General features: G+C 71.4%; 49 protein-coding genes, 3 tRNA genes, 1 pseudogene and 1 riboswitch (1 of these 54 only partly in view). Of the genes and pseudogenes, 18 read left to right on the top strand and 35 right to left on the bottom strand.

The features are described 5' to 3' along the window. The 8 genes from ACFV2J_RS19425 to ACFV2J_RS19390 all read right to left on the bottom strand — a co-directional run. Window positions 1-776, bottom strand: partial view of a UDP-N-acetylmuramate dehydrogenase gene (locus tag ACFV2J_RS19425; RefSeq protein ID WP_385084068.1) — the 5' portion only. The gene continues 280 nt to the left of window position 1, outside the view; only the first 776 of its 1056 coding nucleotides appear in the window; the start codon lies at window positions 774-776; the stop codon falls past the left edge of the window. Window positions 777-972: 196 nt separating this feature from the next. Next, the gene (locus ACFV2J_RS19420) at window positions 973-2430 is read right to left on the bottom strand and encodes a DHA2 family efflux MFS transporter permease subunit (protein ID WP_385084148.1); all 1458 of its coding nucleotides are present in this window, start codon (window positions 2428-2430) and stop codon (window positions 973-975) included. Between the two features lie 97 nt (window positions 2431-2527). After that, complete coding sequence (locus ACFV2J_RS19415) at window positions 2528-3106, bottom strand: TetR/AcrR family transcriptional regulator (protein ID WP_385084146.1); 579 nt, start codon at window positions 3104-3106, stop codon at window positions 2528-2530. A 380-nt stretch (window positions 3107-3486) separates the two neighbouring features. Further along, window positions 3487-3915: a MaoC family dehydratase gene (locus ACFV2J_RS19410; RefSeq protein ID WP_385084144.1), complete on the bottom strand. Its 429-nt coding sequence runs from the start codon at window positions 3913-3915 to the stop codon at window positions 3487-3489. A gap of 2 nt (window positions 3916-3917) precedes the next feature. Next, window positions 3918-4364: a MaoC family dehydratase N-terminal domain-containing protein gene (locus tag ACFV2J_RS19405; RefSeq protein ID WP_385084142.1), complete on the bottom strand. Its 447-nt coding sequence runs from the start codon at window positions 4362-4364 to the stop codon at window positions 3918-3920. 205 nt (window positions 4365-4569) lie between these two features. Next, window positions 4570-4734: a 50S ribosomal protein L33 gene (gene rpmG, locus ACFV2J_RS19400; protein ID WP_004571794.1), complete on the bottom strand. Its 165-nt coding sequence runs from the start codon at window positions 4732-4734 to the stop codon at window positions 4570-4572. 96 nt (window positions 4735-4830) lie between these two features. After that, window positions 4831-4903: transfer RNA gene (locus tag ACFV2J_RS19395), tRNA-Met, on the bottom strand. 46 nt (window positions 4904-4949) lie between these two features. Continuing rightward, a tRNA-Thr gene (locus tag ACFV2J_RS19390) sits at window positions 4950-5022 on the bottom strand. Between the two features lie 384 nt (window positions 5023-5406). Here ACFV2J_RS19390 and ACFV2J_RS19385 point away from each other — a divergent pair. Further along, entirely contained in the window at window positions 5407-6660 is a 1254-nt protein-coding gene (locus ACFV2J_RS19385) for an amidohydrolase family protein (protein WP_385084140.1), read from the top strand. A gap of 301 nt (window positions 6661-6961) precedes the next feature. Further along, complete coding sequence (locus ACFV2J_RS19380) at window positions 6962-7657, top strand: NAD(P)H-binding protein (RefSeq protein ID WP_385084138.1); 696 nt, start codon at window positions 6962-6964, stop codon at window positions 7655-7657. 217 nt (window positions 7658-7874) lie between these two features. Here the strand turns inward: ACFV2J_RS19380 and ACFV2J_RS19375 are convergent, their stop codons facing one another. Both ACFV2J_RS19375 and ACFV2J_RS19370 read right to left on the bottom strand, forming a co-directional pair. After that, window positions 7875-8087 (bottom strand): hypothetical protein, encoded by a 213-nt coding sequence (locus ACFV2J_RS19375; protein ID WP_385084136.1) that lies wholly within the window; start codon window positions 8085-8087, stop codon window positions 7875-7877. A gap of 193 nt (window positions 8088-8280) precedes the next feature. Then, window positions 8281-8362 (bottom strand) — tRNA-Tyr (locus ACFV2J_RS19370). A 201-nt stretch (window positions 8363-8563) separates the two neighbouring features. Between ACFV2J_RS19370 and ACFV2J_RS19365 the strand changes: the two genes are divergently transcribed. Continuing rightward, window positions 8564-9052 (top strand): YajQ family cyclic di-GMP-binding protein, encoded by a 489-nt coding sequence (locus ACFV2J_RS19365; RefSeq protein WP_351626909.1) that lies wholly within the window; start codon window positions 8564-8566, stop codon window positions 9050-9052. Between the two features lie 109 nt (window positions 9053-9161). On the opposite strand, the gene ACFV2J_RS19360 is transcribed toward ACFV2J_RS19365, so the two are convergent. Beyond that, window positions 9162-9428 carry a GlsB/YeaQ/YmgE family stress response membrane protein gene (locus ACFV2J_RS19360; protein ID WP_385084134.1) on the bottom strand — a complete coding sequence of 89 codons (267 nt, stop codon included), beginning with the start codon at window positions 9426-9428 and terminating at the stop codon, window positions 9162-9164. 173 nt (window positions 9429-9601) lie between these two features. On the opposite strand from ACFV2J_RS19360, the gene ACFV2J_RS19355 reads away from it, so the two are divergent. After that, entirely contained in the window at window positions 9602-10846 is a 1245-nt protein-coding gene (locus ACFV2J_RS19355; protein ID WP_385084132.1) for an APC family permease, read from the top strand. Between the two features lie 171 nt (window positions 10847-11017). On the opposite strand, the gene ACFV2J_RS19350 is transcribed toward ACFV2J_RS19355, so the two are convergent. From ACFV2J_RS19350 to ACFV2J_RS19290, 13 genes are all read right to left on the bottom strand, one after another. Next, on the bottom strand, window positions 11018-11584 hold the full coding sequence (locus ACFV2J_RS19350) for an SMI1/KNR4 family protein (protein WP_385084130.1): 567 nt from the start codon (window positions 11582-11584) through the stop codon (window positions 11018-11020). 121 nt (window positions 11585-11705) lie between these two features. Then, window positions 11706-12098, bottom strand: a complete 393-nt coding sequence (locus tag ACFV2J_RS19345; RefSeq protein ID WP_385084128.1) for a YccF domain-containing protein — start codon at window positions 12096-12098, stop codon at window positions 11706-11708. After that, window positions 12095-12958 (bottom strand): zinc metalloprotease HtpX, encoded by an 864-nt coding sequence (gene htpX / locus ACFV2J_RS19340; protein WP_385084126.1) that lies wholly within the window; start codon window positions 12956-12958, stop codon window positions 12095-12097. The genes ACFV2J_RS19345 and htpX overlap by 4 nt, the downstream gene beginning before the upstream one ends. 237 nt (window positions 12959-13195) lie before the next feature. Continuing rightward, window positions 13196-14695 (bottom strand): NADH-quinone oxidoreductase subunit N, encoded by a 1500-nt coding sequence (locus ACFV2J_RS19335; protein WP_385084124.1) that lies wholly within the window; start codon window positions 14693-14695, stop codon window positions 13196-13198. Further along, window positions 14692-16269: an NADH-quinone oxidoreductase subunit M gene (locus ACFV2J_RS19330; RefSeq protein WP_385084122.1), complete on the bottom strand. Its 1578-nt coding sequence runs from the start codon at window positions 16267-16269 to the stop codon at window positions 14692-14694. The genes ACFV2J_RS19335 and ACFV2J_RS19330 overlap by 4 nt, the downstream gene beginning before the upstream one ends. 6 nt (window positions 16270-16275) lie before the next feature. Beyond that, window positions 16276-18267 (bottom strand): NADH-quinone oxidoreductase subunit L, encoded by a 1992-nt coding sequence (locus tag ACFV2J_RS19325; protein WP_385084120.1) that lies wholly within the window; start codon window positions 18265-18267, stop codon window positions 16276-16278. Next, window positions 18264-18704, bottom strand: coding sequence for an NADH-quinone oxidoreductase subunit NuoK (gene nuoK / locus ACFV2J_RS19320; RefSeq protein ID WP_385084118.1), 441 nt, complete (start codon window positions 18702-18704; stop codon window positions 18264-18266). Before nuoK ends, ACFV2J_RS19325 begins: the two co-directional genes overlap by 4 nt. Further along, window positions 18704-19312 carry an NADH-quinone oxidoreductase subunit J gene (locus ACFV2J_RS19315; protein WP_385084116.1) on the bottom strand — a complete coding sequence of 203 codons (609 nt, stop codon included), beginning with the start codon at window positions 19310-19312 and terminating at the stop codon, window positions 18704-18706. The genes nuoK and ACFV2J_RS19315 overlap by 1 nt, the downstream gene beginning before the upstream one ends. Beyond that, window positions 19309-19995 carry a NuoI/complex I 23 kDa subunit family protein gene (locus ACFV2J_RS19310; RefSeq protein WP_385084114.1) on the bottom strand — a complete coding sequence of 229 codons (687 nt, stop codon included), beginning with the start codon at window positions 19993-19995 and terminating at the stop codon, window positions 19309-19311. Before ACFV2J_RS19310 ends, ACFV2J_RS19315 begins: the two co-directional genes overlap by 4 nt. Before the next feature lie 2 nt (window positions 19996-19997). Further along, the gene (locus ACFV2J_RS19305) at window positions 19998-20966 is read right to left on the bottom strand and encodes an NADH-quinone oxidoreductase subunit H (protein ID WP_385084112.1); all 969 of its coding nucleotides are present in this window, start codon (window positions 20964-20966) and stop codon (window positions 19998-20000) included. After that, window positions 20963-22381 (bottom strand): NADH-quinone oxidoreductase subunit C, encoded by a 1419-nt coding sequence (locus ACFV2J_RS19300; RefSeq protein ID WP_385084110.1) that lies wholly within the window; start codon window positions 22379-22381, stop codon window positions 20963-20965. Before ACFV2J_RS19300 ends, ACFV2J_RS19305 begins: the two co-directional genes overlap by 4 nt. Then, entirely contained in the window at window positions 22378-23109 is a 732-nt protein-coding gene (locus ACFV2J_RS19295; RefSeq protein WP_385084108.1) for an NADH-quinone oxidoreductase subunit B, read from the bottom strand. The genes ACFV2J_RS19300 and ACFV2J_RS19295 overlap by 4 nt, the downstream gene beginning before the upstream one ends. Further along, on the bottom strand, window positions 23100-23525 hold the full coding sequence (locus ACFV2J_RS19290) for an NADH-quinone oxidoreductase subunit A (protein ID WP_359495967.1): 426 nt from the start codon (window positions 23523-23525) through the stop codon (window positions 23100-23102). The genes ACFV2J_RS19295 and ACFV2J_RS19290 overlap by 10 nt, the downstream gene beginning before the upstream one ends. Before the next feature lie 311 nt (window positions 23526-23836). On the opposite strand from ACFV2J_RS19290, the gene ACFV2J_RS19285 reads away from it, so the two are divergent. The 5 genes from ACFV2J_RS19285 to ACFV2J_RS19265 all read left to right on the top strand — a co-directional run bounded on the left by ACFV2J_RS19285 (window position 23837) and on the right by ACFV2J_RS19265 (window position 31481). Next, entirely contained in the window at window positions 23837-25102 is a 1266-nt protein-coding gene (locus ACFV2J_RS19285) for a sensor histidine kinase (RefSeq protein WP_385084106.1), read from the top strand. Between the two features lie 628 nt (window positions 25103-25730). Continuing rightward, window positions 25731-27086, top strand: coding sequence for a sensor histidine kinase (locus ACFV2J_RS19280; RefSeq protein WP_385439682.1), 1356 nt, complete (start codon window positions 25731-25733; stop codon window positions 27084-27086). A gap of 438 nt (window positions 27087-27524) precedes the next feature. Continuing rightward, on the top strand, window positions 27525-28184 hold the full coding sequence (locus ACFV2J_RS19275; RefSeq protein ID WP_385091873.1) for a LuxR C-terminal-related transcriptional regulator: 660 nt from the start codon (window positions 27525-27527) through the stop codon (window positions 28182-28184). A gap of 293 nt (window positions 28185-28477) precedes the next feature. After that, window positions 28478-30409 carry a 2-oxoacid:acceptor oxidoreductase subunit alpha gene (locus tag ACFV2J_RS19270; RefSeq protein ID WP_385091853.1) on the top strand — a complete coding sequence of 644 codons (1932 nt, stop codon included), beginning with the start codon at window positions 28478-28480 and terminating at the stop codon, window positions 30407-30409. Further along, the gene (locus ACFV2J_RS19265; RefSeq protein WP_385091856.1) at window positions 30402-31481 is read left to right on the top strand and encodes a 2-oxoacid:ferredoxin oxidoreductase subunit beta; all 1080 of its coding nucleotides are present in this window, start codon (window positions 30402-30404) and stop codon (window positions 31479-31481) included. The genes ACFV2J_RS19270 and ACFV2J_RS19265 overlap by 8 nt, the downstream gene beginning before the upstream one ends. 14 nt (window positions 31482-31495) lie before the next feature. On the opposite strand, the gene ACFV2J_RS19260 is transcribed toward ACFV2J_RS19265, so the two are convergent. Further along, window positions 31496-31927 (bottom strand): winged helix-turn-helix transcriptional regulator, encoded by a 432-nt coding sequence (locus ACFV2J_RS19260; protein WP_385439678.1) that lies wholly within the window; start codon window positions 31925-31927, stop codon window positions 31496-31498. Window positions 31928-32015: 88 nt separating this feature from the next. Here ACFV2J_RS19260 and ACFV2J_RS19255 point away from each other — a divergent pair, with 88 nt between their 5' ends. From ACFV2J_RS19255 to ACFV2J_RS19240, 4 genes are all read left to right on the top strand, one after another. Continuing rightward, on the top strand, window positions 32016-32870 hold the full coding sequence (locus tag ACFV2J_RS19255; RefSeq protein WP_385091861.1) for an SDR family oxidoreductase: 855 nt from the start codon (window positions 32016-32018) through the stop codon (window positions 32868-32870). 115 nt (window positions 32871-32985) lie between these two features. Then, window positions 32986-34074 (top strand): EamA family transporter RarD, encoded by a 1089-nt coding sequence (gene rarD, locus ACFV2J_RS19250; protein ID WP_385091864.1) that lies wholly within the window; start codon window positions 32986-32988, stop codon window positions 34072-34074. 202 nt (window positions 34075-34276) lie between these two features. Beyond that, on the top strand, window positions 34277-34738 hold the full coding sequence (locus ACFV2J_RS19245) for a VOC family protein (RefSeq protein WP_385091867.1): 462 nt from the start codon (window positions 34277-34279) through the stop codon (window positions 34736-34738). A gap of 124 nt (window positions 34739-34862) precedes the next feature. Next, complete coding sequence (locus ACFV2J_RS19240) at window positions 34863-35825, top strand: M28 family metallopeptidase (protein ID WP_385091876.1); 963 nt, start codon at window positions 34863-34865, stop codon at window positions 35823-35825. A 48-nt stretch (window positions 35826-35873) separates the two neighbouring features. Here ACFV2J_RS19240 and ACFV2J_RS19235 read toward each other — a convergent pair whose 3' ends face one another. After that, window positions 35874-37772, bottom strand: a complete 1899-nt coding sequence (locus tag ACFV2J_RS19235; RefSeq protein ID WP_385439673.1) for a tetratricopeptide repeat protein — start codon at window positions 37770-37772, stop codon at window positions 35874-35876. Between the two features lie 381 nt (window positions 37773-38153). Between ACFV2J_RS19235 and ACFV2J_RS19230 the strand changes: the two genes are divergently transcribed. After that, on the top strand, window positions 38154-38678 hold the full coding sequence (locus ACFV2J_RS19230; RefSeq protein ID WP_385090576.1) for a DUF6668 family protein: 525 nt from the start codon (window positions 38154-38156) through the stop codon (window positions 38676-38678). Between the two features lie 17 nt (window positions 38679-38695). Here ACFV2J_RS19230 and ACFV2J_RS19225 read toward each other — a convergent pair whose 3' ends face one another. From ACFV2J_RS19225 to ACFV2J_RS19205, 5 genes are all read right to left on the bottom strand, one after another. Continuing rightward, window positions 38696-39679 carry an ABC transporter permease gene (locus ACFV2J_RS19225; protein WP_385090574.1) on the bottom strand — a complete coding sequence of 328 codons (984 nt, stop codon included), beginning with the start codon at window positions 39677-39679 and terminating at the stop codon, window positions 38696-38698. Then, the gene (locus ACFV2J_RS19220) at window positions 39666-40637 is read right to left on the bottom strand and encodes an ABC transporter ATP-binding protein (protein WP_385439670.1); all 972 of its coding nucleotides are present in this window, start codon (window positions 40635-40637) and stop codon (window positions 39666-39668) included. The genes ACFV2J_RS19225 and ACFV2J_RS19220 overlap by 14 nt, the downstream gene beginning before the upstream one ends. A 30-nt stretch (window positions 40638-40667) precedes the next feature. Continuing rightward, window positions 40668-41933, bottom strand: a complete 1266-nt coding sequence (locus ACFV2J_RS19215) for an outer membrane lipoprotein carrier protein LolA (protein ID WP_385090568.1) — start codon at window positions 41931-41933, stop codon at window positions 40668-40670. A gap of 234 nt (window positions 41934-42167) precedes the next feature. Beyond that, window positions 42168-43160: a CHRD domain-containing protein gene (locus ACFV2J_RS19210; RefSeq protein WP_385090565.1), complete on the bottom strand. Its 993-nt coding sequence runs from the start codon at window positions 43158-43160 to the stop codon at window positions 42168-42170. Between the two features lie 320 nt (window positions 43161-43480). Next, a complete protein-coding gene (locus ACFV2J_RS19205; RefSeq protein WP_385090562.1) occupies window positions 43481-44491 on the bottom strand; it encodes a polyprenyl synthetase family protein in 1011 nt (336 codons plus the stop codon). A 323-nt stretch (window positions 44492-44814) separates the two neighbouring features. On the opposite strand from ACFV2J_RS19205, the pseudogene ACFV2J_RS19200 reads away from it, so the two are divergent. Beyond that, window positions 44815-46950, top strand: a pseudogene (locus ACFV2J_RS19200) (CocE/NonD family hydrolase); the annotation flags it as partial. A gap of 639 nt (window positions 46951-47589) precedes the next feature. Then, window positions 47590-47746, top strand: a riboswitch (cyclic di-AMP (ydaO/yuaA leader). 4 nt (window positions 47747-47750) lie between these two features. Further along, on the top strand, window positions 47751-48491 hold the full coding sequence (locus ACFV2J_RS19195; RefSeq protein ID WP_385439666.1) for a transglycosylase SLT domain-containing protein: 741 nt from the start codon (window positions 47751-47753) through the stop codon (window positions 48489-48491). A 138-nt stretch (window positions 48492-48629) separates the two neighbouring features. Here the strand turns inward: ACFV2J_RS19195 and ACFV2J_RS19190 are convergent, their stop codons facing one another. From ACFV2J_RS19190 to ACFV2J_RS19180, 3 genes are all read right to left on the bottom strand, one after another. After that, window positions 48630-49448, bottom strand: coding sequence for an HAD family hydrolase (locus ACFV2J_RS19190; protein WP_385084096.1), 819 nt, complete (start codon window positions 49446-49448; stop codon window positions 48630-48632). A 299-nt stretch (window positions 49449-49747) separates the two neighbouring features. Beyond that, a complete protein-coding gene (locus ACFV2J_RS19185) occupies window positions 49748-50950 on the bottom strand; it encodes an NAD(P)-binding domain-containing protein (RefSeq protein ID WP_385084094.1) in 1203 nt (400 codons plus the stop codon). 28 nt (window positions 50951-50978) lie between these two features. Further along, on the bottom strand, window positions 50979-52229 hold the full coding sequence (locus ACFV2J_RS19180) for an ATP-grasp domain-containing protein (protein ID WP_385084102.1): 1251 nt from the start codon (window positions 52227-52229) through the stop codon (window positions 50979-50981). A gap of 246 nt (window positions 52230-52475) precedes the next feature. Here ACFV2J_RS19180 and fahA point away from each other — a divergent pair, with 246 nt between their 5' ends. Further along, window positions 52476-53681, top strand: coding sequence for a fumarylacetoacetase (gene fahA, locus ACFV2J_RS19175; protein WP_385084092.1), 1206 nt, complete (start codon window positions 52476-52478; stop codon window positions 53679-53681). 110 nt (window positions 53682-53791) lie between these two features. On the opposite strand, the gene recQ is transcribed toward fahA, so the two are convergent. Next, window positions 53792-55774: a DNA helicase RecQ gene (gene recQ, locus ACFV2J_RS19170; protein WP_385084100.1), complete on the bottom strand. Its 1983-nt coding sequence runs from the start codon at window positions 55772-55774 to the stop codon at window positions 53792-53794. A gap of 310 nt (window positions 55775-56084) precedes the next feature. Between recQ and ACFV2J_RS19165 the strand changes: the two genes are divergently transcribed. Further along, a complete protein-coding gene (locus ACFV2J_RS19165; protein WP_385084090.1) occupies window positions 56085-56699 on the top strand; it encodes a hypothetical protein in 615 nt (204 codons plus the stop codon). The last annotated feature ends 121 nt before the right edge of the window (window positions 56700-56820 follow it).

Genomic DNA, 56820 nt, shown 5'->3' with positions numbered 1-56820 from the left:
GCCACGCGCGCGTGGAAGGCGGCGAACTCCTCGTCCGTGAGGATCGGGTTGGTGAAGAACGACCCGGCGGACCAGGTGTCGTGGTCCTCGGGGTCGAGCACCATTCCTTTGCCGGAGCGCAGCTTCAGGACGGTCTCGCGGGCGGCGGAGAGGGGCACGCGGTCGCCGGCCTCCACGCCCAGCGCGCGAGCCGTCTCGGCGTACTTGACCGGTGCCGAGAGCCCCGCCGCGTCCTCCAGCTCGAAACGGACGCGCAGCACGACGTGACGCTCGGGGTCGGCCTTGAAGCGGCTGTGGCGGTAGGAGAAGGAGCAGTCGGCGTTCGTGAGCGTGACCGTCTCGCGCGTCTTCCGGTCGTACGCGATCACTTCGGTGATGGTCGACGACACTTCCTGGCCGTACGCGCCCACGTTCTGGATCGGGGTCGCGCCTGCGGAGCCGGGGATGCCTGCGAGGCACTCGATGCCGGCGAGACCGGCCTCGACCGTACGGGCGACCGCGTCGCTCCACACCTCGCCCGCGGCCAGCTCCAGCCTCGTCCCGTCGAGCGCGAACCCGCGCGTCGCGACGCGCAGGGCGGTTCCGTCGAAGCCCTTGTCGCCGATGACCAGGTTCGATCCGCCGCCGATCAGCAGCAGCGGGGTACCGGTGTCGTCGGCCTCGCGGACGGCGGCGATCACCTCGGCGTCGGTCGTGGCGGTGATCAGCCGGGTCGCGGGCCCCCCGAGCCGGAAGGTGGTCAACGGGGCGAGCGGGGCGTCGTGGAGTTCCTGCACGCGCCCAAGACTACGAGAAGGCTCGGGGCTCCCGGCCCGCGGTAGGCGCGGTGCGGCCGCGGGGCCACCGTCCGCGCCGACAGACGGAGTGCGGAGGCGTGCGGCGTGCGGCGTGCGGCGTGCGGCGTGCGGCGTGCGAACGGCCCCGCCGTGGTGGCGGGGCCGCTTCGTGTCGTACGGGATGCGGGCGACAGGTTCAGTGGGAGGCGGTCTCCAGAGCCGGGACCGGGGCGGGAACGAGGGCCGGGCCCTCGGCGACGGTCTTCGACCGCGCCGCACGCCGCGCCGACGGGATGAGCAGCACGGCGACCCCCGCCAGGGCGACCATCGCGGAGCCCACCACCAGCGCGGGCCGCAGGCCGTCCACGAACGTCGTCGCGGTCTCGTAGCCGCCCTGCGCGGAGAAGATCGACGACATCACCGCGATGCCGAGCGCGCCGCCCACCTCGCGCAGCGCGTTGTTGGCGCCGGAGGCGATGCCCTGCTCCTGCGGACGGACGCTGGACATGACCAGGTTGGACGCGGGGGCGAAGTACAGGGACATTCCGATGCCGCTGATGATCAGTGCGGGCAGTTGCTCGGCGTACGAGACGTCGGCGGCGACCACCACGGCGTAGTAGGCGAGCCCGACGGCCTGCAGGAAGAGCCCGGTGGCGACCACGGGGCGTCCGCCGACGCGGTCGGAGAGGTAGCCGGCGATCGGCGCGACGAGCATCGGCATACCGGTCCAGGGCAGCATCCGCAGCCCCGCCTCGGTGGGCGAGTAGCCGAGGACGCCCTGCATGTACTGGCTGAGCAGGAAGATCGAGCCGAACATCCCGAGGAACATCAGCAGGCTCGCGGCGTTGATCCCGGCGAAGGCGCGGGAGCGGAAGAGCCGCATCGGCAGCATCGGGTTCTTCGCCCGGATGCCGTGCAGGACGAAGGCGGCGAGCAGCGCGGCACCGGCGAGCAGGCCGGTCAGCACGACCGGGCTGGTCCAGCCGTCGGCGGGCCCGCGGACCAGGCCGTACACGATGCCGAAGAGGCCGCCGCTGGCGAGCAGTGTGCCGGGGATGTCGAGCCGGGCACCGGCGCCGTGGGACTCGGCCAGACGCAGCCGGGCGAGCGGGAGGAGGGCGAGCCCCAGCGGAACGTTCAGCCAGAAGATCCAGTGCCAGGACACGTGTTCGGTGAGGCTGCCGCCGATGAGCGGCCCGGACGCGACCGCGAGTCCGTTCACGGCGCCCCAGATCCCGTACGCCATCCCGCGCCGTGCGGCCGGAACGGCCGCCGTCAGCAGGGTCAGCGTCAGCGGCATCATGATGGCCGCGCCGACGCCCTGGACCGCACGGGCGGCGATCAGGGAGTCGATGCCGGGGGCCATCGCCGCGGCGGCGGAGGCGCCGGTGAAGACGGAGAGGCCCACGAGGAAGAGCCGGCGGCGGCCGAAGCGGTCACCCAGGGCCGCGCCGAACATCAGCAGGACGGCGAAGGTGAGCGTGTACGCGCTCACGGTCCATTCCAGGTCGTCCAGCGCTCCTCCGAGGTCCTTGCGGATGGAGGGCAGGGCGGTCGTGACGACGAGATTGTCGAGGGCCGCCATGAATCCGGCGACGCTGGTGATGACGAGGGCCCAGGTGGCTCCCCCGCGCCGTGCTGTCTGCTGTGACATCGCTCCCCCAAGAGTGATTCACTCGAGTTGATTAGTTATTGATGACTAACTTTCGCGCTCATGAAAAGGCGACTCCCGCCACCTTCCCGATGAACGCCTATCCGCCCGAAACCCCGGCGCGTCCGGCCACCCGCGCCTCCGGATAGATCCCTTCCCAGACCCGGTGGCCGGCCGGAAACCCCATGGCCACGAAGCAGTTGATGAGCATCCCGTATGCCAGGAAGTTCGTCGTCTCGCCCACGTCGGCCCCGAGCGGCAGATGGACCGTGTCCCACAGTCGCGTCCATCCGCCCCGCACCGCCTCACCGAACTCCCGGTCGCCGGCCTCCTCGGCGGCGGCCACCGCGGTGTACGTCTGCATCTGCATGAGCAGCCGCTCCGGATGCTCCGCGATGACCCGCGTGTAGGCGGTCGCCATGGAGTGCAGGGCCTCCTCGCCCTCCAGCCCCTCGGAGGCCTCCTCGAAGGTGCGGCGGATGTCCTCGAGGCAGCGTTCGGCCGCAGCGAGGAAGATCGCCTTCTTGCCCGGGAAGAGCCGGAAGAGGTACGGCTGCGAGACGCCCACACGCTTGGCGATCGCCTCGGTGGAGGTGCCGTAGTAGCCGCCGCGGGCGAACTCGCTGATCGCCGCGCGGATGACGCTTTCGCGCCTCTCCTCTGCGCTCATCCTGACCATGCGAGAAAGTTAGTACTCAATCACTAACCAAGTCAAGGGGGTTCGGGAGATGGGGCGGAACGTGTCCCCTGGGGCTCGCGGGGCGTGCCGCGAGGTGGGGGCTGCGGGACGCGTGGTGGGGCGCGCCGGTGAGGAAGGGTAAGGGGCGTCCGCAATGGACGGACGCCCCTTACCGCTACCGGATGCTGGTTGCCGGTTGCCGGTTGCCGGTTGCCGGTTGCCGGTTGCCGGGGCCTGGACATACGAACCGCCGCCGAAACCGAACCGGCCGCACACCCCGCCGCCAGGCCGGCCCCACGACCCACTGTCAGGCCGACCGCACGACCCACCGTCAGGCCGTTCGTACGACCCACCGCCGGGTCAGCCGCACGTCGGGCCCGTCAGGCCAGTCGTACGACCGCTCGCGACATGCCCAGGACCTTCTGGCCCGCGCTCATGGCGGTGAGGTCGACGCGGACGGTGTTGTCGTCCAGCTTGGCCGCGACCTTGGCGCTGACCTCCACGGTCGCCCCCTTGTCGTCGTTCGGCACGACGACGGGCTTGGTGAACCGCACGCCGTACTCGACCACCGCACCCGGGTCGCCGACCCAGTCGGTGACGACGCGGATCGCCTCGGCCATGGTGAACATGCCGTGCGCGATGACGTCGGGGAGACCGACCTCGACCGCGAACTTCTCGTTCCAGTGGATCGGGTTGAAGTCCCCGGAGGCGCCCGCGTACTGCACGAGTGTGGCGCGTGTCACGGGGAACGTCTGGGCCGGAAGCTCCGTACCGACCTCGACATCACCGTAAGTAACCTTCGCCGCCATGATCAGCCCTCCGCCCGCGCCACGAGTTTGGTGATGGCCGTCACCACGTGCTCGCCCGTCTCGTCGTGGACCTCACCGCGGATGTCCAGGATGTCGTTGCCGGCCATGGACTTGATCGCCTCGATGGTCGAGGTGACCGTGAGCCGGTCACCCGCGCGCACCGGCCGGGTGTAGGCGAACTTCTGGTCACCGTGCACCACACGGCTGTAGTCGAGACCCAGTTGGGGGTCTTCGACGACCTGCGCCGCGGCCTTGAAGGTGATGGCGAACACGAAGGTCGGCGGGGCGATCACATCGGCGTGCCCGAGTGCCTTGGCGGCCTCCGGGTCCGTGTACGCCGGGTTGGTGTCCCCCACGGCCTCCGCGAATTCGCGGATCTTCTCCCGGCCCACCTCATAGGGCTCGGTGGGCGGGTAGGACCGCCCCACGAAGGACTGGTCGAGCGCCATGGGCCCGGAACCTCCTGGTCTTCAGCCGTGCGGCGGGTGCCGCGGTGGAGCGGATCCCGGCCGGTGCCGGCGCCGCCGCTGCGGCACTCGGTCCTGGCCGGAGGCCGGTGGCCGGCGCACCGCGTTCGGTACGCCGGGCACCCGACCGGTGAACGACGCGAGGCCGCCCCCGTTACTGGGGACGGCCTCGTGTACGAGCCTGAAATTATCGCGTTTCGCGGTGCGCGGTGTGCGCGTTGCAACGCGGGCAGTGCTTCTTCATCTCCAGTCGGTCCGGGTCGTTACGCCGGTTCTTCTTGGTGATGTAGTTCCGCTCCTTGCACTCCACGCAGGCCAGCGTGATCTTCGGGCGGACGTCGGTGGCAGCCACAGGAGTGCTCCTTGACGAACGGATGGGACATTAAGACGTTTAACGCATAGAAGAGTAGCCGATCGAAGGACCGACCCCACAATCGGCTACCGTCAGTAGCGGTGACCGGACTTGAACCGGTGACACAGCGATTATGAGCCGCTTGCTCTACCGACTGAGCTACACCGCTTTGATGTGATCGGGCCCCGCCTTGCGACGGGGACCTCCCACACCAGAGCCCCAATACGGAATCGAACCGTAGACCTTCTCCTTACCATGGAGACGCTCTACCGACTGAGCTATTGGGGCGAGCGATGAAGACATTACACGGTCCTCCGCCGATCGCCCAAATCCGTTTCGCGGCACCTGCCCCGGCCCGTTCCCGGCCGCTTCCCGACCGCTCACCGCGCCGCCTCCCACCCGTTCCTCACGCCCCTCCCGGACGATCCGTCACAGCCGTGGCGCACGACGCCCGCGCCCCTGGATCGCGGACGCATCCGCAGGTCCGGGGCCCTCCCGAGGGGCGGACCACACCGGTACGACTATTGCGCTCCTCCCCGACGAGGACGGCTCGCCACCCTAGGCTCGACCCACGCCACGTGATCTTGACCGCCTGCTCTCCGTCACCCCTTCGTCCGCGACAGCACTCTCCGCAACCGACTCCCGCAGTCGCCCCCGAGCCCCAGGAGCGCGATGCCCGACAGTCAGTCGCAGCCGCCCCACTCGTCGTCCTCCCCTTGCGGGCGGACCGACACCGCCACCCTGTTGCTGTGCGGAGCGCGGCTCACCGACGGCCGGACCGTGGACGTACGGCTCGGCGGCGGACGCATCGAGGCGGTCGGTACGGCGGGCAGTCTGGCGACAGAGCCCTCCGGAGCGCGGACCCCGAAGGTGGACCTCGGCGGCTACCTGCTCCTGCCGGCCCCGGCCGAGCCCCACGCACACGGCGACACGGCCCTCACGGCCGAGGGCGACGGCCCCGTCTCGTACGACCCGCACGAGGTCCAGCGCCGGGCCACCGAGGCCGCGTTGCTTCAGCTCGCGCACGGGGCGACGGCCCTGCGCTCGCACGTGCGTGTCGGCGACGTACAGGGGCTCGGCGCACTGGACGCGGTGCTCCAGGCACGGCGGGCGCTGCGAGGGCTCACCGAGCTGTCGGTGGTGGCGATGCCGCGTGTGCTCAGCGGGATCGCCGGGGCCGACGGGCTCGCGATGCTGCGGGACGCCGTGAAGATGGGCGCCTCGGTGGTGGGCGGCTGCCCGGACACCGACCCCGATCCGACGGGGTACGTGGAGGCGGTCCTGGAACTCGCCTCCGAGCACGGCTGCCCGGTCGACCTGCACACGGACGCCACCGACCCCGCCCGGCTCGGACGGCTCGCGGCGATGGCGGGCGGACTGCGGTCCGGGGTGACCTTGAGCCCGTGCGCCGGGCTCGGCCGGCTGCACGCGGAGGCGGCGGCCCTGGCGGCCGACCAACTCGCCGCCGCGGGCGTCACCGTGGTGTGCCTGCCACAGGGCGGCTGCGGAGGCACGGAACGCCGCGGGACGGCCCCGGTACGGCTGTTACGGGCTGCCGGAGTACGGGTCGTGGCGGGCGGCGGCGCGCTGCGGGACGTGGCGAACCCGGTGGGCCGCGGGGACCCCTTGGACGCCGCGTACCTGCTGGCCTCGCGGTACGGACTGCGCCCCGAGGACGCGTACGACGCCGTGAGTTCCGGGGCGCGGTACGCGCTCGGGCTGCCCGAGGTGCGCGTGGAGGCGGGATTCCCGGCCGAGTTGCTCGCGGTGCGCGGGGACGGGCTCGCGGGTGCACTGTCGCTCGCGTACAGCCGGATCGTGGTGCACTGGGGGCGCGTGGTGGCGCGGACCAGCGCCGTACGTGAGTACTGCGACTCCGCGGCGGCGCTGGAGCTGCCGCGGCAGGGCGGCGGAGATCCGGCCTGACGCTCCCTGCCTTCCCGACCCTCAGAAGCGGTCCGCTCGCCGTGCGTTGAGGGGAGAGGGTCGAGGGGCGAGGGTCGAGGGGCGAGGGTCCAAGGTCGGGGCTTCAGGGCCGGGGCTTCAGGGCCGGGGCTTCAGGGCCGGGGCTTCAGGGTCGAGGGTCCAGGAGAGACGAGAGACGGAAAAGGTCCGCAGCCTCCCCTCTCCCTCTCCCCCCTCCCTCAGTTTCCTGCTCCCCCGGTCCTGTGTCCGATCACCCGTTCGTTCAGGATCACTCTCGTGGCCCGCGAGTTGTCCACAGGTCATGCGGCGAACGCGTGCGTCCGGGCGTACGGTCGGAAACATGCGCATTGTCATCGCTGGAGGTCATGGTCAGATCGCGCTGCGGCTGGAGCGCCTGCTCGCCGCGCGCGGTGACGAGGTCGCGGGGATCATCCGCCGCGCGGAGCAGGGCGACGATCTGCGGGCGGCCGGTGCCGAGCCGGTTCTGTGCGATCTGGAGTCGGCCTCGGTGGACGAGGTCGCCGCCCATCTGCAGGGTGCGGACGCGGCCGTCTTCGCGGCGGGCGCGGGCCCGGGCAGCGGCACGGCCCGCAAGGACACCGTGGACCGGGCCGCCGCGGTCCTGTTCGCGGACGCGGCGGAGCGGGCGGGGGTGCGGCGCCACGTGGTCGTGTCCGCCATGCGCGCGGACCCGTCCCATCAGGGCGACGACGTGTTCGACGCGTACCTGCGCGCCAAGGGCGAGGCCGACGAGTACGTACGCGGCCGTACGGCCCTGGACTGGACGATCCTGCGCCCCGGCGGCCTGATCGACGACGCCGGGACCGGCCTCGTACGCCTGGAGGCCTCGACGGGCCGCGGCACGGTCCCGCGCGACGACGTCGCGGCCGTCCTCGCGGAGCTGGTGGACACCTCGGCGACGGCCGGGCTCACTTTGGAACTGATCAGCGGTTCGACCCCCGTCTCGGTGGCGGTCAAGTCGGTGGCGGGCAACTGACTGCTGACCACAGCGGCGACCTGACCGGAAACGGGGGTCCGGCAGGCGGAACCGGGACGGGCGACGGGGCTGCGCGGGAGTGGGCTGCACAGAGTCGGGCTGTTCGGAGCTGAGACGGGAGTCCGAGGGCCGCCAGGGGTCGCCATCAGAGTGTCAAGGTGTCGGGGTGTCGGGGTGTCGGCGTGTCGGCGTGTCGGCCGAGCGGGGCCTGAACCGTTCAGAACAGCGGGAGCTGACCGGGAAACTCGGGGACGGCGTACCCGTCCAGCGCCGGCTGCGCGGCCCCCAACTGCGCCTGCCTGCGCGACCCTGGGCACGAGACCAGTTCCCCGCTGCCTCGCGCTCCCGGAGGATCGTGCCGGGCGAACCGTCCCGCGACGACGGCGATCTCCCGGCGGCACTCGGGGCAGTTCCTGCGACGCGATGACATGAGATCAGTGTGCCCTTACGACACCCGGCGCGCCCTCCCCATAGACCTCGCCCGTCACCGCCGTGCCCTGCCCCTGGGCGTACGCCCGCGCCAACCACCGTACGGACGGCAGCCGCCGCGACCACAGGGGCCCCACACGAAGAAACCCCCTCCGACCTGCGTCAACGCAGATCAGAGGGGGTTTACCTTCATGTGGCGGCGCCAGGATTCGAACCTGGGAAGGCTGAGCCGGCAGATTTACAGTCTGCTCCCTTTGGCCGCTCGGGCACACCGCCGGGGTTGCTGCCCTGAGACCGCTTTTCGGCGGTGCTCTCTGGCAACGACGTAAACGATACCTGATGCCCAGGGGTGCTCCGCCACCCGATTGATCTGCGCTCGAAGGGGAGCGGGTGACTAGGCTTATGCGGATGCGGCCGGGGGCCTACGCCGGGCTCGACGGCCGCCCCTACGCACCCCGATACAAGGAGCCACAGGACATGGCCGACTCCAGTTTCGACATCGTCTCGAAGGTCGAGCGGCAGGAGGTCGACAACGCCCTCAACCAGGCCGCCAAGGAGATCTCGCAGCGCTACGACTTCAAGAACGTCGGTGCCGCCATCTCCTGGTCCGGCGAGAAGATCCTCATGGAGGCCAACTCCGAGGAGCGGGTGAAGGCCATCCTCGACGTGTTCGAGACCAAGCTGATCAAGCGCGGTATCTCGCTGAAGTCGCTGGACGCGGGGGAGCCGCAGCTCTCCGGCAAGGAGTACAAGATCTTCGCGTCCATCGAGGAGGGCATCTCCCAGGAGAACGCGAAGAAGGTGGCGAAGATCATTCGCGATGAGGGCCCCAAGGGCGTGAAGGCCCAGGTGCAGGGCGAAGAGCTGCGTGTCAGCTCGAAGAGCCGTGACGACCTGCAGGCCGTGCAGGCCCTGCTCAAGGGCAAGGACTTCGACTTCGCGCTTCAGTTCGTGAACTACCGGTAGTCGTCGGCCCGTTGCGCGTACGGCGCGAACGACCGTGTGTACGAGGAAGGGTGGGTGCCGGGGGCGCCCACCCTTCTCGTCTGCCGGCTGCCGCCTCAGGGACGCGCGGTCAGCGGCGCGAGTCGCCGAACAGGATGCGGTAGAGGATCAGCAGGACGAGCGAGCCGCCGATCGCCGCCGCCCACGTGGCACCGTCGTAGAAGTGCTTGCTGACCGGGTGGTCCAGCCAGCGCGCGGATATCCAGCCGCCCAGGAAGGCCCCCGTGACCCCGATGAGGGTCGTGCCGATGAAACCGCCCGGGTCACGACCCGGCAGCAGGAATTTGGCGATGGCTCCGGCCAACAGTCCCAGAATGATCCAGCTGATGATGTTCATGCCCTGAACCTGCCTCTCCGCGCTGTGCCTGTGCTGTCCTCCTGCTCCGGCCCGGCCGCGTCCATGCCTGCCGGTTCGAGCAGTCGGTGGTGGATACCGGTGTTCGTGGCGCGTTGCCGGGAAGGACGCCTGGCCGGCGCCGGGTGGTTGCAACGATCAATAGGGTGCGGCACATGACACAGTCCGGTTCTTCTCTGCGGCGCACGCTGGGTGTGACGGACGCCGTGGTCATCGGTCTCGGTGCGATGGTCGGCGCGGGGATCTTCGCGGCGCTCGGCCCCGCGGCACGGGCGGCCGGTTCGGGGCTGCTGCTCGGGCTCGCGGTCGCCGCCGTGGTCGCGTACTGCAACGCGATGTCCTCCGCGCGGTTGGCCGCCCTGTATCCCGCCTCGGGCGGCACCTACGTGTACGGGCGTGAGCGGCTCGGGGCCTTCTGGGGGTATCTGGCGGGCTGGTCGTTCGTGGTCGGGAAGACGGCCTCCTGTGCGGCGATGGCGCTCACCGTGGGCACGTACGTCTGGCCGGAGCAGGCGCACGCGGTGGCGGTCGCGGCCGTGGTGGCCCTCACCGCGGTGAACTACGGCGGCGTGCAGAAGTCCGCCTGGCTGACGCGGGCGATCGTGGCGGTGGTCCTCGCGGTCCTCGCTTCCGTGGTGGTCGTGTGTCTCGGCTCGGACGCCTCCGACGCCGGGCGGCTCCAGGTCGGGGTCTCCGGCGGCGTGGGGGGCGTGCTCCAGGCGGCGGGGCTGCTGTTCTTCGCCTTCGCCGGGTATGCGCGGATCGCCACGCTCGGGGAGGAGGTACGGGAGCCCGCGCGCACCATTCCGCGCGCGATCCCCACGGCACTGGGCATCACGCTGGTGGTGTACGCGGCGGTCGCGGTGTCGGTCCTTTCCGTGCTGGGTCCGAGTGGGCTCGGGCAGGCTCCGGCGCCACTCGCGGACGCGGTACGGGCGGCCGGGGTGCCGGGTCTCGTGCCGGTGGTGCGGGTGGGCGCGGCGGTGGCGGCGCTGGGTTCCCTCCTCGCCCTGATCCTGGGTGTGTCACGGACGACGCTGGCCATGGCCCGCGACCGTCATCTGCCGGGCGCCCTGGCCGCCGTACATCCCCGCTTCCAGGTGCCGCACCGGGCGGAGCTGGCCGTGGGCGCCGTGGTGGCCGTGGTGGCCGCGACGGTGGACGTCCGGGGCGCGATCGGGTTCTCCTCCTTCGGTGTGCTGGCCTACTACGCGGTGGCCAACGCGTCCGCCTGGACACTGAGGCCGACTCCGGCGGCGCGGTTCGTGCCGGTCGTGGGATTCGTCGGATGCGTGACGCTCGCGTTCGCCCTGCCCTGGGTTTCCGTGATCGTGGGCGCGGCTGTGCTGGGGGTCGGCGCGACCGCGTACGGCGTGCGGAAGAGGGCGGCTTCGCGGTAGTCGCGAGTGTCGGCCGGGCGTCAGGCGACAGGCGACAGGCGACAGCAAGTGGTTGCAGGTAGCTCGCTCGTCGCCGGGCGTCGGCTGTTGGTTGTCGTCGCGGTGGCTCGGGGGCGGAGAAGGGGTCGGGCTGGGGACACGGCGCGGGCCGGCCCGTGGCAAGGCGGTCGGTTACGAGGCCGGTGTCGCCGTGGTGCGGGTGCGGAAGTCGGGCCAAGGGGTCAGGTCCGCGTCGCCGTTGGACTCCTCGTACCAGCCGGTGCCCGCCAGCCAGACGCGCAGCCAGGCCTCGAGGTCGGGCGCGTCCACGTACCAGGCGTGGTCGGCCTCGTGGGCGTTCGGCTCGAAGAGCAGGACCGTGGCTCCGGGGCTGTGGCAGTCCACGCACGCGTACATCCCGCAGCCCCAGTGGGATATCGGCAGGACGCCCTCCGGCCACGGCCAGTCCGGGTCCTTGCGGCCGCTCTCGCGGTGCGCGAGATACTGCGGAACGGCGGCCGGCTCACCGGACGGCGAGCCGTCGAGCAGCGGCAGCAGGCCGTACTCCGGACCGAATCCGCCGTCCCCTATCCGCAGGTAGAGCGCGGTGAGCAGGGGCGGCAGCGCGAAGCCCAGGGCGGCCTCGGCGCGGACGAGCGACGCCGCGTCCACGGGTTCGGGGAGCGAAGGCCAGCCCCATGGGCGGGTGTTGCGGGCCTCCGTGCCGACCCTTGCCAGCAACTGCTCGATTTCGGTCATGGGTTCATGATGCAGCGCGCCACCGACATTCGGGCAGCCTGTGGAAAACCCTCGGGCGGGAGCGGACAGCCTTCGGGCGAGGCGGGCGAGGACGCGCTCGTCGCCGCGCGAAGGGAGGGGCCTAACGCGCCGCGAACGGCTGGTCCGTACGCACGATTTCGCGTCCCAGCGGGAGCAGCGAGACCGGGATGAGCTTGAAGTTGGCGATGCCGAAGGGGATGCCGATGATCGTCACGCACAGCAGGACGCCGGTGACGATGTGGGCGAGGGCGAGCCACCAGCCGGCGAGGACCAGCCACAGGACGTTGCCGATGCAGGAGGGCGCGCCGGCGTCCTGACGCTCCACCGTCGTATAGCCGAAGGGCCACAGGGCATAGACGCCGATACGGAAGGCGGCGATGCCGAAGGGGATGCCGATGATCGTGATGCACAGGAGCACGCCCGCGGCGAGGTACGCGAGGAACAGCCAGAAGCCGCTCAGGACGAGCCAAATGACGTTCAGAATTGTCTTCATCGCTGGCGACCTGCCATCTGCTCGAGCCGGGAGATGCGCTCCGCCATGGGCGGGTGCGTGGAGAACATCTTCGACATTCCCTGTCCCGGACGGAAGGGGTTCGCGATCATCATGTGGCTCGCGGTCTCGATGCGCGGTTCCGGCGGCAGGGGCAGCTGCTTCGTGCCGGCGTCGAGCTTGCGCAGGGCGCTGGCGAGAGCGAGGGGGTCGCCGGTGAGCTGGGCGCCCGAGGCGTCCGCCTCGTACTCCCTGGAGCGGCTGATGGCGAGCTGGATGAGGGACGCGGCGAGCGGGCCAAGGATCATGATCAGCAGCATGCCGAAGATGCCGGGGCCCTCGTCGTCGTTCGAGCGTCCGACCGGGATCAGCCAGGCGAAGTGGACCAGGAACATGATCACGGAGGCGAGGGCGCCCGCGACCGACGAGATCAGGATGTCGCGGTTGTAGACATGGCTGAGTTCGTGGCCGATGACACCGCGCAGCTCGCGCTCGTCCAGGATGCGCAGGATTCCTTCGGTGCAGCACACCGCCGCGTTGCGTGGATTGCGGCCCGTCGCGAACGCGTTCGGTGCCTCCGTCGGTGAGATGTACAGGCGCGGCATGGGCTGGCGGGCCTGGGTCGAGAGCTCGCGGACCATGCGGTACAGCGCCGGGGCCTCGAACTCGCTCACCGGGCGGGCGCGCATCGCGCGTAGAGCCAGTTTGTCGCTGTTCCAGTACGCGTACGCGTTCGTCCCGATCGCGATGACCAGCCCGACGACGAGGCCGGTACGCCCGAAGAAGCTGCCGATGACGATGATGAGTGCGGACAGTCCCCCGAGGAGTACGGCTGTCCTGAGCCCGTTGTGCCGGCGGTGCACGGTACGCCCTCCAAGTGGTGCGGCAGGGGAACCCTTTGCTTGCTGATGCTCTGCTTCCACTCTTCAGTGGACCCTCCCGTACTGGTCAACGCCAGGCGGGGAGCACTAGTTCCCTTGTGCGCACGGCGGGGCGTGTCGGCCGTCCGGGTGAGCGTAGACGTCGTCCCACGCGCGGGTGGCCCGCGGATGCCGTGTGCGGGTGACCCGGGAACGGCGCACGCGGGTGTCCCGGGGGCGTCAGAACAGGCCGGTCGCCGAGAAGCGCAGGACCAGCTGGGGCGCGCCGGACAGGGCGATGCCCAGGACCGCCGTCAGGGCGATCGCCGCGGTCAGCGGGGCGGGTACCGGGCGCCTCTCGACCGCGCCCTCGGGGGAGCGGAAGAGCAGCGTCGTCCACTGGAGGTAGTAGAAGAGCGCGATCACGACGTTGACGGCCATCAGCACGGCGAGCCAGCCGAGTCCCGCGTCGACGGCCGCCGAGAAGACGGTGACCTTCGCGAAGAGCCCGATGACGCCCGGCGGCAGTCCTGCCAGGCAGAGCAGGAAGAAGCCGAGGAGGAGGGCGGAGAGGGGGCTCCTCGCGTACAGGCCTCGGTAGTCGCTGATGCGGTTCAGGGGGCTTGTGCGGGCGACGAGGGCGGCCACCGCGAAGGCGCCGAGGTTCACGGCCGCGTACATCAGGGCGTACGCGACGGTGGATCCGATGGCCTTTTCGGCGTCCTTGGAGTAGGCGGCGGACGCGATCGGCACCAGGAGGTAGCCGGCCTGGCCGACGGAGGACCAGGCGAGCAGCCGTACCGCGCTGTGCGCGCGCGTGGCCTGCTGCCGCAGGGCGCCGACGTTGCCGACGGTCATGGTGAGAGCGGCCAGCGCGGCGAGCGCCGGGCCCCAGACGTCCGCGTAGGAGGGGAACGCGACGACGGTGACGAGGATCAGCCCGGAGAAGCCGACCGCCTTGCCGACGACCGACAGGTAGGCGGCGATCGGCAGGGGCGCCCCGACGTAGGTGTCGGGCACCCAGAAGTGGAAGGGCACGGCGGCCGTCTTGAAGGCGAAGCCGACGAGGGTGAGGACGACGCCGGCCTGGGCGAGTGTGTGGAACTGTCCGTCGACGTGCTGGATCCTGTCCGCGATCCGGGTGAGGTAGAGGGTGCCGGTCGTGGCGTAGACGAAGCTGACGCCCATGAGGCTCACGGCGGTGGCGGTTACCGAGGACAGGAAGAACTTCAGGGCCGCTTCGGAGGACTTCTTGTCGCCGTGCTTGATGCCGACGAGTGCGAAGGCGGGCAGGGAGGCGACTTCCAGGGCGACGATGAGGGTCGCCAGGTCGCGCGAGGCCGGCAGCAGGGCGGCGCCCGCGGCCGAGGAGAGCAGCAGGAACCAGTACTCCCCTTCGGGCAGGCCCTTGTTGGCGTCCTTGAGGGCGGTGACCGACAGCAGGGCGGCGAGGAGCGCTCCGCCGAGGACGAGGAACTGGATGACGAGCGTGAAGCGGTCCGCCGTGTAGCTGCAGGGGCCGGTGTCGCCCGTCAGGCAGAAGGTGGCGCGGTCGCCGTCCAGGAGGGGCAGCAGCATGACCGCGGAGGCGGCGAGTCCGGCGACCGAGACCCAGCCGAGGAGCGCCTTCCTGCCGTCCCCCACGAAGAGGTCGGCGACGAGCACGACGAGTCCGACGACCGCGGTGATGGTGGGTGGCGCGATCGCGAGCCAGTCGACGGACTGGACCATGGAGCTCATCGGGTGCCTCCTGCGAGGAGCTGCTGTACGGCCGGGTCGGTCAGCCCGAGGAGGGCCTTCGGCCACAGGCCGGCGACGACGGTGAGGACGACGAGCGGTGTCCAGGCCGCGAACTCGTAGCTGTGGACGTCGGCGAGCTTCGGGGCCTCGGGCCGCGGGGTCGCGCCCATGCACACCCTGCGTACGACGAGGAGCATGTACGCGGCGGTGAGGAGGGTGCCGAAGGCGGCGATGGCCATGAAGGTCAGGAACGCCGGGCGGCTGAGGTCGTCGGCGGGTTTGAACGCGCCGAACAGCGCCAGCATCTCGCCCCAGAACCCGGCGAGGCCCGGCAGTCCGAGCGAGGCGACGGCGCCGAAGGCGAGCAGCCCGCCCAGACGCGGGGCCTTGCCGTACAGCGCGGCTCCCGTCTCCTCGGCGAGGGTGTCGAGGTCGGTCGTGCCCGTGCGGTCCTTCAGCGCCCCGACGAGGAAGAAGAGCAGGCCGGTGATGAGGCCGTGGGCGATGTTGGCGAACAGCGCGCCGTTCACGCCGGTCGGGGTCATGGTGGAGATGCCGAGCAGGACGAAGCCCATGTGGCCGACGGACGAGTAGGCGATGAGCCGCTTGAGATCGCCCTTCGCACCCTGTTTGACCAGGGCCAGACAGGCCAGGGATCCGTAGATGATCCCGACCACGGCGAAGGCGGCGAGGTAGGGGGCGAAGGTGTGCAGGCCGTCCGGTGCGATCGGCAGCAGGATCCGGACGAAACCGTACGTTCCCATCTTCAGCAGCACACCGGCCAGCAGTACCGAGCCGACGGTGGGCGCGGCGGTGTGGGCGTCCGGCAGCCAGCTGTGCAGCGGCCACATCGGCGTCTTGACCGCAAGCCCGACACCGATCGCCAGAACGGCGATGACCTGCACGGATGTGGTCAGCGAGCGGCCGTTGTCAGTGGCGAGTGCCACCATGTCGAACGTGCCCGCCTTGATTCCGATCAGGAGCAGGCCCAGCAGCATGACGACCGACCCGAGCAGGGTGAAGAGGATGAACTTCCAGGCGGCCGCCTGGCGCTGTGCACCGCCCCAGCGGGCGATGAGGAAGTACATCGGGATGAGCACCATCTCGAACGCGAGGAAGAACAGCAGCAGATCGAGGACGGCGAAGGTCGCGAGGGTGCCGGACTCGAGCACGAGGACGAGTGCGACGAAGGCCTTCGGGGTCGGGCCCGCGGGCATCTTGAAGTAGCTGTAGAGCGCGCAGAGGAAGGTCAGCAGCGCGGTCAGGACGAGAAGGGGGAGGGAAATGCCGTCGGTGCCGAGGTGGATCCGCACGTCGAGTGCGGGGATCCAGCTGATGTCCGTCGTGGCCTGCATCTTCGACGGGTGGTCGTGGTCGAAGCCGAGCGCGAGGACGACCGCCGCGATGAGCACCGCGCCGGTGACGATCACGCCGTGCCGCAGCACGGCCTGCTCGGGCGACTTCCCCTTCAGCCCGGGCGGGGCCGGCAGCAGGGCGGTGGCGGCGCCGAGGAGCGGGCCGACGACGATGAACGCCAGAAGGATCTGCATCACGGATTCACTGATATCGATCACGCCAGCTCACGCTCCTGTGGCGACGAGGAGGGCGGCGACCACCAGGACGACGGTGCCGGCGAGCAGCGCGCTCACATAGGTCTGCACATTGCCGGTCTGTGCGCGCCGTACGGCGGCGCCCAGCCAGCGGGGTAGGGCGCCCGCGGCGCGGACGTAGGTGTCGACGACCTCGCGGTCGAGGAACCGGACGAGTGAGGCTCCGGCCTGGACCGGGCGGACGAACAGCACGGTGTACACGGCGTCGAGGTGGAAGCCGACGGCCGCGTGCCGGTGCAGCGGGCCGAGCAGCAGGCGGCCCGGGTCCGCGGGGTCGGGTGCGTAGGCCACGTCTCCGAAGGCGGGCGCGTGACTGGCGATCGCCTCGGCCTCGACCTGTCCGGCGTCGCCCTCGGGGTGGGCGGCGACGGCGCCCAGCGGGACGCGGGCCGCGAGCACGGTGGTCTGCCGCCAGGCGCCGTAGGTGACGAGTCCGCCGACCAGGGCGAGCCCCGTGCCGAGGACGGAGGTGGTGAGTACCGGTGTCAGGTCGCGGCCGTCGAACCAGTCGGGCAGCTGTCCGTACAGCAGCCCGAAGGCGAGCGACGGGACGGCGAGCACCCACAGCACGGCGGTCATGGTGACGGGCTGCCTGCCGTGGTCGGGGGCCTCGGCGCCCCGGCCGCGGAAGGCCAGCAGCCACAGCCGGGTGGCGTACGCCGCGGTGAGCACGGCGGTGACCAGGCCGGCGACGAGGACGATCCAGCCCGCGGCGCCTGGGGCGTGTTCGGTGTGGCCGGTGGCGACGTGTTCGGCGGCGCCCAGGACGGCTTCCTTGGAGAAGAAGCCGCTGAACGGCGGGATGGCGGCGAGTGCGAGCAGCGCCACCGTCATCGTCCAGTAGGCGTCGGGGACGCGGGCGCGCAGGTCCTTCATCCGGGACATGACGGCGAGTGAGTTGGTGCCGGAGGCGTGGATGATCACGCCGGCGGCGAGGAACAGCAGCGCCTTGAAGGCGCCGTGCGCGAGGAGGTGGAAGACGGCGGCACCGCGGTCGCCGACGGCGAGGGCGCCGGTCATGTAGCCGAGCTGGCCGATCGTGGAGTACGCGAGGACGCGCTTGATGTCGTCCTGCGCGAGTGCGGCGAGTGCGGAGCCGGTCATCGTGACGGCGGCCATGACGGCGAGGACGGTCATCGCGGCCGACGAGGCCTGGAAGACGGGGAGGAGCCGGGCGATGAAGTACACACCGGCGGCGACCATCGTCGCGGCGTGGATCAGCGCGGAGACGGGTGTCGGGCCCGCCATGGCGTCCGGCAGCCAGGTGTGCAGCGGGAACTGCGCGGACTTGCCGGCGACACCGGCGAGGAGCAGCAGGGCGATCAGCGTCGGGTGGTGCAGTCCGCCGCCGGCGACGGTGCCGAGGACCGTGCTGATGCGGAAGGACCCGGCATCGGTGGCCAGGGCGAACAGGCCGATGAGGAAGGGGACGTCGCCGAGTTTGGTGACCAGGAAGGCCTTGAGGGAGGCGGCGCGGGCCTCGGGGGTCTCCCAGTAGTGGCCGACCAGGAAGTACGAGCAGATGCCCATGACCTCCCAGCCGACCAGCAGCACGATCAGGTCGCCCGAGTACACGACGAGGAGCATCGCGGAGGTGAAGAGGGAGACGAGAGCCGCGTAGGAGGGGTAGCGGGGGTCGTCGCGCAGGTAGCCCGTCGAGTAGATCTGCACACAGGTGGCGACGACGCCGACGAGTACGGCGACGAGGGCGGCGAAGCCGTCGATGTACAGGGCGAGCTCGATCGGGACCGAGCCGGTGGGTGTCAGCTCCGTGGCGGCGCTGACGACCTGGTCCCCGCCCTGGCGCACAGCGACGAGGACGGCGATGACGAGCGAGGCGAGGGGCGGGAGTACGGCGAGGGGGCGGACGAAACCGGGGGCCGTGCGGCCGAGGAGGAGTCCGGTCACGGCGCCGAGGAACGGCAGGAGGGGGACGAGGACGGCGAGGGTGGTCGTGGTCACGCGGCGGCCTCGGCCTTCTCGTCTGCCGGGACGGGGGCCTCTTCGGGGCCACCGTCGTCGGGGCCGTCACTGTCCGGGGCGTGGCTGTCGGGGTCGTCGTCGGGGCCGCCCGTCTCGGGGCCCTCGGCGGTGTCGCGGAGTCGGTCGATGTCCGCGGTGCCGCCGTTGCGGTGGACGGCGAGGACGATCGCCAGGCCGATGCCGATCTCGGCGGCGGCGATGGCGATGGTGAACAGGGTCAGGGCCTGCCCGGAGTGGAGCGTGTCGCGGGCGGCCTTGGAGAGCCAGACGTCGAAGGCGACGAGGTTGAGGTTGACGGCGTTGAGCATCAGCTCGACGGACATCAGGACCAGGATCGCGTTGCGGCGGGCGAGGACTCCGTACAGGCCCGTGCAGAAGAGGAGGGCGGCGAGCACGGCGGGATAGACGAGGTGCATCAGCGGGCCTCTTCCTTCTCCGAGGACTTCGCCTTGCGGGAGAGGACGATCGCCCCCACCAGGGCGGCGAGGAGGAGGACGGACAGCGCTTCGAAGGGGAGCACCCAGTTCTGGAAGAGGCTGGCTCCGGTCACCTCGGTGGAGCCGGCGGCGGGACCGGCCAGGTCGACCCAGGTGGTGCGGAAGGCGTCGGCGACGACCCAGACCAGGGCGGCGGCCGCGGCGACGGCCACGGTCAGGGCGGCCCAGCGGTTCCCGGAGTCGGCGTCCGGGGAGCGGCCGATGGGAGCCCTGGTGAGCATCAGTCCGAACAGCAGGAGGACGACGACGGAACCGACGTAGATGAGGACCTGTACCCAGGCGATGAACTCGGCCGTGAGCAGGAGGTATTCGACGGCGATGCCGCCGAGCGCCACCACCAGCCACAGGGCGGCGTGCACCAGTTGCTTGGTGGTGACGGTGACGATCGCGGCGCCGAAGGTGACCAGGCCGACGAGGAGGAACGTGATCTCGACGCCGGTCGGGGAGAGGAAGCCGTGGCTCCCGGCGGCGGTGGTCGTGGCGTGTGTCGCGAGGGTGGTGGCTGCGGTGGCGGCTGCGAGGCTCACGCGTCACCGTCCTGTGGTTCGGCGGGCTTGGACGGGTCCGTGGCCGGAGCCGTCGCTTCGGTCGCTTCGGTCGCTTCGGTCGCTTCGGTCGCTTCGGCTGCGAGCTTCTCGGCCTCGGCCGCCTCAGCCGCCTCGGCTGCCTGGGCGGCGAGTTTCTCGGCCTCGGCCGCGAGCTTGTCGGCGGTCTTGCGGGCGGCGGCCAGTTCCTTCGGCTCCTCGGCTCCGGGGTCGAGGGCGGGCGGGGCCGGAACCGTCCACATCCACTCGCGCAGCTTGTCGCGCTCGTGGGTGAGTTCGTGGATGTCGGTCTCCGCGTACTCGAACTCCGGTGACCAGAACAGCGCGTCGAAAGGACAGACCTCGATGCAGATACCGCAGTACATGCACAGGGAGAAGTCGATGGCGAAGCGGTCGAGGACGTTGCGGCTGCGTTCGCGTCCACCGGGGGCGGCGGGCGGGACCGTCTCCTTGTGGGAGTCGATGTAGATGCACCAGTCCGGGCACTCGCGGGCGCACAGCATGCAGACCGTGCAGTTCTCCTCGAAGAGTCCGATGACACCGCGGGAGCGGGGCGGCAGTTCGGGCTGGACGTCCGGGTACTGCGCGGTGACGGTCTTCTTCGTCATCGTGCGGAGGGTGACGGCCAGACCCTTGGCCAGGCCTGAGCCGGGAACGGGGGCCATGGTTACGAGATCACCACCTTGACGATGCCGGTGAGGGCGATCTGGGCGAGGGAGAGGGGGACGAGGAGGGTCCAGGAGAGTCTCTGGAGCTGGTCCTCGCGCAGGCGGGGATAGGTGACGCGGAGCCAGATCACGACGAAGGCGAGGATCGCGGTCTTCAGCAGGGTCCAGACCCAGCCGAGGCCGTCCGCGCCCCAGGGGCCGTGCCAGCCGCCCAGGAACAGGACGGTGGTCAGACCGCACAGGACGACGATCCCGGCGTATTCGGCGAGGAGGAAGAGCGCGAAGCGCAGGCCCGTGTACTCGGTGTAGGCGCCGAAGATGATCTCCGAGTCGGCGACCGGCATGTCGAAGGGGGGACGCTGGAGTTCGGCGAGGCCCGCCACGAAGAAGACGATCGCGCCGACGATCTGCCACGGCAGCCACCACCACTGGAACGCGTCGACGATGCCGGGGAGGGAGACCGTGCCGGCCGCCATCGCGACGGAGGCGGCGGTCAGCAGCATCGGGAGCTCGTACGCGAGCAGTTGGGCGGCGGTGCGCAGGCCGCCGAGGAGGGAGAACTTGTTGGCCGAGGCCCAGCCCGCCATGAGCGAGCCGAGGACGCCCACGCCCATCACGGCGAGGACGAAGAAGATGCCCGCGTCGACGACCTCGCCGACGGCGCCCTCACCCGGACCGATGGGGATGGCGAGCAGGACGAGGAGGTACGGGAGGAGGGCCACGGCCGGGGCGAGCTGGAAGATCCGGCGGTCCGCGCCCGCCGGGACGATGTCCTCCTTCTGCGCGAACTTCACGCCGTCGGCGACGAGCTGGGCCCAGCCGTGGAAACCGCCCGCGTACATCGGGCCGAGGCGGCCCTGCATGTGGGCCATCACCTTGTGCTCGGTCTGACCGACGATCAGGGGGAACGTCAGGAAGACGACGAAGACGACGACGAGCCGCAGGGCGACGTCGAGGGCGTCGTTCACGGCGTGCCTCCAGAGGGGTCGTCGGGGTCGGGCCGGCGTTCGTCGGCCTGGCGTTCGGCCGAGTGCTTCGGTTCGGACTCGGGTGCGCTCTCGGCCGTGCGCTTCGCGGTGTCCTCAGGCGCGCCCTCCGTGGGCTCCGGCGGCTCGGTCCCGGTCGGCTCCGTAGGCCCGGTCGGACTCTTCGGCGCTTCCTCGGGCGTGCCCTCGGACGGCGGCTCCGCCGGTGGTCGTGGGTGCGGCTGCGATTGCGGCTGCGGTTCTGGTTCCGGCTCGTCGAAGGCGGGGCGGGCGTGGTGCCACGGGGCGTCCGAGCCGCTCGGCGCGGTGGGACTCGACGGTGGCGCGGGGGTCGTCGGCCCGTCGGCACTCGCGGGCGTCGCCTCCGGGGTCTCCCCCGTTCGCTCGGCCCGCTGGGAGGCCGATCCCTGGCCGGCGCTGCGTGCGCGACGGGGTCCGGCAGGCGCTGCCGGAGCGGTCGGCCGGTCGGCGTCCGGACCCGAGGTCTGTTCATCGGCGGAGCCTCGACCCACCGGCGCCTGCCCCGTGGAGTCCTGACTCGCGGAACCCTGACCCGTGGAGTCCTGACTCACGGAACCCTGACTCGCGCTCCGCGCGCGACGGGGCGGCACCGCAGCACCGGCATCCGCACCCGCACCCGCAGGAGCACTGCCCCCCGCATCGGCACCGGCACCGGCACTGGCACTGGCACCGGCACCGGCAGCGCCGTCCCCCGCGCCGGCGGTGGCCGTCTGGCTGGCGGAGCCGTCTCCCGCCGTACGTGCCCGGCGCACCGGACGGTCGCCGGCGGCGGCGCGGGGGCCGCCCCGGGCCGGACGGGCGGGGGCCGGCGGGAGCTGGCCCTTCAGTGGACCCCAGTCGTTGGGGTCCGGGACTCCCGGCGGAAGCATCTGGCGGCGCTTGGGCCCGCCGTGGTCGGACTCCCCCGGCTCCTTGGCGCCGGGCCAGGCCTTGGCCACGCGGGCGGCGAGCACGAAGTCCTTGCGGAGGGGGTGCCCCTCGAAGCCCTCGGGGAGGAGGAGCGGGTCGAGGCCGGGATGGCCCTCGAAGGTCACGCCGAACATCTCGTGGGTCTCGCGCTCGTGCCAGCCGGCGCCCGCGTACACGGAGACCGCCGAGTCCAGGACGGGTGCCGAGTGCGGGACGGTCGTGCGGACGAGGAGGCGGCGTACCGGTGACAGGGCGACCACGTGGGCCGCGACGCGGAAGCCCGTACCGGGTTCGTCGACGGCGCTCAGCCAGTCGAAATAGCTGCAGCCGAGGGTGGTCCGGGCCGTGTCGAGGGCCGCGATCCAGGAAGCGGGCGGTACGTCGACCGTCAGGACCTCGTACGACTCCTCGGCCGTGGCCTCCGGGCCGAAGAGTTCCTCCACGGGTGCGGGGAGCCAGCCGGTCACTTGTCACCCTCCCCGGAAACCGGATCCCCGCCGGTCACCGCGTTCCCACCGGTCACCGGCGGCTCCGCGGAGGCCCGGGTCTCCGCGCCCTTCGCGACCGGCGGGGCCACCAGCCCGCTCTGGAGCGCGGCCACCGACGGCCGCCGCGAAGAGCCGTAGCGCTCCCCCAGCGACTCCCTGGCGATCTTCTCCTGGAGCTTGAGGATGCCCTGGAGCAGTGCCTCGGGCCGGGGCGGGCAGCCGGGCACGTAGACGTCGACGGGGATGATCTGGTCGACGCCCTTGGTGACGGAGTACGAGTCCCAGTACGGGCCACCGCAGTTCGAGCACGCGCCGAAGGAGATGACGTACTTCGGCTCGGGCATCTGCTCGTACAGGCGCTTGACGGCCGGGGCCATCTTGTCCGTGACCGTGCCGGAGACGACCATCAGGTCGGCTTGGCGCGGGCCCGGCGCGAACGGGATCACACCGAGCCGGATGAAGTCGTGGCGGGCCATCGACGCGGCGATGAACTCGATCGCGCAGCAGGCGAGGCCGAAGTTGAAGACCCACAGCGAGTAGCGGCGGCCCCAGTTCAGGACCACCTTCATGGGCTCGGGGGCGAGGCGCGACAGGACGCCCAGCCGCTTCGGCTCCGGCAGCAGGACCGGCTGGTGCGAGGCCGTGCCCGATGTCGTGGCCGATGCCGCACCCGACGTCTTGCCCGAGGTCTTGGGGGTCACGTCCATGTGAGGACGCCCTTCTTGTATGCGTACAGCAGGCCCACGGCGAGGAAGCCGAGGAAGATGAACATCTCCACGAGCGTCGCGGCGCCGTAGCCGGGGGCGGCGAAGACGGTCGCCCAGGGGAAGAGGAAGATCGAGTCGACGGCGAAGATGACGTAGAGGAACGCGTAGACGTAGTAGCGGACCTGGGTGTGGGCCCAGCCCTCGCCGACGGGGTCGACGCCGCACTCGTACGTCAGGAGTTTCTCGGGTGTGGGGACGACCGGCCGCAGCAGTCGGCCCGCCCCGAAGGCGACGGCGACGAAGAGCACGCCCACGACGGCGAGCAGTCCGACGACCGAGTAGGACTGGAAGTAGCTCGCCGCGACGACGGTCGGTTCCGGCACGTCAGCCCCTCGCTCCCTGACCTCGTGGCGCACGCCGTGCGCCCGTCGGGCACGCTGCGATACGCCCTGTTCGACGATCTGTACGGACGGGAGTCTAGGGCCTGCTAAAGAAACGGTAAGCAGGCCGTCACACCCCGATTATCGTGGACACGTCATGGTCGAGTGCTGGACTCGTCCGGCTCGTGCGCCACGGGATTCCCGTCCGTCTCTCGCGATCGCTTTCCATTTGACCGCAGGACCGCGTCCGGCACAGCACGGAACGTCACGAAGGTAGGGCTTTCCCCAGTGGATCGGGGCGGGTCACCTCATGGCGCGGCGGCTCGCCGCCGGGCAGGCTAGCGAATATGACCGAACGCATCACCGCGAGCGTCCCGCCGGACGGGACACCCTCCGGGACGACCGCCGAAACGCCCGACGAGCCGTCCGGGGGAACGCCCGGCGCGACGCCGGACACCGACCGGCTGCCGTCCCCCCGCCTCGCCCTCGGCCGCCGCACCTGGCAGGAGATCGCGCACCTGCTCGCCAATCTGCCGGTCTCGATCTTCGGCTTCGTGTACGTCGTGACGATGGTCTCCACGGGCTCGGCGCTCGCGGTGACGGTGGTCGGACTCCCGTTGCTCGCCGGCGGACTGCTGGGCGCACGGCAGCTGGGCAAACTGGAACGCGCGCGGGCGCGGGCGCTGCTCGGTCTGCGGATCGACGAGCCGAGCCCGCTGCCGGTGCGCCGGACCGGCTTCTTCTCCTGGCTGTGGTCGAGCCTGAAGGACCCGGTGGGCTGGCGGACCGTGCTGTACGACCTGATCAGGCTGCCGTGGGGTGTGCTGACGTTCACGGTCACGCTGGTGTCGCTCTTCGTGCTGTGGCCGGTGCTGCCGTTCATCGCGCGGGGGCTGACCAACGTGGACCGGGCGATGGTGCGCGGGCTGCTGTCGCCCTCCGACGAGCTGGAGCGGCGCATCGCCGAGCTGGAGTCGGACCGGGGGGTCGTGGTCGACACGGCCGCGGCGGACCTGCGGCGCATCGAACGGGACCTGCACGACGGGGCGCAGGCCCGGCTGGTCAACCTCGCGATGGGACTCGGCCTGGCCAAGGAGAAGCTCCTGGAGGGGCAGGCCGACGAGACCGTCGCGGCCATGGTCGACGAGGCCCACGGCGAGGTGAAACTGGCCCTCCAGGAGCTGCGCGACCTGGCACGCGGCATCCACCCGGCGGTCCTCACCGATCGCGGTCTCGACGCCGCCCTGTCCTCGGTCGCCACCCGGTGCACGGTGCCGGTGAAGGTGACCGCCGACCTCCGGTCGCGACCGGCCGCGGCCATCGAGGGCATCGCCTACTTCACCGTCTCCGAGCTGCTGCAGAACATCAGCAAGCACAGCGGGGCGAGGTCCGCTTCCGTCGACGTGTGGCGGACGGACCAGCGGCTGCTCATACAGGTCCAGGACGACGGGCGGGGCGGCGCCCGGCTCGACGGCGGTACGGGGATGGCCGGGCTCGCGGACCGGCTCGGCGCGGTGGACGGGCTGTTCGTCATCGACTCACCGCCCGGCGGCCCGACCACCATCACGGCGGAACTGCCCTGGCGGGACCGGCAGGACGAGCCGGCGCGGTAGGCGTGCCGCGCGGATCAGGTGGGTCCGACCGGCCGGGCGTGCGGCGCGCCCGGCCGGTCCCGAGCGCGCGCTCGGGCCTCCGGCCTCCGCGCCCCGGGTCTCCCGGTCTCAGTGCCTCCGGGCCTCCGGGCCTCCGCAACACACCACCGGTCTCCGGGCTTCCGGGCTTCCGGGCCTCCGGGCCTCCGGGCCTCCGGGCTTCCGGGCTTCCGGGCTTCCGGGCTTCCGGGCTTCCGCAACAGCGCACCACCGGTCGCCGGGTCTCCGCACCCCCGCACCCTCGGGCCTCCGAGCCTCCGCACCCCCCGGTCCCCGGGTCCCCCGAGCCTCCCGGCCACCGCACCCCCGGGCCTCCCGGGTCACCCGACACCCCGGGGACCCCGGAGGCCCGTACCCCTGCGCCCCGCCCTGCGCCCTCGTCCCCCGGCACTCCCGTACGCCCTCACCCACCCCCACCCCCACCCACGCCCACGCCCCACCACCCCGACACCCCGACACCCGAGCCCGAGCCCGAGGTAGGGAAAACCCCCGCCCCAAGAGGCCGACCCGCTCCATGTCCCCCACGCTCCGCAGCCAGCAGGGTTGAGGTACGAGCCGACGAGCAGGACGAGTAGAACGGACGACGCCGATGGCCACCGAATACGGACAGGGGTACGGGCACGGGACCGGGCCCGGATTCCACGGGGCGGTCGCCGGGGAGCGGCGCCACCGCCTCCCCGCGGCGCTGCGGGCGCCGATCGAGGCCCGCAGCTGGCGGGAGTTCGGCTACGTGATGCTGGGCCTGCCGATCAGCATCGCCATGTTCACGTTCGCCGTCACGATGTTCTCGCTGGGCGCCGGCCTCCTGGTCACCTTCCTGGGGGTCCCGGTGCTCGCCGGAGCGCTGGCGGGCTGCCGCGGGTTCGGCGCGCTGGAGCGGGCGCGGGCGCGCGGGCTGCTCGGGGTCGAGGTGGCCTCGCCGGAGCGCGTGGTCGTACGCAAGCAGGGGGCGATGGCGTGGATGGGGGCGATCCTCAAGAACGGTTCGTCGTGGCGGCACCTGCTGTACGCGGTGCTTCAGTTCCCGTGGGCGGTGTTCTCGTTCGCGGTGGCGCTGACCTTCTGGGCGTACGGCTGGGCGATGCTGACGTATCCCCTGTGGTTCTGGCTCTTCCCGGTCTACGGCGGCCAGGGCGGCCTGCAGCTCTACGGCGACGGCACCCACAGCGTCTACCTGGACAACCCCTTCGAGATCACCGTGACCGCGCTGCTCGGACTGCTGATCACCATGGCGACGCCATGGATCGTACGGGCGCTGACGACGGTGGACCGGCTGATGGTGCTGGGGCTGCTCGGGCCTTCGCGGCTGGCGACCCGGGTGGTCGAGCTGGAGTCGGACCGTGGGGTCGTGGTCGACACGGCGGCGGCGGACCTGCGGCGCATCGAGCGGGACCTGCACGACGGGGCGCAGGCCCGGCTGGTCAACCTCGCGATGGGACTCGGCCTGGCCAAGGAGAAGCTCACCGAGGACCCGCGGGCGGCGGCGCGGATGGTGGACGAGGCGCACGGTGAGGTGAAGACGGCGTTGCAGGAGCTGCGCGATCTGGCCCGCGGCATCCACCCGGCGGTCCTCACCGACCGCGGTCTCGACGCCGCGCTGTCCTCGGTGGCCTCGCGCTGCACGGTGCCGGTGGCGGTGGACGTGGACCTTCCCGCCCGGCCCGCCCCGGCGATCGAGGGCATCGCCTACTTCACCGTCTCCGAGCTGCTACAGAACATCAGCAAGCACGCGCGGGCGACCCGGGCCACGGTCGACGTCTGGCACATCGAGAACCGGCTGATGCTCCAGGTCGTCGACAACGGCGTGGGCGGCGCGGACGTCTCCGCGGGCTCGGGTCTGGCGGGGCTCGCGGAGCGGCTGGACGCGGTGGACGGGATCCTGGTGGTGGACTCCCCCGCGGGCGGCCCCACCCGGATCACGGCGGAACTGCCCTGGCGGGGCTGATCCGCCCCGCACGACCGGTGCCGCGGCAGGGGACGTCCGCCCCGCCGCGGCACCCGGCACGCGCTCTCGCCGTTCCGGACGCCGCTCCTCTACGGGCAGACGCCGCCCGACGCGCGGCACCGGCCGGGCGTCAGCCCCCCTTGACGCCCCCGCGCCGCCCGATGGCGCCCCTCGCACCACCCCGTGATCCCTCTCGCCCCGGATGATCGCGGCTCGCCCCGGCGATTCCCGCCACCCCGGCGATTCCCGCCACCCCGGCGATTCCCGCCACCCCGGCGATTCCCGCCACCCCGGCGATTCCCGTCACCCGGGCGATTCCCGCCGCCCGGGCGCCCGCCGGTCCGAATGCTGGAATGCTGTGGGCTGTCGTACGAGCGGGGGCGCAACCGGCGCCGGCCGGGTACGGGCTGTGGGGGGCCGAACATCGTGGAGGACAGGGTGCGGGTGGTCATCGCCGAGGATTCAGTGCTGCTCAGGGAGGGCCTGACCCGGCTGCTGACCGACCGTGGGCACGACGTCGTGGCCGGTGTCGGTGACGGCGACGCGCTGATCAAGACCATCACCGACCTGGCGGCCGAGGGCGCGCTCCCGGACGTCGTGGTGGCCGACGTGCGCATGCCGCCGACGCACACGGACGAGGGCGTCAAGGCGGCCGTGCAGCTGCGCAGGCACCACCCCGGGCTCGGGGTGCTGGTCCTGTCGCAGTACGTGGAGGAGCGCTACGCCACCGAACTGCTGGCCGGTTCCAGCCGTGGCGTCGGCTATCTGCTCAAGGACCGGGTCGCCGAGGTGCGTGAGTTCGTGGACGCGGTGGTGCGGGTGGCCCAGGGGGGTACCGCGCTCGACCCCGAGGTGGTCGCGCAGCTGCTGGGGCGCAGCCGTAAGCAGGACGTGCTGGCCGGACTCACGCCCCGCGAGCGGGAGGTGCTGGGGCTGATGGCCGAGGGCCGGACCAACTCGGCGATCGCGCGGCAGCTGGTGGTGAGCGACGGAGCGGTCGAGAAGCACGTCAGCAACATCTTCCTGAAACTGGGGCTGTCTCCGAGCGTCGGGGATCACCGGCGTGTTCTGGCGGTTCTGACCTACCTCAACTCCTGAATGGCTGACACTGTGTCAGGTATACGGAAAGCGGTGTCCGGGAGGCCGGTACGAGGTTCGCGCGAGGTCGGCGCGAGGCCGGCGTGAGAACCAGAGGGTGAGCGGGGAGCGTCTTCGGGAGAACCATCGGGGGGCCAGCAAATCATGACAAGTCAGGGCGTCGAACCGTCTCAAAATGGTGTCCATCATGCGAACCGCCGAGGGAAGGCGACCCTTACGGACGTAGGGTTGGTCCTGGGAAGGCCTTCGGGAAGGCCGCTCCCAGACAGCCGCCTCGAAGGAGGTCCAGTTAAGTGACCAGCCAGGTCAGTAGCCCATCGGAGCAGGCCGACGAAGCCGTCGTAGGAGAACAGCGCAATCCGGCGGGGGCGAAGGACGTTCGCCGGCTCGACCGGGTGATCATCCGGTTCGCGGGCGACTCCGGTGACGGAATGCAGCTCACCGGCGACCGTTTCACCTCCGAGACCGCGTCCTTCGGCAACGACCTCTCCACACTGCCGAACTTCCCCGCCGAGATCCGAGCGCCCGCAGGCACCCTGCCGGGCGTTTCTTCGTTCCAGCTGCATTTCGCGGACCACGACATCCTCACGCCGGGCGACGCGCCGAACGTTCTCGTCGCCATGAACCCGGCCGCCCTGAAGGCGAACATCGCCGATGTGCCGCGCGGCGCCGAGATCATCGTCAACACGGACGAGTTCACCAAACGGGCGATGTCGAAGGTCGGTTACGCGACCAACCCGCTGGAGGACGGCTCCCTGGACGGCTACAGCGTCCACCCGGTGCCTCTGACGACGATGACGGTCGAGGCGCTCAAGGAGTTCGAGCTGTCCCGCAAGGAGGCCGAGCGCAGCAAGAACATGTTCGCGCTGGGCCTGCTGTCCTGGATGTACCACCGGCCGACCGAGGGCACCGAGAAGTTCCTGCGGACCAAGTTCGCGAAGAAGCCCGACATCGCGGCGGCCAACCTCACCGCGTTCCGGGCGGGCTGGAACTTCGGCGAGACGACCGAGGACTTCGCGGTCTCGTACGAGGTCGCCCCGGCCGAGCGCACCTTCCCGACCGGCACGTACCGCAACATCTCCGGGAACCTGGCCCTGTCGTACGGCCTGATCGCCGCCTCCGAGCAGGCGGACCTGCCGCTCTACCTCGGCTCGTACCCGATCACACCCGCCTCCGACATCCTGCACGAACTCAGCAAGCACAAGAACTTCGGCGTGCGCACCTTCCAGGCCGAGGACGAGATCGCGGGCATCGGCGCCGCGCTGGGCGCAGCCTTCGGCGGCTCGCTGGCGGTCACGACGACCTCGGGGCCGGGGGTGGCGCTGAAGTCGGAGACGATCGGGCTCGCCGTCTCCCTCGAACTGCCGCTGCTGGTCGTCGACATCCAGCGCGGCGGCCCCTCCACCGGACTGCCGACCAAGACCGAGCAGGCCGACCTGCTGCAGGCGATGTACGGCCGCAACGGCGAGGCGCCGGTCCCGGTCGTCGCGCCGCGCACACCCGCCGACTGCTTCGACGCCGCGCTGGAGGCGGCGCGCATCGCCCTCACCTACCGCACCCCCGTCCTGCTCCTGTCCGACGGTTACCTGGCCAACGGCTCGGAGCCCTGGCGCATCCCGGACATCGACGAACTCCCCGATCTGCGGGTGCGGTTCGCCCAGGGCCCGAACCACACACTGGACGACGGCACCGAGGTCTTCTGGCCCTACAAGCGCGACCCCAGGACCCTCGCCCGCCCCTGGGCGGTCCCGGGCACGCCGGGCCTCGAACACCGCATCGGCGGCATCGAGAAGCAGGACGGCACGGGCAACATCTCCTACGATCCCGCCAACCACGACTTCATGGTGCGCACCCGGCAGGCCAAGATCGACGGCATCGACGTCCCGGACGTGGAGGTCGACGACCCCTCCGGCGAGGCCGACACGCTGGTGCTGGGCTGGGGTTCGACGTACGGCCCCATCACCGCGGCGGTACGGCGGCTGCGGACGGCCGGGGAGTCCATCGCGCAGGCCCACCTGCGCCATCTCAACCCCTTCCCGCACAACCTCGGCACGGTGCTGGGCCGGTACGACAAGGTGGTGATCCCCGAGATGAACCTCGGCCAGCTCGCCACCCTCGTCCGGGCCAGATACCTGGTCGACGCGCGCTCCTACAACCAGGTCAACGGCATGCCGTTCAAGGCCGAACAGCTCGCCGAAGTGCTGAAGGAGGCCATCGATGGCTGAGACGACCACGGAAGGCGCGGACACGATCGAGGCACTCACTCTGGTGCCCAAGGCCGGGACCAGGCAGTCCATGAAGGACTTCAAGTCCGATCAGGAAGTGCGCTGGTGCCCCGGCTGCGGGGACTACGCGGTCCTGGCCGCCGTGCAGGGCTTCATGCCCGAACTCGGCCTCGCCAAGGAGAACATCGTCTTCGTCTCGGGCATCGGCTGCTCGTCCCGCTTCCCGTACTACATGAACACGTACGGCATGCACTCCATCCACGGCCGCGCGCCCGCCATCGCCACGGGACTCGCCTCCTCCCGCCGCGACCTGAGCGTGTGGGTGGTGACCGGGGACGGCGACGCGCTGTCGATCGGCGGCAACCACCTCATCCACGCGCTGCGCCGCAACGTGAACCTGAAGATCCTGCTGTTCAACAACCGGATCTACGGACTCACCAAGGGCCAGTACTCGCCGACCTCCGAGGTCGGCAAGATCACCAAGTCGACGCCGATGGGCTCGCTGGACGCGCCCTTCAACCCGGTGTCCCTGGCCATCGGCGCGGAGGCCTCCTTCGTCGCCCGGACCGTGGACTCCGACCGCAAGCACCTCACCGACGTCCTGCGGCAGGCCGCCGCCCACCCGGGCACGGCACTGGTGGAGATCTACCAGAACTGCAACATCTTCAACGACGGCGCCTTCGAGGTGCTGAAGGACAAGCAGCAGGCCGAGGAGGCGGTCATCCGCCTCGAACACGGGCAGCGGATCCGCTTCGGCACGGACGGCGCCAAGGGTGTCGTGCGGGACGCGGTGACCGGCGACCTGAAGATCGTCGCCGTCACCCCGGAGAACGAGTCGCAGATCCTGGTCCACGACGCCCACGCCCCGTCGCCGACCACCGCCTTCGCGCTCTCCCGGCTCGCCGATCCGGACACCCTGCACCACACCCCGATCGGCGTCCTGCGCTCCGTGGACCGGCCGGTCTACGACACCCAGATGGCCGACCAGCTGGACACGGCCATCGAGCAGAACGGCAAGGGTGACCTGGCCACGCTGCTCGCGGGCGGGGACACCTGGACGGTCGTCGGCTGACCCGACCCAGCGGTTCAGGAGGCCCGGGCGGCTGCCGCCCGGGCCTCGTCGTACGTGTGGCGGGCCTTCTCGACGTCGTCCATCCGGTCCTTGGTCCAGCCGGCCAGCGCGCGCACCTGCTCGGCGGCCTCCCGGCCGAGTCCGGTGAGCGAATAGTCGACGCGCGGCGGGATCACGGGTTTCGCGTCGCGGTGGACGAGACCGTCGCGCTCCAGCGTCTGGAGGGTCTGGGTGAGCATCTTCTCGCTGACCCGTCCGATCGCCCGGCGCAGCTCGCTGAAGCGGTGGGGACGGTCGAGGAGCTCGATCAGCACGAGCACACCCCAGCGGCTGGTGACGTGCTCCAGGACGAGGCGGTAGGGGCACATCGCCTCGCCGGTGTCGTACTTGCCGGACGCCGGCTCACCGGCGGCGGCCCTGCTGACTGCTCGGGTACTTACGGCCATGCCAGTACCTTACTTCAAAGTGGGTACTTTCCCATAGTTAGCGCTTCTCCTAGGGTTAGTGGCAGACCACCCCACAAGGAGCTGACCCATGAGCATCGTCGTCACCGGAGCCACCGGACACCTCGGCCGCCACGTCGTCGAAGGACTGCTGGAGAGGGTTCCGGCCGACCGGATCACCGCCGTCGTCCGCGACCCGGAGAAGGCCGCCGGCTTCGCGGCCCGCGGTGTGCGGATCGCGGTCGCGGACTACAACACGCCCGAGACCTTCGACACCGTCTTCTCCGCCGGCGACAAGGTGCTGCTGATCTCCGGCAACGAGTTCGACAAGGGCCGTGTGAACCAGCACCGGGTCGTCCTCGACGCCGCCAAGGCCGCGGGCGTCGCGCTCTTCGCCTACACCAGCGCCCCGGGCAGCCTGACGGCCGCCCTCGCCGACGACCACCGCGACACCGAGCGGGCCATCGCCGACTCCGGCATCACCTACGCCCTGCTGCGCAACGGCTGGTACAACGAGAACTACACCGAGAACCTCGCCCCCGTCCTCGAGTACGGCGCCGTCACCCAGGCCGCCGGGGAGGGCAGGATCGCCCCCGCCGCCCGCGCCGACTACGCGGCCGCCGCCGTGGCCGTGCTGACCGGCGAGGGCCACGAGAACAAGACCTACGAGCTGAGCGGCGACACCGCCTGGGGCTTCGCCGAGTACGCCGCCGAGGTCGCGAAGCAGTCCGGCAGGGAGATCGCCTACCACCCCGTCTCCGTCGAGACCTTCACCGGCATCCTGGCCGGGGCCGGCCTGCCCGAGCCCCTCGCCGCGGTCATCGCCGGGGTCGACGCCTCCATCGAGAAGGGCGAACTCGCCGCGACCGGCGGCGACCTGTCCCGCCTGACCGGGCGCCCCACCACGCCGATCGCCGAGTCGATCGCGGCCGCCCTGAAGGACTGACCCGCCCGGCCCCGCAGAGGGCCGACCCCTCGTGACCCGGAGGGGCCGACCCCGCCCGGACACCGGCCCGACACCCGTCCACCCCTGCCTGTCATGACCGTATGGCGATACGGACATGACAGGCAGGGGTGTGCGGCGCTACCTTCTTGGAGGCTGCACGGGAGCAGCTGTGCGAGAGAAAGGGCCGGTGGCCGTGCAGCACCAGGCGAGGAGCACGACCCGCTCCACAAGCTCCGGGCCGGCCAGGAGCGAGCAGCGCATCGGGCTGCTGAACGGCTTCGCGGCGTACGGGATGTGGGGCCTCGTCCCCCTCTTCTGGCCGCTCCTCAAACCCGCCGGGGCCCTGGAGATCCTCGCCCACCGGATGGTGTGGTCCCTCGCCGTGGTCGGTGTCGCGCTGATCGTGATGCGGCGCTGGGCCTGGCTCGGCGAGCTGCTGCGGCAGCCCCGCAAACTCGGGCTGATCACCGTCGCGGCGGCCGTGATCACGGTCAACTGGGGCGTCTACATATGGTCCGTGAACAGCGGGCACGTGGTGGAGGCGTCCCTCGGTTACTTCATCAATCCGCTCGTCACCATCGCCATGGGCGTCCTGCTCCTCAAGGAACGGCTGCGCCCGGCGCAGTGGGCGGCGGTCGGTGTCGGCTTCGCCGCGGTGCTCGTCCTCACCATCGGGTACGGGCGTCCGCCGTGGATCTCCCTCACGCTCGCCTTCTCGTTCGCCACGTACGGGCTGGTGAAGAAGAAGGTCAACCTCGGCGGCATCGAGTCGCTCGCCGCCGAGACCGCGATCCAGTTCCTGCCCGCGCTCGGCTATCTGCTGTGGCTCGGCGCGAGGGGGGACGCGACCTTCGCCGCGCACGGGGCGGGGCACGCGACGCTGCTCGCCGCGACGGGAGTGGTGACCGCGGTGCCGCTGGTCTGCTTCGGCGCGGCGGCCATCCGGGTACCGCTGTCCACGCTGGGGCTGCTCCAGTACCTGGCCCCCGTCTTCCAGTTCCTTCTCGGGATCCTGTACTTCCATGAGGCCATGCCGGCCGAGCGGTGGGCCGGGTTCGCGCTGGTCTGGCTCGCGTTGTCGCTGCTGACGTTCGACGCGCTGCGGACGGCTCGACGGGGGGCGCTCGCGCTTCGCGGGCGGGACGGTGTCGTCGGGCCCCGGGTCGCCCCGGCCGACGTGACTCCTGCGGACGCCAAGCCGTAACCCTGCCGGGGTGTTCCCGCCCCTCGTCCTCTTGGGGCTCCGCCCCGAACCCCGCCAAGGGGCTGCGCCCCCTGGACCCCCGCATCGCCCGAAGGCCTCGTCCTCAAACGCCGGACGGGCTGAAGGTGCGCGCCCGCACTGAAGAGCCGACGGCCGGTGCGGCGGTTGCCGCGTCGTGGGCGGAACCACTATGAGTGGCTCCATGACGCACACCCCACCCCTGCACTGGAAACTCGTCATCGACGCGGCCGACCCCCACGCCCAGGCCGACTTCTGGGCGGCGGCCCTCGGTTACCGCCTGGAGGACAACAGCGCCCTGATCGAACGTCTCCTGACCCTCGGCGCCGCACCGCCGGAGGCCACCGTCGAGTCGCACGGCCGCCGCGCCTGGCGTGACCTGATCGCCGTACGGCACCCGGACGACCCGTACGAGGAGGAGACCGGAATCGGGCAGGGCAGGCGGCTGCTCTTCCAGCGGGTACCGGAACTCAAGGCCTCGAAGAACCGGCTGCACCTCGACGTGCACGCGGGCCCCGGACGCCGCGCGGAAGAGGTGGCCCGCCTCCGGGAACTGGGCGCGAGCCTCCTGCGGCACGTCAAGGAACCGGGCGGCGAGTGGGTGGTGATGGCCGACCCCGAGGGGAACGAGTTCTGCGTGCAGTGACGCAGGGAGCCCCGGCCTTGACCAGATCGCGCCCTTGACGCCACGTCAGCCACAGCTTCACCATCAGGCACCCCATTCACTGTGGGATTCCTTTGGAATCCCCATGGAATTCGGAGCCCCCCACATGAAGCTCTCCGTTCCCGGGCGCGTCACCTCGGCCGCGATCATCACGGCCGTCACGCTCCTCACGACCGGTGCGATATCCGGCGCGGCGCCCGCCCGCACCACCGCGTCCCCCACCGCCGCGGCCGCCGCTCCCGACATCCCCGTGGCCAACGTCAAGAGCCACCTCGCCCAGCTCCAGTCCATCGCCACCGCCAACGGCGGCAACCGCGCGCACGGCCGTACCGGCTACAAGGCCTCCGTCGACTATGTGAAGGCGAAGCTGGACGCGGCCGGATTCACCACGGTCCTCCAGCAGTTCACGTCCTCCGGCCGCACCGGCTACAACCTGATCGCCGACTGGCCCGGCGGCGACACCGGCCATGTCGTCATGGCCGGCTCGCATCTCGACAGCGTGACGGCGGGCCCCGGCATCAACGACAACGGCTCCGGGTCCGCCGCGGTCCTGGAGACCGCGCTCGCCGTCTCCAGAGCCCAGTACCAGCCCACCAGGCATCTGCGGTTCGCCTGGTGGGGCGCGGAGGAGCTGGGCATGGTCGGCTCGAAGTACTACGTGAACAACCTGTCCTCGGCGAACCGGGCGAAGATCAGCGACTATCTGAACTTCGACATGATCGGCTCGCCGAACCCGGGCTACTTCGTCTACGACGACGATCCCACCATCGAGAAGACCTTCAAGGACTACTTCGCCGGCCTCGGCATCGCGACGGAGCCGGAGACCGAGGGCGACGGCCGCTCGGACCACTCGCCCTTCAAGAACGTGGGCATCCCGGTCGGCGGCCTCTTCAGCGGCGCCGACTACATCAAGACGGCGGCGCAGGCGGCGAAGTGGGGCGGCACCTCGGGGCAGGCCTTCGACCGCTGCTACCACGCCTCCTGCGACACCTCGTCCAACATCAACGACACGGCGCTGAACCGGAACGCCGACGCGCTGGCGTACGCCGTGTGGGGTCTGTCCTCCTAGGGCCTGTTGCGAAAGCCGCGCCTGCCTCGCGACGCGCCCCAGCGCCCCTCAGGTGGCGCTCCCGCCGGCGCGGGCGCGTTCGGCGAGGCGGCCCATGCGGGTACGGGCCGATTCGAGCTGTTCGAGGTCGTCGGCGGCGGGGCCGCCGTCGGCCACGAGCCCGGTCCACACCTCGATCAGAACGCGTCCGAGGTTCATCCCCTGCGCGGGATCACGGATGGCACGCCAGGCCGTGGCCGCGCTCTGCACGTTGCCGTACGCGGCGTCCGGGTCCCGCTGCTGACGCCGGACCCGGGCGAGGTCGAGCGACAGATGGAACGACCTGAGCGCATCCCCTGCCAAGTAGGCGATGTAGGCGGAGAGTTCGCCCAGCCGCAGCACCTCGGGGTGGTCGGGTCCCAGCGACCGTGCCGCTTCCGCCACGGCCTGCTCGGCCATCGTCGCCGCCTCCTCGATCCTGCCCTCCTTCACGGCTTCGTTGATCCGCGTCACGGGTTCCGCGAGGAACGCCGCGCCCTCCGTCTTCACGACCGGTGTCAGCACCGACTCGGCGACGGCGTCGAAGCCCCGTGCCGGCGTGGGCTTCGGCTCCGGCTCGGGCTCCATCACGGTCATGGCCTCCGCGGCCAGCGACCGATTCCGCGCGAAGACCACTCCGGTCGGCGGGGTGACCCGCGCGGGGGCGGGAGGCGCGGGCGGCAGCGGCTCGGGGACGGGCGGCATCTCCGGTGCCGGGCCGAACTCGCCGGTCGGGGCGACCGCGACGCCGGGCCGGACGTCCGGCACCGGCGCCTGGACCACCCGTAGGAGGTGCGTCGACGGGGCCTCGGGCCAGATCGTGGGTTCCGGGAGGGGCCCCGGCACGGACTCCGGCTCGGGCACCGCGTCGGAGACCGGCTCGGGCCACACCGGAGCGACCGGCTCCGCGACCGGCTCCGAGCCCGACTCCGGGGCGCGATGCGGGACCTGACCGTGGGCCGGCTCCGAGGTTCCGCCCGGAACCCGATCGCGGGCCGGGTCCGGGGCTCGCTCCGGAACCCGGTCCGGGGCCGGCGCCGGAACCCGGTCGGGGGCCGACCCCGGCATCGACCCCGTGGCTCGATCCGGAGCCGGGCCCGCGGGTGACCCCGAGTCCGACCCCGAGTCCGACCCCGAGTCCGGCTCGGTGACCCGGTCCCGGGCCGCCCCTGCGTCCGACTCCAGGACGGCTTCCGGAACCGGCCGGGAGACGGACCCCGAAGCCGTCTCCGGGACCGGCTGCTCGACAGGCTCCGCCTCAGGTACCGGCCCGGCGACGGGTTCCGCCTCCGGTACCGGACGGGCGACAGGTTCCGGATCCGCCTCGGGAGCCAGCCGGGCAGCAGAATCCGGAGCCACCTCAGGAAGCGACCTGAAGGCGGGTTCCGGAGCCGCCTCGGGGAGCGGCTCAGGGAGCGGCCGCGCGTCCCGCTCGGGCCTCGTCCCGGATGCCGGGTCCGGGGCCGGCTCGGGCGACCGGTCCGGCACCGGCCGGGGCGCCCGCGTGCCGTCCTCCCGCCGCGTCTCCGGCGCCGGGGACGGCGGCGGGGAGGCCGGGGCCGGCAGGGCCGACGGCACGGGCGGGGGCGGGGGCGGCGTTCCCACCCGCACCGGCTCGCCCGCGTACCGGCTCGACCCGTCGCCGTACACCTGGAGCGGGACGACGAAACCGATGCGTTCGTCGTGGACCCGGGCGAGGACGGGGCGCCCGGTGGCGCGGGCGATCCGGTGGAGGTGGTCCAGGACGGCGCCCTGGACGGTCTCACCGGGCGTGACGGCCAGGGGTACGCCCCCCACGGTGGCGCCCGCGGCGGCGTTCGGCACATGGACGTCGAGGACCGGCGCCGGCTCGCCCGCGTGTCCTCCCGGGACGGCCGCCGAGCGCTGCCGCTTGAGTTCCCGCTTCTGTTCGCGGCTGAGTCGAGACATTGGTTCCCTCACTCGGGGTGATCAGGGGAGGGTGATCAGGGGCGGACGGAGCAGCGGACCACCCGGTCCACGGGATCGGGCCCGCGCCGGGCACGACCGAGGCGGCAACGACCTCGTACGCATCCTCGACTCCCTCCTGCGGGCCGTACCCAGGTGTGTCCGGCACCGGTGCCGACGGCCGGCGCGTGATGGTGTGCCGGAGGCCCGTCGCCGTGGTGCCGGCCCAGCCTGCCCACCAGTCTCCCGGTTCTCGTCCGGTCCCGGCGTCACCATGGCGTCACAGGCTCGTTCCAGGAACCCGTCCCGCGCTGTTTAACCTGTCGGGGCGCCGTGAACTCCGGCGCGTCACGACCGGTGCGCCGATGACGGAGGGGACTGGCGATGGGAATCGCGCAGCAAGGGCCGGGCGGGCCCGAGATCTGGATCCGCGGGCCGGTGGAGGAAGCGGCGCCGCCACGGGCGGAGCACGGACAGCTCCTGGCGGGAGCGAGGCGGTTCGCCTGGGTCGCCACCCATGGCGGGGCCGGCACCTCGACCCTCGCGACGGTCTTCGGCGGCCAGGACGCGGGCCGCGAATGGCCGGCCGCCGAGCGCGACGAGCCGTGGTCGGTCCTCCTCGTGGGGCGTACGCACGCGGCGGGGCTGGAGGCCGTCTCGTACACGCTGGACATCTTCCGCCGGGGCGAGGCGCCGCCGGGGCTCGACCTCGAAGCCGTCGTACTGGTCGCGGACGCGCCCGGCCGGCTGCCCCGCCCGCTCGCCCAGCGGGTCAGGGCGCTGACCTCGGTGATCGACGTCCACCAGGTGCCGTGGGTACCGGCCTGGCGGATCGGCGACCTCGGTGCCCAGCCACCGCGCGAGAGCGCCGCGCTGGCCCGGCTGACCTCGTTCGCGGGGCGCCCCTGAAACCCCCGCGCCGGCCACTACGCGGTGATGTCCTTCGCCGTGAACCGCGCCCACGCCGCCGAGCCGAACACCACCGCGTACAGGCCCTGGAGGCCGAGGTTGCGGACGAGGTCGTCCCAGTACACCGGGTCGCGCATGAGGTCGGCGAAGGACAGCCAGTAGTGGGAGAAGAAGTACGGCTGGAGGGCGTGCAGCTGGGGGATCTGGTCGAGGATCTGGATGGTGATGAGGAGCCCGACCGTCGTCGCCATCGCCGCGATGCCGCTGTTGGTCAGCGTCGAGACGAACAGGCCGAGGGCCGCCACGCCGATCAGTGACGCGGCGACGACCAGCGCGATGAGGAACGCCCTGCCGAGCCCCTCGGCCAGACCGATCCGCGTTCCCGAGATCGTCGTCAGGTCGCCCAGCGGGAACAGGAGCGCGCCCACGGCGAGCGCCGAGACCGCCACCACCACCGTCGCGACCAGGCAGAACGCCATCGTGGTCGCGTACTTGGTGAGCAGCAGGCGGGTCCGGCCCGCGGGGGCGACGAGGAGATAGCGCAGGGTCCCGGAGCTCGCCTCGCCCGCGATGGCGTCGCCCGCGACGACACCGATCGCCATCGGCAGGAAGAAGGGCAGCGTCGCGGCGAGCGCCGTGAACACCAGGAACAGGCCGTTGTTGGTGACCTGCGCGATGAACGCCGGTCCCCCGCCTTCTCCGCCGCCGCCCGCCGACGATCCGTCCCGCGTCTCGATCCGGACGGCGACACCGATGAGGACCGGTACGGCCGCGAGGACGCCCAGCAGCGCGATCGTCCGCCAGCGCCGGAAGGTCGTGACGAGTTCGCTGCGCAGGAGCCCGAACGTCCACAGCGCCCGGCGCGTCCGCACGGCCGGGGTCCCGTTCTCCGGGGCCCCCGCCCCGCCTTGCGCGGACGTCGGCCTGTCCCGCGCGGACGACGCCCCGTCCCGCGCGGCCGGCGCCTTGCCCTGTTCGGCCGGCACGTCAGCCCGCGACATCGAATCCCTCCCCCGTCAGCGCCAGGAACGCGTCCTCCAGCGAGGCCCGTTCCACCGCGAAGCCGCGCACCCGGACGCCCGCCGTGACCAGCGCGGCGTTCAGTTCGGCGAGTTCGCGGTCCCGGTCCGGCGGCTCGGCCGTCACGCCCGTCTCGGTCACCACCACGTCCCCCACCCCCTGTTCCTTCAGGACGCGCGCCGCGTCCCCGGGGTCGGGCGTGGTCACCACGAGGCGGCCCCGTGCGCCCGCCGCGAGATCGGCCACGACGCCCTGCGTGATCAGTCTCCCCTGCGCCATGACGGCCGCATGGGTGCACACCTGCTCGATCTCGTCGAGCAGGTGCGAGGAGAGGAAGACGGTCGTGCCGTCCGAGGCCAGTTCGCGCACCAGGGAGCGGATCTCCCGCATGCCCTGCGGGTCGAGGCCGTTGGTCGGCTCGTCCAGGACCAGCAGCCGGCGGGGCTGGAGGAGCGCTGCCGCGAGCCCGAGCCGCTGTTTCATGCCGAGTGAGTACGCCTTGGCCTTCTTGCCCGCGGCGGCGGTGAGCCCGACCCGGTCGAGGGCCGACGCGACCCGTACGCGCCGGGTGCGCGGGTCGGCGGTCGGGTCGGCGGCGTCGTAGCGCAGGAGGTTGTCGCGGCCGGAGAGGAAGCCGTACAGCGCGGGGCCCTCGATGAGGGCGCCCACCTGCGGGAGCACGGCGCGGGCGGCGCGGGGCATGGCCCGGCCCAGCACCCGCGCCGTGCCGGAGGTCGGTTCGATCAGGCCCATCAGCATGCGGATGGTGGTGGTCTTGCCGGAACCGTTCGGCCCGAGGAAGCCGAAGACACTGCCCGCCGGGACGGTCAGGTCGAGGCCGTCCACGGCGAGCTGTCCGCCGCGATAGCGCTTGGTGAGCGCACGGGTGGCGATCACCGTCTCCGCCATGTCCGGTTCCGCGGCGGACAGTTCCTCCATGGGCTCCCTCGATTCGAGCTGCGCACGCGCCTACTGGGCGGCGTCGGCCGCCTTCACCAGCGCGGACTTGGTGACGGCACCCGCGTACACCTTGCCGTCGTCCGTGACCAGCGCGTTGATCAGGCGGGTCGAGAAGACCGTGCCCGAGCCGAACTTGCCGGAGACGTGGTCGCCGAGCGAGTCCAGGAACCCGGAGACGGGGCTGTTGCCGGACGCGGAGCCGGAGGGCACGCCCTGGCCGCCCGTCTCGAACTCGACGATCGAGCTCCAGCCCTTACCGACGGTCTTCATGCCGTCGAGTCCCTTGCCGGGCTTCTCACCGGGCTTCGGGGAGGCGTCCGGGAGCTTGCCGTGCCTGTCCTCGTCCTTGTCGGCGCCCTTGTCCGCGTGCTTGCCCAGGTCGTCGCCCTCGGTGACCTTCGCGCCCTTGGGCGGGGTGAAGTCGAAGGTCGAGGCGGCCGGCCTGGAGAAGTCGACCTTGGTGAAGCCCGCGTCCACGACGGCCGCGCCGCCGCTCGCCGGCGTCAGCGTGAACTTCAGCGGCACCCCGGTCTTCGCGTCCACCGCGACGCTGATCGCGCCGACCGTGGAGCCGGACTGCCTGGGCTTGATGAGCAGCTTGTAGGCGTCCCGGCCCGCGACCTGCGCCGTGCCGTCCACGGTCACGGAGGTCGTGTCGTCGACGGACTTCAGGGCCTCGTCGGCGAGCTCCTTGGGCGTGCTCGGGACGTCCTTGGGCGCCGCCCCGCCCCGCTCGTCGGACGCGGGCGCCTTCGAGTGGTACACCTCGTTCGACTTGCTGTCGTAGGCCCATACGTCGTCGCCGTTGCGGATGACGCTGTACTCGGCGGCGCTCTCCAGCAGGGAGACCTTGCCCTTGTCCGGGCCGTCGGCCGCGACGCGCAGCGTGTGCGTGCCGGAGGCCAGCTCCATGAGCTTGGACTGCGGGTCGGCGGAAGAGCCGCCGGAGTCCTGGGCGGCGCCGGACATCAGGCTGTTCTCCAGACCGCCCAGATTGGGCAGCCCGAGGTCGGTGCTGATCTTGACCGTGCCGGAGAGCTGCTGGACGTCGGACTTGGCGATCTTCTCGACGAGCTGCTGCGCGGTGATCTTCGGCAGGCTGGGGTCTCCCGAGTCGGCGAGCGCCGGGACGAGCCCGATGGTCGCCGCCGCCACTCCCACCACCGCGACCGGGACGACGTATCGCGCGGCCCTGCGGCGGCCGGCGCGCATCTCGTCGGCCTCGTCGCGCAGCCTTTCCGCCCCGGCGGTCCTGTCGGATTCGTTCGGTGCCATGTGTGCCTTACCTCCGTCGTCGGCGGCGGCCTGCCATCCTGCGCTTCCCCACCCCTATAGCCGCCATTCTCACCCGAATCAGTGAGGAGTGGTGTTCTCCATATGACCAAATCGGCCGGAGAGATGCGTCAGACCCCGGACGCAACTCCACGTACTCCTTCGGTATGACACGGGGAGGCGGTACCGCCCGCGACCCGTAGGGGTCGCCGGGGACACCGCCTCCCCAGGGGTGGGTCAGCGCTGCACGAACACGTAGTCCGCCTGGTAGGGGACGCCGACGATCGCGCCCGGTGAGCAGGACCCGGCCGGGGCCGCCCCGCCCACCGTGTTGAGGCGCAGGATCTCCTGCGTGCCGGCCAGCAGGCCCCGGTGGCTGCCCGACCGGGTGGCCTTGAGGTCCAGCTCGGGGATGTTCCCGTCGCCGTTCGGGGTCTTGGAGATCACCGCCCCGGTGACCGCGCTGTGGTCGGGCGCGACCCACTGAGGCGTCCCGGAATTGGGCTTCACGAACGTGTGCTCGATTCCGCCGCCGAGCAGCGCGCCGACGTCCCGCTGGGCGAAGGCGTGTCCGCCGCCCTCGGCCGGCTTGCACTCGTAGATCTGCCTGCCCTTGACCACGGACGCCTGGAAGTTGTCGAGGGCGTCACGGAAGTCGAAGGAGCCGGTGACCTGGTGGAGCTGGCCGCGGACGGCCCCGCCCGGGAACTCGGTGGTGTGCAGATTGGCGTAGAAGGCACCCGGGTCGCTCTTCAGCCGCTCCAGCAGGGCCGCGTCCCGGACCTTCACCGTGCCGACGACGTGGTGGCCCTTGATCCTCCCGAGCAGCTCGGTGAAGTCGACCTTGACGCCGCCGTTGGTCCCCTTGGCGCCCTGGTGGATGTGGAGCATGGTCGGCCTGCCGGTGCCTCGCCAGGTCACGGCGACGGACACCTTGTCCCCCTCGACCCTGATGAACTCCAGCGCCGCGGCGTCCTTGTCCCCGACCGCGGGGCCGCCCTGCACGGGCACCTCGTTGGCGCCGCGGAGGCTGGTGGCGAGCACGGTGCCGCCGCTGCCGCTGCCTCCGAGGACTCCGCCCCGCGTGCCGACGGTCCCGCCGGGGTGCCCTCCGCCGGCGGCGACCGCCGGGACGACGGTGGCGGCGACCCCGGCCGCGGCGGCCACCGCGACACCGGTCAGGATCAGACTCTTGCGATGCGCACTGAATGTACGAACCGTACGGAGCACAAGGTTCGTACGGGATGCGGCGGACGTACTGGATGCACTCGATGCACTTGATGCACTTGATGCACTTGATCCACTTGATCCACTTGATGCACTGGACGTGGCATTCGATCCCATGATCGTGTTTTCTCCCCGTACCGCAGCCGACGCCCCCTGCGTCAGCTTCTGTGCATCAGTACGGACCGGTTCCGAGCTTGGACTCAATCCAACTATGTGACACACGCCACATCGGTGGAGGTCCGCCCGCCACCGGGAACAACGCCTCTGGGTACGCCGCTGCGGACGCCGCCACGGGCGCCCTGCAACCGGCATGGAGGGAGGCCTCAGCCCGCCCGGTGCACCACCGCGTCCACGAGCTCCACCAGCGCGGCCTTCGCGTCGCACTCCGGCAACGGAGCCACCGCGGCCCGAGCCTCCTCCGCGTACCGCACGGTGTCCCGCCGCGCCTGCTCCAGCGCCGGGTGCGCCCGCAGCCGGGCCAGCGCCTCGGCGTGCCGGTCGTCGTCCGTCAGGTCGGAGTCCAGCAGCTCGCACAGCGCGATGTCCTCGGCGAGACCGAGCCGCTCCGCCCGCTCGCGCAACCGAAGCACGGGCAGCGTGGGGATGCCCTCGCGCAGATCCGTCCCGGGCGTCTTTCCCGACTCGTGCGAGTCCGACGCGATGTCCAGCACGTCGTCCGCGAGCTGGAAGGCCACGCCCAGCCGCTCCCCGTACTGCGTCAGCACGTCCACGACCGTCTCGTCCGCCCCCGACATCATCGCGCCGAACCGGCACGCCACGGCGACCAGCGAACCGGTCTTGCCGCTCAGCACATCGAGGTAGTGCTCGACCGGGTCCCGCCCGTCGCGCGGCCCCGCCGTCTCCAGGATCTGCCCGGTGACCAGCCGCTCGAACGCCTCGGCCTGGACACGCACGGCCTCGGGCCCGAGGTCCGCCAGGGTGTGCGACGCGCGCGCGAAGAGAAAATCACCGGTGAGGACGGCGACGGAGTTGCCCCAGCGGGTGTTCGCGCTGGGCACCCCGCGTCGCGCCTCGGCCTCGTCCATCACATCGTCGTGGTACAGCGTGGCGAGATGCGTCAGCTCGACGACCACGGCCGAGGGCACGACACCCGGCGCGTAGGGGTCGCCGAACTGCGCCGCGAGCATCACGAGCAGCGGACGGAACCGCTTCCCGCCGGCCCGCAGGAGGTGCTGCGCGGCTTCCGTGATGAAGGGGACCTCGCTCTTGGTGACTTCGAGCAAGCCCTCCTCGACAGCCGCCAATCCGGCCTGGACATCGGCTTCGAGAGCCTGGTCCCGCACGCTCAGCCCGAACGGCCCGACGACGGTCACGAGAGGTTCTCCTGTCTGCTGACGATCACATGGCGAACTCGGTCGATCATTCGGTCGATGACACGGTTTGTCGATGTGTCGCTGCCATCACTCAAGTCAGCGTATCCGGTCACGTTTCGATCACCACGAGCGCCCACCGTCCCCACTGTCGACTTCCTCCCGACTTCCCTCTCACCCGGCGTCCGATGTCTCCCGGGAGGCAGGCGGTCCCACGACCGGGCGGCGGCCGATCGCGAACGGTATGTTCGTGATCGGCTGATATGGCAGCAGATAAACCGAATCACGCGCGAGCACGAAGGACTGCTGAGGACACCGAGACGAGCATGCACATCCGTACGGCCTTCCCCTACGAGACGACCCACGAGGACCTCTGGATCCCTCTGGCGGACGGCACCCGGCTGTACGCACGCATGTGGCGCCCGCTGACCGAGGAACCCGTCCCCGTCCTGCTCGAATACCTCCCGGACCGCCTCAGCGACTCGACCGCGCCGCGCGACGCGCAGCGCCACCCCTGGTACGCGGGCCACGGCTACGCCTCCGTCCGGGTGGACGTCCGCGGCCACGGCAACTCGGAGGGGGTGCCCGCGGACGCGGCGGCCACCGAGCCCGCCGACGGGGTGGAGGTGATCCACTGGCTGGCCGCCCAGCCCTGGTGCACCGGCCGGGTCGGCATGTTCGGCATCTCCCGGGGAGGCGTCACCTGTCTCAGGATCGCGGCCCTCGGTCCCGAACCTCTCAAGGCGGTCGTCACGGTCTGCTCGGCCGACGACCGCTCCGGCGTCCACCACGCGGGAGGTGCCGTTCTCGCCACCGGCGCGCACGCCCGCGCGGCCGCGGCACTCGCCCACGTCGCCCGCCCGCCGGACCCCGCGCACGTCGGCCGGGCGATGTGGCGCGACCTGTGGGTGAAGCGCCTGGAGACGGTGGACCCGTTCATCCGTACGTGGCTGTCGCATCCGGGCCATGACGTGTACGGGAGTGACGGCGGCGTCCACGAGGACCACTCCGCGATCCAGGCGGCCGTCCTCGCGGTGGGCGGTTGGCACGACCCGTACCGCGACTCGGTGCTGCGTCTCGTCCAGAGCCTCCCGCCGGGCCGCGTACGGGGTCTGATCGGCCCCTGGTCGCACCAGTACCCGAACCAGGACCGATCACCTGGCCCGGCGATCGGCTTCCTCCAGGAGACGCTGCGCTGGTGGGACCACTGGCTCGGACCGCACGGCGCGCGCCCGCCGGCGCCGGCCGACCCGGACGCGAGGCCGCCGGCCGACCCGCACGCGGGCACGTCACCCGACCCGCACGCGGGAACGCCGACCGGCCCGGACGCGAGGACGGCGGTCGGCCCGGACATGAGGACGGCGGTCGGCCCGCACGGCTCGGTGATGGCGGAGCCCCTGCTGCGCTCCTACGTCATGGACGCGCACCCGCCGGCGACGGCCTACGCCTCCCTGCCCGGCCGCTGGGTGGGCGACACGGCCTGGCCCTCCCCCCTGGTCACCCCCGTCGTGTACGCGCTCCGGGGTGCGCCGGTGCTCGTGCGCTCCCCCCAGCACACCGGCGTGGACGCGGGTCGCCTCCGCCCCGCCGGGGGCGTCGCGGACCTGCCGCCGGACCAGCGGGAGGAGGACGCGAGATCCGCCTGCTTCGAGTTCGAGGTACCGGGAGAGACCTGGATTCTGGGCAGCCCGAGCGTGCGCCTGCGTCTGACCTCCCACGCGGCCCGGGGCCAGGTGATCGCCCGGGTGTGCGACGTGGCCCCCGACGGCGCCTCGACCCTGGTCACCCGGGGTGCCCTGAACCTGTCAGCGCGCTACGGTCGCGATCAGGCGATCTCCTGGGAACCGGGCACTACGGAGGACGTACGTTTCGACCTGGCCGCCATCGGCTATGCCGTCCCGCCCGGCCATCGTGTCCGCCTCTCCCTCTCCTCCGCGTACTGGCCCTGGATCTGGCCCGAACCGGGTTCGGAGGCCGGATTCACCCTGGACCCGTCGGCCAGCTCCCTCGAACTCCCGGTACGGACAAGGGAGTCCGGCCTCACGATCACCTTCGCGGAGCCGGAGCACTCCGTACCGCTCGGGGTGTCCTCCGCGGTCACTCTCGACGAACCCCGCCCGGAACGCCGGGTCGTTCACGACGTGGCGAAGAGTGAGTGGCACCTCGAAGTCGTCCCCCGCCCCTGCGGCACCCTGGTCCATCCGGACGGCCTCGAACACACGGAGGACGCGCTGGAGACGTACTCCGTCCGGGAGGCCGACCCCCTCAGCGCCCGCGCCCACTCCTCCTGGTCGGTCCGGCTGCACCGCCCGGTACCGGCCTGGGACGCACGGGTCGAGGTCCGCTCCGAAGTCACCTGCGACGCCCACGACTTCATCACCTCCAGTGAGCTGGTCTGCAAGGACGGCGACGAGGTGGTCTTCCACCGGACATGGGAGCGGAGGGTCCCGCGCACGGTGGGCCGGAGCCCCGCAGACGTCCTCGGCGATCCCGCGGAGCCGGCCGCGGAAGAGACCGGCTCCGGGTGAATTCCTGACGACCCCGGACGAGGGCCGCCCGCCCGCTTCCCGGGCGACCCGGCGGCGGTCGCACGCCTCGGCGTGACCCGGGAGGAGGTGGCGGCAGAAGCAACAGGATCTGCGCGTAAGGGGAGTTCGCCCGCCATCCCGGCACGAGGTGTCACGCGCGTTCCGAACACCGCTCCCGTGGGCTCCACTTCGGGCTCCACGAGGGCCGGCTCCCCCAAGGCGGCCCCGACGTGGACCCGTCCGCACGGGAGGCTCGCCCGGCTCCCGGCGGGCACTCAGCGGCCTTTTATATGCGCCTTATATGCCCGACTTGCCGCCATTGCCGGTTTATTCCTGGCCCGCCGAGTGAGTTGAGTCACGCGCGAAGGTCATCCGCCCGATGATCCCTGCCGATGACTACCCGTTTGCATAAGCCAAGTTGAGCGAAGAATTCCGGATTAATCGGGCAATTCATCTGCCCTTATGTCCTGATGAAAAGGATCTACACCGAGACATCAAGGCTTGTTCCGGACATGTGCTCTCGCATACCTTCACGTCACTCCGGACGGACCGCCAAATCCTGCCACCGACCGGAAACCACACCCGACCACACGCACGGCAGGAGCGGGGGACCCAGGTAAGTCGCCGATCCGGAGTCCGGAACGGCTAGGGGTTAAGTCGCACTCACCGTGCGGCCGGGCAGCTCCCGCCCGAACCCGACAGCTCACCTCGCAGGCGCCGGAGAGGAACTCGTCATGGCCGCAGCAGGTAGACACTGCCACCCGAAGACCCGCAGCACCCTCGTCCGCGGCATCCTCGCCGCAGGCACGGGCGCGGCGGTACTCGCCCTCCCGCTCCTCGGCGCGACCTGCGCACAGGCCGCCACGGGCGCCTCCGACGTCCAGCTCGTCACCTACAAGGTGGTCACGGGCGACACCCTGGTCAAGATCGCGCAGAAGTACCCCTCCAGCGGCGGCTGGAAGAAGCTGTACGAGGCCAACAGCGCGGTCATAGGTTCCAACCCGTCGGCACTCCGCCCGGGCCTCACCCTCACGGTCGGGACGAAAACCGTCCAGAACGCCACAAAGACGGCAAAGGTCACGGAGGCCGTCGCCAAGACCACGAAGGTCAAGACCAAGGCCGCCACCGCGACCACCGCCGCCGCGAAGACGTACACGAACGACCTCGACGGCTGGATCAAGCAGTCGCTGGACATCATGGCCAAGAACGGCATCCCGGGCACGTACAACGGCATCTACCGCAATGTCATGCGCGAGTCCTCCGGAAACCCCAAGGCCATCAACAACTGGGACTCCAACGCCGCGGCCGGCATCCCCTCCAAGGGCCTGCTCCAGGTCATCGACCCGACGTTCAAGGCGTACCACGTGCCCGGAACGTCCATGGACTCCTACGACCCGGTCGCGAACATCACCGCCGCCTGCAACTACGCCGCGGCGAAGTACGGCTCGATCGACAACGTCAACGGCGCCTACTGACGGGCGCCACGAGACCGGGGCGCCGGACCGGACCTCCGGCGCCCCGGGAAGCAAGGCCGGCGGGGAACCAGGGCCCCGGGGAACCCGCGTCAGCGAGAACCCGGGCCCCGGAAGAACCGGGGCTACGGAAGTACCGGGCTACGGAGCGGAGAGCGGGAACAGCCGCTCCAGTACCACCGCGATCCCGTCGTCCTCGTTCGACAGGGTCACCTCGTCGGCCACCGCCTTGAGCTCCGGATGAGCGTTGGCCATGGCGACCCCGTGGGCGGCCCAGTCGAACATGGGGATGTCGTTGGGCATGTCACCGAAGGCGAGGGTGGCTTCGCAGGCCAGCCCGAGGTGGGCGGCGGCGAGAGCCAGCCCGGTCGCCTTGGTCACCCCGCATGGCTGGAGTTCGACCGTACCGGGCCCCGACATGGTGACGGTGGCCAGAGAACCCACCACTCCCCTGGCCGCCGCGGCCAACTCGTCGTCGGACAGCAGCGGGTGGCGCAGCAGCACCTTGCTGATCGGCTCCGTCCAGAGGTCGTCGCGGCACCCGACCCGTACGGCGGGAAGCGTCGGGTGCGGCATCACGTAGCCGGGCTCGATGAGTGTCAGTCCGTCCACGCCGTCCTGGTCCACCGCCGCGTGGAGCAGCCCGACCTCCGCCTCGATCTTGCCGAGCGCCGTCTCCGCGAGTTCCCTGTCCAGGGTCACCGACCACAGCAGACGGTCCTCGCCCGCGTCGTAGAGCTGCGCCCCCTGCCCGCACACCGCCAGTCCCGTGCCGCCGAGTTCAGCGAGGAGCGGGCGCACTCGCGGCGCCGGGCGCCCCGTCACGACCAGGTGCCGGGCACCCGCCTCCACCGCCCCCGCCAACGCGACCCGGGTCCGGTCGGAGAGTGTGTCGTCGCCGCGCAGCAGCGTTCCGTCCAGGTCAGTGGCGATGAGTGAATATGCAGTCGGAGCGGCCATGATCCGAAGAATACGGATCGGACGACTCGTCGGCCCGGCGTGAACCGGACGACGTCCGGTATCCCGTCAGCAACACCGTTCACCGCACGGGCGGCGCGCGCGGGAAGACGTCACACCCACTCCGATCCGTCGCGCCGGACGCCCGGAAGCGTCGCGGCAGCGGCTCCAACACCCGCCGCGGAGCGGGCTGTTGCGGACCGGGCACGGACGGTCACTTCCGCGTGGTGGCGGGGCCGCGGCCCCCCGCCACCGCCCCGCCGCCGCACCCGCACCCGCACCCGCGACCGTCGTGCGTCATCTCAACCGTGAGCCGCCGCCAGGTGCTTGACCAGTCGTGGCGAGGCGAACTCCGTCCCGCACACGAACCGCATGACGGGCCCGTACGAGGCCGCCGCAGGCAAGCCCGTGAAGTACAGCCCGGGCACCGAGGACCGGTATCCGGCTCCGAGCTTCGGGGTCCCGCGGCTCACCGCCAGCTCCGTCCGCAGCGCGTGTCCCAGGAAGTCCATCGCGGCGAGGTCGACGCGGTAACCCGTCGCGGCGATGACGTGGTCGGCGGCCAGTTCCTCGGCCGAACCCCCCAGAGTCCGCACGGAGAGCACCGGGCCGCTCCCGGAGACCGAGGCACGCTCGATCCGGGCGATCTCGCTGACCTCGACCTTGCCCTCGAAGCGGTCCCGGAGCCACCACGCGCCGAGCGGGCCGAGCACCCGCCGGACGAGATGGTGCCGGGTGCCGGCGGGCAGATAGCGGTAGGGGTGCGGGTAGTAGCTGAGCGCCCACAGCGACCAGGCACGCCCGAAGGGCGACTCCGGGCGCAGCCGCGGCTGTCCCCAGGGCGGCGCGCCGAAGGCGACCCTGCCCCGGCCCCGGGACACCACGCGCACCCGCGCGCCCGCCTCCGCCGCGAGAGTGGCCGTCTCCAGGGCGGACTGTCCCGCGCCGACGACGATCAGTTCCTTCCCGGAGAAGCGGGTGAGGTCGTGGTGCTGGGAGCTGTGCGAGACGGGGCCGGTGGGCGCCGGTCCGTCCGCCGCCGCCTCACCGAGCTCGGTGGGCAGATGGGCGAGGCCGTACAGTCCGGTGGCCACGACGACCGCCCGTGCCGTGAACGACTCCCCCGAGTCCAGCTTCAGCTCGAAGCCCTCGGCGCCCCGCCGGTCGACGGAGACGACCCGTACCTGCTCCAGCTCGGGCACGAGCCGCTGCTGGAACCACTCCCCGTACGCGATGAACGTCTCGACCGGGATGATGTCCTCGTCCGTGACGAGCCGCGGTATCCCGGCCGCGTCGCAGTAGTCGCGGAGTGTGTGGCCCGGCTGCGGGGCGTCGATGCTGGAGGCGGCCGGGGTCGATTTGAGGATCATCCCCTCGGGCATGTGGTCGCGCCAGCTCACCATGGGCCGGCCGAAGACACGCACCGGGATGCCGCGCGCCCGCAGATGGGCGGCGGTGGACAGACCGAACGGGCCCGCACCGATGACTGCTACCGGATGAATCACGAAGTCCCCTCCCCAGGACGTTCTTGCGTCACTTCGTGGTCGTACTGGTACCGCTGCCACGGCGGTTGGCCCGCCACAGCTGGTACAGATGTCTCGCGCCCGGCCGCACGAAGCGGGCGAGCATCGTGAAGAACGGCCGCAGGTCGTCACCCGCGAGCCAGGCCAGCTCCGTACCGCTCGCGCGCGTCGGCGCGTGCGGGGTGGTGTAGCCGCTGCGCCGGTAGGCGAGCAGGGCCGGCAGGTCGATGTTCTCCACGATGTACCGGTGACCGGCCCGCTGTTCCCCTTCGGGAACGGTGCGCCCGGTCAGGTCGAGGTGCATGGCCCGGACGACGTCGATCCCCGACTCGTTCTCGAAGAGCCGGAACTGCGCGCCCATGCGGGGGTTGAAGTCGAGAAGCTTGTACTGGCCGTCGCGGCGGTCGAAGCGCAGGTCGAGGTCGATGACGCCGCTGAAGCCGATCTGTTTGATGAAACGTGCGGCGAGGTCAGCGAGTTCCGGATTGTCGACGACGTACGCGTTCGCCGTCATGCCCGCGTGCGGCGGCCAGGAGCGGACCTTCACGCCCGTGAACATCGCGAGCGGCGTCGAGTCCGCGTCGAAGTACGCGTGCACGATCCAGTCCTCCGCCTCCTCCCTGGGCAGGTACTCCTGGAGGATCACCCCCGGGTTCCCGCCCCAGTCCCGGGCGAGTGCCAGCAGTCCCTCCCGGGTGGCGATCCTCGTCGTCCCGTTGACCGCGGGCCGGCTGCGGCGTACGAACGCCTCCCGGTTCTTGGCCACGAGAGGGAAGCGGGCCGAGGCGGCGAACCGCTCGATCTCCTCGTACGACTGGGGAAAGACGGCCGCCGGACTGGGAATGCCGTGCTCCACGCACAGTTCGTGCAGGCCCTGCTTGCTGGCGAGGCGGCGGGGCAGTTCGGCGTCCACCCGGGGGAAGAGGAAGCGCTCCGCGAGCTCCTCCTGGTGTTCCGCTATCAGGACGGCGGCCTCCTCGTCCGTCGGGACGAGCACCGTCGGCCGCCCTATGCGACGGCCGATCCGCAGCAGCCCCCCGACCAGGCGCTCCGGCTGCTCCGTCCCCGTCGTCGGCCAGACGAAGGCACGGCGCAGATAGCGTGAGGCGGCGGCAGGCGTGTAACGGTCCTCGGTGATCGCGTACATCGGTATGCCCAGCCGCCCCAGGCTCCGGATGGCGCCCACTCCGCCGTGATGCAGCGGATAGTCACCGAATTTCACTATCAGCCCCGGAACGTCCCGGTCGGCGTCCACCGGCACACCACTGGCACCCCTGGTCACGGGTCCCCCCACGTGTCCCCCCTACGGACCGGACCCACCCCGTCCATGTCCACAAGGGACGCTAAGCCGGAATTGCACCGTCCGACAAGGGCTATTCGGACATTGCGAACTCTTTAGGCACTGCCCCAGCGCGGTCACTCCCCCGTAACGTGTGCCGCGACCACACGGAACGCGTGGAACACATGGATCACGGCGCGTACGACCACGAAAGCGAGGCACCACCCGATGCCCCCCTTCGATGTCCCCGAGGGCGATCCCTTCGGCCCGCACAACCTCCCCTACGGTGTCTTCTCCCGGCCCGGCTCGTCCGAACGGAGCGTCGGTGTCCGGCTCGGCGACCACGTCCTCGACGCGGGCGCGACGGCCCGGGCGCTCGGCTCCCCGTACGCCGAACTGCTCGCGCGGCCGACCCTGAACCCGCTGCTCGCGGCGGGCCGTACGGCCTGGTCCGACGTGCGTCGCGCGCTGACCGCCTGGGTGACGGTCCCGGCCCACCGGGAGACCGTGGAGCCCCGTCTGTACCCCCTCTCCGAGGTGACCCTGCACCTCCCGTTCGAGGTCGCCGACTACGTCGACTTCTACGCCTCCGAGAACCACGCCCGTAACGTCGGACAGATCTTCCGCCCCGACGCCGCGGACTCCCTCACGCCCAACTGGAAGCACCTGCCGATCGGCTACCACGGCCGCGCGGGCACGGTGGTGGTGTCGGGTACGGAGGTGGTGCGTCCGTCGGGCCAGCGCAAGGCCCCCACGGACGCGGAGCCCGTCTTCGGTCCGTCCGTCCGGCTCGACATCGAGGCGGAGGTCGGGTTCGTGGTCGGCGCCCCCTCGCCCCTCGGCACTCCGGTGCCCCTCGCGGACTTCCGCGACCACGTCTTCGGCCTCTGCCTGCTCAACGACTGGTCGGCGCGCGACATCCAGGCCTGGGAGTACGTGCCGCTCGGTCCCTTCCTCGGCAAGTCCTTCGCCACCTCGGTGTCGGCGTGGGTCACCCCGCTCGACGCCCTGGACGACGCCCGCGTCGCGCCCCCGGCCCGCACGCACCCCCTTCTCCCCTACCTGAACGACTCCTCGGAGGACCCCGGCGGCTACGACCTCCGTATCTCCGTCGCCGTCAACGGCCATGTCGTCTCGGAGCCGCCCTTCTCCACCATGTACTGGACGGCCGCCCAGCAACTGGCCCAGATGACGGTCAACGGGGCCTCCCTGCGCACCGGCGACCTGTACGGCTCGGGGACGGTCAGCGGACCCACACCGCAGGAACGCGGCTCCCTCCTCGAACTCACCTGGAACGGCCGCGAGCCCCTCGAACTCCCCACCGGCAAGCGGACCTTCCTCGAGGACGGCGACGAGGTGACGATGACCGCCTGGGCTCCCGGCCCGAACGGCACCCGCGTCGCCCTCGGCGAGGTCACGGGCCGCATCCGCTAGTCACGCCGCGCCCGGCCCGGCGCGCCTGGCCCGGCGCGGCGGGAGAACTGGCCCGACGAGCCCCTGTCCCGCGCCTCCGAGGCCGGGGCCCCGGGGCTTCGGGCGCGGCGCTACATCCAGTCCTCCGGCTCCGGCTCCGCGTCCATCTCCGGCCAGTCCGGGTCGGGCGCCTCGCCGGCCGCGGGTGCCGGCGCCCCTCCGGGGGCGCCGCCCAGGGCGGCGAGCACCCCGACCACACCCTCCCCGTACGTCGCGAGCTTCTTCTCGCCCACCCCGCTGATACCCCCGAGGTCCGCCACGGAGGTGGGCCACACCGTCGCGATCTCCCGGAGCGTGGCGTCGTGGAAGATGACGTACGCCGGGACGCCCTGTTCCTTGGCCTGCTCGGCGCGCCAGGCGCGCAGTGCCTCGAAGGCGGGGACGAGTTCCTGGGGCAGCTCCGCGACGGCCTTGGCCTTGCGTTCGCCCCGCGACGACGAGGACGAGGAACGGGAGACGGCGGGCTTCGGCTGCTCCTTGCGCAACGGCACGTCACGCTCGCGCCGCAGCACGGTCCCGCTCTCGTCGGTCAGCACCAGCGTGCCGTACTCGCCCTCGACCGCGAGCAGGCCCTGCGCGAGCAACTGCCGTACGACACCCCGCCATTCGGACTCCGACAGCTCCTCACCGATGCCGAACACCGACAGCTGGTCGTGGTCGAACTGGATCACCTTGGCGGTCCGGCGCCCCAGCAGGATGTCGACGATCTGGAGCGCGCCGAACTTCTGCCCGCGCTCCCGCTGCAACCGCACCACCGTCGACAGCAGCTTCTGCGCGGCGACCGTGCCGTCCCAGGTCTCGGGCGGTGTCAGGCACGTGTCGCAGTTGCCGCACGCCGGGGTGTGCGGGTCCTGGCCGAAGTAGGCCAGCAGCTGGGAACGCCGGCACTGGGCCGTCTCGCACAGCGCCAGCATCGAGTCCAGGTGGGCCGCCGCCCGCCGGCGGAACGCCTCGTCGCCCTCGGAGCCCTGGATCAGCTTGCGCTGCTGCACGACGTCCTGCAGGCCGTACGCCATCCATGCCGTGGACGGCTGTCCGTCACGGCCCGCGCGGCCCGTCTCCTGGTAGTAGCCCTCCACCGACTTGGGCAGGTCGAGGTGGGCGACGAAGCGCACGTCGGGCTTGTCGATCCCCATGCCGAAGGCGATGGTGGCGACGACCACCAGGCCCTCTTCGCGCAGGAAGCGCGACTGGTGCGCGGCGCGGGTGCCCGCGTCCAGGCCCGCGTGGTAAGGCACCGCCTCGACGCCGTTGCGGGAGAGGAACTCGGCTGTCTTCTCGACCGAGTTGCGCGAGAGGCAGTACACGATGCCCGCGTCACCAGCGTGTTCCTCGCGCAGGAACGCCAGCAGCTGCTTCTTGGGGTCGGCCTTCGGGACGATCCGGTACTGGATGTTGGGCCGGTCGAAGCTCGCCTCGAAGTGACGCGCGTGCGGCATGACCAGACGCTGGGTGATCTCCTTGTGCGTCGCGTGGGTGGCCGTGGCCGTCAGCGCGATGCGCGGGACGTCCGGCCAGCGCTCACCGAGCAGCGAGAGGGCCAGGTAGTCGGGGCGGAAGTCGTGACCCCACTGGGCCACGCAGTGCGCCTCGTCGATCGCGAAGACGGAGATCTTCGCCCGCGACAGCAGGTCCAGCGTGCTGTCCAGCCGCAGCCGCTCCGGAGCGAGGTAGAGCAGGTCCAGCTCGCCCGCCAGAAGCTCGGCCTCGACCACGCGGCGCTCGTCGAAGTCCTGCGTGGAGTTCATGAACCCGGCGCGCACGCCCAGTGCGCGCAGTGCGTCCACCTGGTCCTGCATCAGGGCGATGAGGGGCGAGACCACCACGCCCGTACCCGGTCTGACCAGGGACGGAATCTGGTAGCAGAGTGACTTTCCGCCACCCGTCGGCATCAGGACGACGGCGTCACCGCCCGCCACCACGTGCTCGATGATCGCTTCCTGCTCGCCGCGGAAGGCGTCGTACCCGAAGACCCGGTGGAGCGTGGCCAGTGCCTCGCCCTCCCCCAGATTCTCCGTCGCGTCCGCTTCGGTCATCACACCCGTCCCGCCCATCGTCCTGTCCCCCGTGCGTCGCGCCTCGACCACTGCGTCCACGATAGGGGGCCGCGCCGACAGCCTCCGAGTTATCCACAGGCTGCGACCGGCCGGCTTCTCTGCGCACCGTTGTCCGCCCCCGGCTCACTCCGGCGCGCGGCGTGCCACACCCGCGTTCCACCCGTTGGCCCCTCTCGTATGGCGACCCCTCACGACCGCGGGACATGCTGCTCGAGCCGGCGGAGGGGCCGAGACGATCCTGTTCGCGGGCTCGGAGACGGACCGGCACCGTCCCGTACGCCGCTCTCGCGCCTCTAGGAGTCATCGCATGCCCCAGCGTCCGCTCAGGACCGCCTTCGCCCTGGTGTCCGCCGTCGCCGCCTCGCTCGCGCTGGCCGCCGTGCCCGCCCCGGCCGCGGGCGGCTCCCCGGCCCCCGCGGATCCCGTGGACCCGGTGTCCGTACGGGACCTGGACACGGCGTACGCGGCCAGCACGAAGTATCTCGACGAGTCCACCGCCCTCGCCGACGGCTACGTCCCCTACCCGTGCTCGGCGGACCCCGCCGGCCACGGCGCCATGGGCCACCACTACTTCAACGAGTCCCGCTACGGCTCGCTCGACCCGGCGAAGCCCGGAGCCCTGCTGTTCGAGGACGGTCCGGACGGACGGCGGAGGCTGGCGGGGGTGGAGTGGATCGTGGTGGACAAGGACCAGAACCTGAAGACCACCGGCGACCGGCCCACACTCTTCGGCCAGAAGTTCGAAGGCCCAATGCCGGGTCACTACCCCGGCATGCCGGTCCACTACGACCTGCACGTCTGGCTCTGGAAGCACAACCCCGACGGTCTGTTCAACCGGTGGAACCCCCGTGTGACGTGTCCGGCCGTCTCGGCGCACTCCACGCCGTCGGCCCACATGGACATGGCCCACACGGGCCACTGAGAACGGCTCGGGGGCCCCGCCCCGGGGGGGGGGGGGGCCCGCGGGGGGGGGGGGGGGGGGCGGGGGCGGGGACGCCCCCCCCCGGGGGTAAAAACAACACTCGCGGCCCCCCCCCCAGCCC

The organism is Streptomyces sp. NPDC059668 (genome assembly GCF_042734135.1).
Lineage (GTDB): Bacteria > Actinomycetota > Actinomycetes > Streptomycetales > Streptomycetaceae > Streptomyces.
The sequence above is the reverse complement of the archived record's forward strand: the minus strand, read 5'-3'. Positions and strand labels throughout refer to the sequence as shown.

Bases quoted from the DNA above. Each gene is read 5' to 3' on its own strand.
- ACFV2J_RS19420 (WP_385084148.1), bottom strand. From the start codon at position 2,430: ATGTCACAGCAGACAGCACGGCGCGGGGGAGCCACCTGGGCCCTCGTC.
- ACFV2J_RS19415 (WP_385084146.1), bottom strand. From the start codon at position 3,106: ATGGTCAGGATGAGCGCAGAGGAGAGGCGCGAAAGCGTCATCCGCGCG.
- ACFV2J_RS19410 (WP_385084144.1), bottom strand. From the start codon at position 3,915: ATGGCGGCGAAGGTTACTTACGGTGATGTCGAGGTCGGTACGGAGCTT.
- ACFV2J_RS19405 (WP_385084142.1), bottom strand. From the start codon at position 4,364: ATGGCGCTCGACCAGTCCTTCGTGGGGCGGTCCTACCCGCCCACCGAG.
- ACFV2J_RS19385 (WP_385084140.1), top strand. From the start codon at position 5,407: ATGCCCGACAGTCAGTCGCAGCCGCCCCACTCGTCGTCCTCCCCTTGC.
- ACFV2J_RS19380 (WP_385084138.1), top strand. From the start codon at position 6,962: ATGCGGCGAACGCGTGCGTCCGGGCGTACGGTCGGAAACATGCGCATT.
- ACFV2J_RS19375 (WP_385084136.1), bottom strand. From the start codon at position 8,087: ATGTCATCGCGTCGCAGGAACTGCCCCGAGTGCCGCCGGGAGATCGCC.
- ACFV2J_RS19365 (WP_351626909.1), top strand. From the start codon at position 8,564: ATGGCCGACTCCAGTTTCGACATCGTCTCGAAGGTCGAGCGGCAGGAG.
- ACFV2J_RS19360 (WP_385084134.1), bottom strand. From the start codon at position 9,428: ATGAACATCATCAGCTGGATCATTCTGGGACTGTTGGCCGGAGCCATC.
- ACFV2J_RS19355 (WP_385084132.1), top strand. From the start codon at position 9,602: ATGACACAGTCCGGTTCTTCTCTGCGGCGCACGCTGGGTGTGACGGAC.
- ACFV2J_RS19350 (WP_385084130.1), bottom strand. From the start codon at position 11,584: ATGACCGAAATCGAGCAGTTGCTGGCAAGGGTCGGCACGGAGGCCCGC.
- ACFV2J_RS19345 (WP_385084128.1), bottom strand. From the start codon at position 12,098: ATGAAGACAATTCTGAACGTCATTTGGCTCGTCCTGAGCGGCTTCTGG.
- ACFV2J_RS19335 (WP_385084124.1), bottom strand. From the start codon at position 14,695: ATGAGCTCCATGGTCCAGTCCGTCGACTGGCTCGCGATCGCGCCACCC.
- nuoK (WP_385084118.1), bottom strand. From the start codon at position 18,704: ATGCACCTCGTCTATCCCGCCGTGCTCGCCGCCCTCCTCTTCTGCACG.
- ACFV2J_RS19310 (WP_385084114.1), bottom strand. From the start codon at position 19,995: ATGGCCCCCGTTCCCGGCTCAGGCCTGGCCAAGGGTCTGGCCGTCACC.
- ACFV2J_RS19295 (WP_385084108.1), bottom strand. From the start codon at position 23,109: ATGGACGTGACCCCCAAGACCTCGGGCAAGACGTCGGGTGCGGCATCG.
- ACFV2J_RS19285 (WP_385084106.1), top strand. From the start codon at position 23,837: ATGACCGAACGCATCACCGCGAGCGTCCCGCCGGACGGGACACCCTCC.
- ACFV2J_RS19280 (WP_385439682.1), top strand. From the start codon at position 25,731: ATGGCCACCGAATACGGACAGGGGTACGGGCACGGGACCGGGCCCGGA.
- ACFV2J_RS19265 (WP_385091856.1), top strand. From the start codon at position 30,402: ATGGCTGAGACGACCACGGAAGGCGCGGACACGATCGAGGCACTCACT.
- ACFV2J_RS19260 (WP_385439678.1), bottom strand. From the start codon at position 31,927: ATGGCCGTAAGTACCCGAGCAGTCAGCAGGGCCGCCGCCGGTGAGCCG.
- ACFV2J_RS19255 (WP_385091861.1), top strand. From the start codon at position 32,016: ATGAGCATCGTCGTCACCGGAGCCACCGGACACCTCGGCCGCCACGTC.
- rarD (WP_385091864.1), top strand. From the start codon at position 32,986: ATGACAGGCAGGGGTGTGCGGCGCTACCTTCTTGGAGGCTGCACGGGA.
- ACFV2J_RS19245 (WP_385091867.1), top strand. From the start codon at position 34,277: ATGACGCACACCCCACCCCTGCACTGGAAACTCGTCATCGACGCGGCC.
- ACFV2J_RS19240 (WP_385091876.1), top strand. From the start codon at position 34,863: ATGAAGCTCTCCGTTCCCGGGCGCGTCACCTCGGCCGCGATCATCACG.
- ACFV2J_RS19235 (WP_385439673.1), bottom strand. From the start codon at position 37,772: ATGTCTCGACTCAGCCGCGAACAGAAGCGGGAACTCAAGCGGCAGCGC.
- ACFV2J_RS19230 (WP_385090576.1), top strand. From the start codon at position 38,154: ATGGGAATCGCGCAGCAAGGGCCGGGCGGGCCCGAGATCTGGATCCGC.
- ACFV2J_RS19225 (WP_385090574.1), bottom strand. From the start codon at position 39,679: ATGTCGCGGGCTGACGTGCCGGCCGAACAGGGCAAGGCGCCGGCCGCG.
- ACFV2J_RS19220 (WP_385439670.1), bottom strand. From the start codon at position 40,637: ATGGAGGAACTGTCCGCCGCGGAACCGGACATGGCGGAGACGGTGATC.
- ACFV2J_RS19215 (WP_385090568.1), bottom strand. From the start codon at position 41,933: ATGGCACCGAACGAATCCGACAGGACCGCCGGGGCGGAAAGGCTGCGC.
- ACFV2J_RS19195 (WP_385439666.1), top strand. From the start codon at position 47,751: ATGGCCGCAGCAGGTAGACACTGCCACCCGAAGACCCGCAGCACCCTC.
- ACFV2J_RS19190 (WP_385084096.1), bottom strand. From the start codon at position 49,448: ATGGCCGCTCCGACTGCATATTCACTCATCGCCACTGACCTGGACGGA.
- fahA (WP_385084092.1), top strand. From the start codon at position 52,476: ATGCCCCCCTTCGATGTCCCCGAGGGCGATCCCTTCGGCCCGCACAAC.
- recQ (WP_385084100.1), bottom strand. From the start codon at position 55,774: ATGGGCGGGACGGGTGTGATGACCGAAGCGGACGCGACGGAGAATCTG.
- ACFV2J_RS19165 (WP_385084090.1), top strand. From the start codon at position 56,085: ATGCCCCAGCGTCCGCTCAGGACCGCCTTCGCCCTGGTGTCCGCCGTC.